General features: G+C 60.8%; 53 protein-coding genes (1 of these 53 running past the window's edge). 17 read left to right on the top strand and 36 right to left on the bottom strand.

All coding sequences use genetic code 11. The features are described 5' to 3' along the window. From gcvT to ACTOZL_RS01775, 9 genes are all read left to right on the top strand, one after another. Positions 1–770 carry the 3' portion of a glycine cleavage system aminomethyltransferase GcvT gene (gene gcvT, locus ACTOZL_RS01815; protein WP_482476369.1) on the top strand. Its footprint begins 319 nt before the window's first position, so only the last 770 of its 1,089 coding nucleotides appear in the window; the start codon falls outside the window, past its left edge; the stop codon is at positions 768–770. Between the two features lie 63 nt (positions 771–833). Then, complete coding sequence (gene gcvH / locus ACTOZL_RS01810; protein ID WP_482476368.1) at positions 834–1,217, top strand: glycine cleavage system protein GcvH; 384 nt, start codon at positions 834–836, stop codon at positions 1,215–1,217. 1 nt (position 1,218) lies between these two features. Next, the gene (gcvPA, locus tag ACTOZL_RS01805; protein ID WP_482476367.1) at positions 1,219–2,535 is read left to right on the top strand and encodes an aminomethyl-transferring glycine dehydrogenase subunit GcvPA; all 1,317 of its coding nucleotides are present in this window, start codon (positions 1,219–1,221) and stop codon (positions 2,533–2,535) included. Next, the gene (gene gcvPB / locus ACTOZL_RS01800) at positions 2,532–3,968 is read left to right on the top strand and encodes an aminomethyl-transferring glycine dehydrogenase subunit GcvPB (RefSeq protein WP_482476366.1); all 1,437 of its coding nucleotides are present in this window, start codon (positions 2,532–2,534) and stop codon (positions 3,966–3,968) included. Before gcvPA ends, gcvPB begins: the two co-directional genes overlap by 4 nt. A 24-nt stretch (positions 3,969–3,992) precedes the next feature. Next, entirely contained in the window at positions 3,993–4,976 is a 984-nt protein-coding gene (lplA, locus tag ACTOZL_RS01795) for a lipoate--protein ligase (RefSeq protein WP_482476365.1), read from the top strand. 3 nt (positions 4,977–4,979) lie between these two features. Then, positions 4,980–6,347, top strand: a complete 1,368-nt coding sequence (gene lpdA / locus ACTOZL_RS01790; RefSeq protein WP_482476364.1) for a dihydrolipoyl dehydrogenase — start codon at positions 4,980–4,982, stop codon at positions 6,345–6,347. Continuing rightward, positions 6,344–7,060, top strand: a complete 717-nt coding sequence (locus tag ACTOZL_RS01785; protein WP_482476363.1) for a Crp/Fnr family transcriptional regulator — start codon at positions 6,344–6,346, stop codon at positions 7,058–7,060. The genes lpdA and ACTOZL_RS01785 overlap by 4 nt, the downstream gene beginning before the upstream one ends. Positions 7,061–7,180: 120 nt before the next feature. Beyond that, on the top strand, positions 7,181–7,396 hold the full coding sequence (locus ACTOZL_RS01780) for a 4Fe-4S binding protein (RefSeq protein WP_482476362.1): 216 nt from the start codon (positions 7,181–7,183) through the stop codon (positions 7,394–7,396). Continuing rightward, the gene (locus ACTOZL_RS01775) at positions 7,393–8,007 is read left to right on the top strand and encodes a 4Fe-4S binding protein (protein ID WP_482476361.1); all 615 of its coding nucleotides are present in this window, start codon (positions 7,393–7,395) and stop codon (positions 8,005–8,007) included. Before ACTOZL_RS01780 ends, ACTOZL_RS01775 begins: the two co-directional genes overlap by 4 nt. 126 nt (positions 8,008–8,133) lie before the next feature. Here ACTOZL_RS01775 and ACTOZL_RS01770 read toward each other — a convergent pair whose 3' ends face one another. The 3 genes from ACTOZL_RS01770 to ACTOZL_RS01760 all read right to left on the bottom strand — a co-directional run bounded on the left by ACTOZL_RS01770 (position 8,134) and on the right by ACTOZL_RS01760 (position 12,221). Next, positions 8,134–9,501 (bottom strand): ArsB/NhaD family transporter, encoded by a 1,368-nt coding sequence (locus ACTOZL_RS01770; RefSeq protein ID WP_482476360.1) that lies wholly within the window; start codon positions 9,499–9,501, stop codon positions 8,134–8,136. Between the two features lie 270 nt (positions 9,502–9,771). Next, complete coding sequence (gene spo0A / locus ACTOZL_RS01765; protein ID WP_482476359.1) at positions 9,772–10,533, bottom strand: sporulation transcription factor Spo0A; 762 nt, start codon at positions 10,531–10,533, stop codon at positions 9,772–9,774. A 326-nt stretch (positions 10,534–10,859) separates the two neighbouring features. Beyond that, entirely contained in the window at positions 10,860–12,221 is a 1,362-nt protein-coding gene (locus tag ACTOZL_RS01760) for an ArsB/NhaD family transporter (RefSeq protein WP_482476358.1), read from the bottom strand. 613 nt (positions 12,222–12,834) lie between these two features. Here ACTOZL_RS01760 and ACTOZL_RS01755 point away from each other — a divergent pair. Continuing rightward, a complete protein-coding gene (locus tag ACTOZL_RS01755; protein WP_482476357.1) occupies positions 12,835–13,299 on the top strand; it encodes a hypothetical protein in 465 nt (154 codons plus the stop codon). Here ACTOZL_RS01755 and ACTOZL_RS01750 read toward each other — a convergent pair. The 10 genes from ACTOZL_RS01750 to ACTOZL_RS01705 form a co-directional block, all read right to left on the bottom strand. Next, a complete protein-coding gene (locus ACTOZL_RS01750; protein ID WP_482476356.1) occupies positions 13,244–14,152 on the bottom strand; it encodes an SPL family radical SAM protein in 909 nt (302 codons plus the stop codon). The two genes, ACTOZL_RS01755 and ACTOZL_RS01750, sit on opposite strands and share 56 nt — an antisense overlap. 183 nt (positions 14,153–14,335) lie before the next feature. Further along, positions 14,336–15,535 carry a hypothetical protein gene (locus ACTOZL_RS01745; RefSeq protein WP_482476355.1) on the bottom strand — a complete coding sequence of 400 codons (1,200 nt, stop codon included), beginning with the start codon at positions 15,533–15,535 and terminating at the stop codon, positions 14,336–14,338. Continuing rightward, a complete protein-coding gene (locus tag ACTOZL_RS01740) occupies positions 15,532–16,086 on the bottom strand; it encodes an RNA polymerase sigma factor (RefSeq protein ID WP_482476354.1) in 555 nt (184 codons plus the stop codon). The genes ACTOZL_RS01745 and ACTOZL_RS01740 overlap by 4 nt, the downstream gene beginning before the upstream one ends. Positions 16,087–16,213: 127 nt before the next feature. Next, complete coding sequence (locus tag ACTOZL_RS01735; RefSeq protein ID WP_482476353.1) at positions 16,214–17,374, bottom strand: DUF4317 domain-containing protein; 1,161 nt, start codon at positions 17,372–17,374, stop codon at positions 16,214–16,216. A 100-nt stretch (positions 17,375–17,474) separates the two neighbouring features. Next, positions 17,475–20,048: an ABC transporter permease gene (locus ACTOZL_RS01730; protein ID WP_482476352.1), complete on the bottom strand. Its 2,574-nt coding sequence runs from the start codon at positions 20,046–20,048 to the stop codon at positions 17,475–17,477. Next, positions 20,045–20,734 (bottom strand): ABC transporter ATP-binding protein, encoded by a 690-nt coding sequence (locus ACTOZL_RS01725; protein ID WP_482476351.1) that lies wholly within the window; start codon positions 20,732–20,734, stop codon positions 20,045–20,047. Before ACTOZL_RS01725 ends, ACTOZL_RS01730 begins: the two co-directional genes overlap by 4 nt. Positions 20,735–20,818: 84 nt before the next feature. Further along, complete coding sequence (locus tag ACTOZL_RS01720; RefSeq protein WP_482476350.1) at positions 20,819–21,820, bottom strand: sensor histidine kinase; 1,002 nt, start codon at positions 21,818–21,820, stop codon at positions 20,819–20,821. Further along, on the bottom strand, positions 21,807–22,493 hold the full coding sequence (locus ACTOZL_RS01715; protein ID WP_482476349.1) for a response regulator transcription factor: 687 nt from the start codon (positions 22,491–22,493) through the stop codon (positions 21,807–21,809). Before ACTOZL_RS01715 ends, ACTOZL_RS01720 begins: the two co-directional genes overlap by 14 nt. A 114-nt stretch (positions 22,494–22,607) precedes the next feature. Then, complete coding sequence (gene spoIVB, locus ACTOZL_RS01710) at positions 22,608–23,672, bottom strand: SpoIVB peptidase (protein ID WP_482476348.1); 1,065 nt, start codon at positions 23,670–23,672, stop codon at positions 22,608–22,610. Positions 23,673–23,852: 180 nt separating this feature from the next. Beyond that, a complete protein-coding gene (locus ACTOZL_RS01705) occupies positions 23,853–26,822 on the bottom strand; it encodes a doubled motif LPXTG anchor domain-containing protein (protein WP_482476347.1) in 2,970 nt (989 codons plus the stop codon). A gap of 206 nt (positions 26,823–27,028) precedes the next feature. Between ACTOZL_RS01705 and ACTOZL_RS01700 the strand changes: the two genes are divergently transcribed. Beyond that, entirely contained in the window at positions 27,029–27,400 is a 372-nt protein-coding gene (locus ACTOZL_RS01700) for a TIGR03905 family TSCPD domain-containing protein (protein ID WP_482476346.1), read from the top strand. Between the two features lie 128 nt (positions 27,401–27,528). On the opposite strand, the gene ACTOZL_RS01695 is transcribed toward ACTOZL_RS01700, so the two are convergent. The 13 genes from ACTOZL_RS01695 to ACTOZL_RS01635 all read right to left on the bottom strand — a co-directional run bounded on the left by ACTOZL_RS01695 (position 27,529) and on the right by ACTOZL_RS01635 (position 40,795). After that, complete coding sequence (locus ACTOZL_RS01695; protein ID WP_482476345.1) at positions 27,529–28,065, bottom strand: acetate uptake transporter family protein; 537 nt, start codon at positions 28,063–28,065, stop codon at positions 27,529–27,531. A gap of 259 nt (positions 28,066–28,324) precedes the next feature. After that, positions 28,325–29,380: a rod shape-determining protein gene (locus ACTOZL_RS01690; protein ID WP_482476344.1), complete on the bottom strand. Its 1,056-nt coding sequence runs from the start codon at positions 29,378–29,380 to the stop codon at positions 28,325–28,327. Positions 29,381–29,498: 118 nt separating this feature from the next. Beyond that, positions 29,499–30,173 (bottom strand): ComF family protein, encoded by a 675-nt coding sequence (locus ACTOZL_RS01685; protein ID WP_482476343.1) that lies wholly within the window; start codon positions 30,171–30,173, stop codon positions 29,499–29,501. 4 nt (positions 30,174–30,177) lie between these two features. Continuing rightward, positions 30,178–32,406 (bottom strand): SF1B family DNA helicase RecD2, encoded by a 2,229-nt coding sequence (gene recD2, locus ACTOZL_RS01680; protein ID WP_482476342.1) that lies wholly within the window; start codon positions 32,404–32,406, stop codon positions 30,178–30,180. Continuing rightward, the gene (locus ACTOZL_RS01675; protein WP_482476341.1) at positions 32,387–32,734 is read right to left on the bottom strand and encodes a hypothetical protein; all 348 of its coding nucleotides are present in this window, start codon (positions 32,732–32,734) and stop codon (positions 32,387–32,389) included. The genes recD2 and ACTOZL_RS01675 overlap by 20 nt, the downstream gene beginning before the upstream one ends. Before the next feature lie 48 nt (positions 32,735–32,782). Continuing rightward, positions 32,783–35,620 (bottom strand): excinuclease ABC subunit UvrA, encoded by a 2,838-nt coding sequence (uvrA, locus tag ACTOZL_RS01670; protein WP_482476340.1) that lies wholly within the window; start codon positions 35,618–35,620, stop codon positions 32,783–32,785. Positions 35,621–35,648: 28 nt separating this feature from the next. Further along, positions 35,649–36,005, bottom strand: a complete 357-nt coding sequence (locus tag ACTOZL_RS01665) for a hypothetical protein (protein ID WP_482476339.1) — start codon at positions 36,003–36,005, stop codon at positions 35,649–35,651. Between the two features lie 11 nt (positions 36,006–36,016). Beyond that, complete coding sequence (locus ACTOZL_RS01660) at positions 36,017–36,277, bottom strand: CPCC family cysteine-rich protein (RefSeq protein ID WP_482476338.1); 261 nt, start codon at positions 36,275–36,277, stop codon at positions 36,017–36,019. Beyond that, positions 36,274–36,663 carry an MmcQ/YjbR family DNA-binding protein gene (locus ACTOZL_RS01655; RefSeq protein ID WP_482476337.1) on the bottom strand — a complete coding sequence of 130 codons (390 nt, stop codon included), beginning with the start codon at positions 36,661–36,663 and terminating at the stop codon, positions 36,274–36,276. Before ACTOZL_RS01655 ends, ACTOZL_RS01660 begins: the two co-directional genes overlap by 4 nt. 10 nt (positions 36,664–36,673) lie before the next feature. Continuing rightward, entirely contained in the window at positions 36,674–37,462 is a 789-nt protein-coding gene (locus tag ACTOZL_RS01650) for a DUF5131 family protein (RefSeq protein ID WP_482476336.1), read from the bottom strand. Between the two features lie 4 nt (positions 37,463–37,466). Next, the gene (ybaK, locus tag ACTOZL_RS01645) at positions 37,467–37,958 is read right to left on the bottom strand and encodes a Cys-tRNA(Pro) deacylase (protein ID WP_482476335.1); all 492 of its coding nucleotides are present in this window, start codon (positions 37,956–37,958) and stop codon (positions 37,467–37,469) included. A 159-nt stretch (positions 37,959–38,117) separates the two neighbouring features. Continuing rightward, the gene (gene uvrB / locus ACTOZL_RS01640) at positions 38,118–40,079 is read right to left on the bottom strand and encodes an excinuclease ABC subunit UvrB (RefSeq protein WP_482476334.1); all 1,962 of its coding nucleotides are present in this window, start codon (positions 40,077–40,079) and stop codon (positions 38,118–38,120) included. 26 nt (positions 40,080–40,105) lie between these two features. Continuing rightward, positions 40,106–40,795, bottom strand: coding sequence for a JAB domain-containing protein (locus ACTOZL_RS01635; protein WP_482476333.1), 690 nt, complete (start codon positions 40,793–40,795; stop codon positions 40,106–40,108). A gap of 174 nt (positions 40,796–40,969) precedes the next feature. On the opposite strand from ACTOZL_RS01635, the gene trmB reads away from it, so the two are divergent. Further along, a complete protein-coding gene (gene trmB, locus ACTOZL_RS01630; protein WP_482476332.1) occupies positions 40,970–41,647 on the top strand; it encodes a tRNA (guanosine(46)-N7)-methyltransferase TrmB in 678 nt (225 codons plus the stop codon). A gap of 43 nt (positions 41,648–41,690) precedes the next feature. Here the strand turns inward: trmB and ACTOZL_RS01625 are convergent, their stop codons facing one another. From ACTOZL_RS01625 to ACTOZL_RS01615, 3 genes are read right to left on the bottom strand one after another with little or no spacing between them, the layout of a single operon-like run. Then, entirely contained in the window at positions 41,691–42,773 is a 1,083-nt protein-coding gene (locus ACTOZL_RS01625; protein ID WP_482476331.1) for a TPM domain-containing protein, read from the bottom strand. Between the two features lie 58 nt (positions 42,774–42,831). Then, positions 42,832–44,034 carry a toxic anion resistance protein gene (locus ACTOZL_RS01620; protein ID WP_482476330.1) on the bottom strand — a complete coding sequence of 401 codons (1,203 nt, stop codon included), beginning with the start codon at positions 44,032–44,034 and terminating at the stop codon, positions 42,832–42,834. Between the two features lie 21 nt (positions 44,035–44,055). Next, on the bottom strand, positions 44,056–44,895 hold the full coding sequence (locus ACTOZL_RS01615; protein WP_482476329.1) for a 5-bromo-4-chloroindolyl phosphate hydrolysis family protein: 840 nt from the start codon (positions 44,893–44,895) through the stop codon (positions 44,056–44,058). 442 nt (positions 44,896–45,337) lie between these two features. Here ACTOZL_RS01615 and rpe point away from each other — a divergent pair, with 442 nt between their 5' ends. Then, positions 45,338–45,985: a ribulose-phosphate 3-epimerase gene (rpe, locus tag ACTOZL_RS01610; RefSeq protein ID WP_482476328.1), complete on the top strand. Its 648-nt coding sequence runs from the start codon at positions 45,338–45,340 to the stop codon at positions 45,983–45,985. 43 nt (positions 45,986–46,028) lie between these two features. After that, complete coding sequence (gene recR / locus ACTOZL_RS01605; RefSeq protein ID WP_482476327.1) at positions 46,029–46,631, top strand: recombination mediator RecR; 603 nt, start codon at positions 46,029–46,031, stop codon at positions 46,629–46,631. A gap of 72 nt (positions 46,632–46,703) precedes the next feature. Here recR and ACTOZL_RS01600 read toward each other — a convergent pair whose 3' ends face one another. The 5 genes from ACTOZL_RS01600 to ACTOZL_RS01580 all read right to left on the bottom strand — a co-directional run bounded on the left by ACTOZL_RS01600 (position 46,704) and on the right by ACTOZL_RS01580 (position 50,088). Further along, positions 46,704–47,180, bottom strand: a complete 477-nt coding sequence (locus ACTOZL_RS01600; protein ID WP_482476326.1) for a GNAT family N-acetyltransferase — start codon at positions 47,178–47,180, stop codon at positions 46,704–46,706. 124 nt (positions 47,181–47,304) lie between these two features. Next, a complete protein-coding gene (locus ACTOZL_RS01595) occupies positions 47,305–47,958 on the bottom strand; it encodes an HAD hydrolase-like protein (RefSeq protein WP_482476325.1) in 654 nt (217 codons plus the stop codon). A 31-nt stretch (positions 47,959–47,989) separates the two neighbouring features. Then, positions 47,990–49,039 (bottom strand): zinc-binding dehydrogenase, encoded by a 1,050-nt coding sequence (locus ACTOZL_RS01590; protein ID WP_482476324.1) that lies wholly within the window; start codon positions 49,037–49,039, stop codon positions 47,990–47,992. 38 nt (positions 49,040–49,077) lie between these two features. Beyond that, a complete protein-coding gene (locus ACTOZL_RS01585; protein WP_482476323.1) occupies positions 49,078–49,404 on the bottom strand; it encodes a DUF5713 family protein in 327 nt (108 codons plus the stop codon). A gap of 36 nt (positions 49,405–49,440) precedes the next feature. Beyond that, positions 49,441–50,088, bottom strand: coding sequence for a YoaK family protein (locus tag ACTOZL_RS01580; RefSeq protein WP_482476322.1), 648 nt, complete (start codon positions 50,086–50,088; stop codon positions 49,441–49,443). 277 nt (positions 50,089–50,365) lie between these two features. Between ACTOZL_RS01580 and ACTOZL_RS01575 the strand changes: the two genes are divergently transcribed. Together ACTOZL_RS01575 and ACTOZL_RS01570 are read left to right on the top strand one after the other, a co-directional pair. Further along, complete coding sequence (locus ACTOZL_RS01575; protein ID WP_482476321.1) at positions 50,366–52,459, top strand: FtsW/RodA/SpoVE family cell cycle protein; 2,094 nt, start codon at positions 50,366–50,368, stop codon at positions 52,457–52,459. After that, positions 52,456–53,787, top strand: coding sequence for a penicillin-binding transpeptidase domain-containing protein (locus ACTOZL_RS01570; protein ID WP_482476320.1), 1,332 nt, complete (start codon positions 52,456–52,458; stop codon positions 53,785–53,787). Before ACTOZL_RS01575 ends, ACTOZL_RS01570 begins: the two co-directional genes overlap by 4 nt. Before the next feature lie 55 nt (positions 53,788–53,842). Here ACTOZL_RS01570 and ACTOZL_RS01565 read toward each other — a convergent pair whose 3' ends face one another. Beyond that, positions 53,843–54,271 (bottom strand): EamA family transporter, encoded by a 429-nt coding sequence (locus ACTOZL_RS01565; protein ID WP_482476318.1) that lies wholly within the window; start codon positions 54,269–54,271, stop codon positions 53,843–53,845. 154 nt (positions 54,272–54,425) lie between these two features. Next, a complete protein-coding gene (gene dcd, locus ACTOZL_RS01560) occupies positions 54,426–54,965 on the bottom strand; it encodes a dCTP deaminase (RefSeq protein WP_482476317.1) in 540 nt (179 codons plus the stop codon). 313 nt (positions 54,966–55,278) lie between these two features. On the opposite strand from dcd, the gene ACTOZL_RS01555 reads away from it, so the two are divergent. Then, a partial coding sequence (locus ACTOZL_RS01555) for a 4Fe-4S binding protein (protein ID WP_482476316.1) occupies positions 55,279–56,108 on the top strand: 830 nt, incomplete at its 3' end.

The following is a 56,108-nucleotide window of genomic DNA, read 5'->3' as shown; positions in this document are numbered from 1 at the left end:
AGGCCTACTTGGCCGTGGTCAACGCCTCCAACCGGGAGAAGGATTACGCCCACATGGCCGCCAACGTCTTGGATGGGACCAAGTGTGAGGATATCTCCGACTCCGTGGCCCAGTTGGCCCTCCAAGGCCCCAAGGCCCCGGCAATCCTGAAAAAGCTGCTGCCGGAGGACCAGGTGCCCAAGGGCTATTATACCGCCCTGCCCAACGTGGAGATTCAGGGCATGAAGTGCCTGATTTCCCGCACCGGCTACACCGGTGAGCTGGGCTATGAGATTTACACCTCCAACGAGAATGCCCCCAAGCTGTGGAAGCTCCTGCGGGAGACCGGCGAGGAATTTGGCCTCATCCCCTGCGGCCTGGGGGCCCGGGATACCCTCCGCCTGGAAGCCGCCATGCCCCTGTACGGCCACGAGATGGACGAGACCATCACCCCCTTGGAAGCCGGCCTGGACTTTGGCGTCAAGCTGAACAAGGCGGAGTTCATCGGCAGGGAGGCCTTGGTGTCCGCCGGTGCCCCCCAGCGGGTCCGCATCGGCCTGGAAGTCACCGGCCGGGGCATCGTCCGGGAGCGGCAGGCGGTGTTTGCAGGGGGAGAGAAGATCGGCGTGACCACCTCCGGTACCCACTGCCCCTACCTGGGCAAGGCCGTTGCCATGGCCCTGGTGGACGCCCAGCACACTGCCCCTGGCACGGAAGTGGAGGTAGACGTCCGGGGCCGCAAGGTGGCGGCCAAGATCATCCCCCTGCCCTTCTACACCAGAGGGAAATAAGCCCCACCCCTGGGGTACACTAGTATAAACAAAAAAACATTGGAAGCAATGGAGGAAACCATCATGTCTAACATTCCCGCCGAACTGAAGTACAGCAAGTCCCACGAGTGGATCAAGGAGGAGAACGGGGTCTTTACCATTGGCCTCACCGACTATGCCCAGAGCGCCCTGGGTGACATTGTGTTCATCAACCTGCCGGAGGAGGCGGACAACGTCAAAGCTGGGGAGTCCTTCTCCGACGTGGAGTCCGTAAAAGCCGTCTCTGACGTGTTCTCCCCTGTCACCGGGGCCGTCACAGCCGTCAATGAGGACCTGCTGGACAACCCCGCCCTGGTGAACGAGTCCCCCTATGAAGCTTGGCTGATCCAGGTCAGCGATGTCAGCGACACCGAGGAGCTCTTGGACGCGGAGGGCTACGCGGCTGTGGTGGCCGCAGAGGAGGCGTAAGATGGGCAGCTATATTCCCGCCACAGGGGAAGAACGGCAAGCCATGCTCCAGGCCATCGGCCTGGCCTCCACCGACCAGCTCTTTGATGTGGTCCCCGCCTCTGTCCGGGTCAAGGCCCTGGACCTGCCGGAGGGGCTCAGCGAGTTGGAGGTCAGCCAGGAAATGGCCGGGATGGCCAGCAAGAACCGGGTGTTCCAGCATGTTTTCCGGGGCGCCGGGGCTTACCGCCACTATATCCCCTCCATCGTAAAGACGGTGACAAACAAGGAGGAGTTTCTCACCGCCTACACCCCCTACCAGGCGGAGATCAGCCAGGGGGTGTTGCAGTCCATTTTTGAGTACCAGACCCAGATCTGTGAGCTCACCGGCATGGACGTCTCCAACGCTTCGGTCTACGACGGGGCGGTGGCCGCCGCTGAGGCTGTCTTTATGTGCCAGGAGCGCAAGCGCAGCGGTGTGATTGTCTCCGGTGCCGCAGACCCCCAGACCCTGGCGGTGATCCAGACCTATTGTGAGAGCCGGGAGGTACCGGTGACGGTCCTGCCTGTGGACGGCTGTGCCACCGACCCCGCTGCCCTGAAGGCCGTGCTGGCCCAAGATACCGCCGCCGTCTATGTCCAGAGCCCCAACTACTACGGGGTCTTGGAGGATATGGAGGCCTTGGTGGCCGCTGCCCATGAGGCGGGGGCCAAGGTCATTATGGGGGCGAACCCCATCTCCCTGGGCCTCTTAAAAACCCCCGGGGAGTACGGCGTGGATATCGCCGTAGGCGAGGGCCAACCCTTGGGGATGCCCCTGTCCTTTGGCGGCCCCTATCTGGGCTTTATGGCCTGCAAACAGGCCATGATGCGTAAGCTCCCCGGACGGATCGTCGGGGAGACCACCGACGCGGAGGGTCGCCGCTGCTTCGTGCTGACCCTGCAAGCCCGGGAACAGCACATCCGCCGGGAGAAGGCCTCCTCCAACATCTGCTCCAACGAGGCCTTGTGCGCCATGACCGCCTCGGTGTACCTGGCAGCCATGGGCCCCCGGGGCCTGCGCCAGGTGGCGGAGAGCTGCGCCGCCCATGCCCATTACCTGGCTGGGGAATTGGCCAAGCTGGGCTTTGCCCTGCGCAGTGGAGAGAAGCCCTTCTTCCATGAATTTCTCACCAGCAGCCCTGTGGAGCCGGAGAAGCTCCGCGCCGCCTTGGAGGCCCAGGGCATCCTGGGGGGCCTGCCGGTGGAGGGCGGGGTCCTGTGGTGCTGCACAGAGCTCAACACCAAGGCTGACATGGATAAGCTCATCGCTGTCATTGGGGAGGTGCTGGGAAGATGAAACTGTTGTTTGAACGGAGCCGTTCCGGCCGGGGCAGTACCCTGCTGCCTGCCTGTGATGTCCCGGCGGTGGACTTTGACCAAAGCCTGCTGCGCACTGCCCCCCCGCGGCTGCCGGAGATTTCCGAGATCGACTTGGGCCGCCACTATACCGAGCTGGCCAAGCAGACCCACGGGGTCAACGATGGCTTTTATCCCCTGGGCTCCTGCACCATGAAATACAACCCCCGGGTGAACGAGGAAGCCGCGGCCCTGCCCGGCTTCACCCAGGTCCATCCCCTACAGCCCCAGGAGACGGTCCAGGGGGCCTTGGAGGTGCTCCACAGGGCGGAAACGCTGCTGTGTGAGATCACCGGCATGGATGCCATGAGCTTCCAGCCTGCCGCCGGGGCCCATGGGGAATACACCGGCCTGCTGCTCATCCGCAAATACCACCAGTCCAAGGGCGACACCGCCCGGACGAAGATTATTGTCCCGGACTCCGCCCACGGCACCAACCCCGCCTCCGCCACCATGGCGGGCTTCAAGGTGGTCTCTGTGCCCTCCAATGAGGCGGGCGGGGTGGACTTGGACGCCCTGCGCAAGGCCGTAGGCCCCGACACCGCCGGCCTGATGCTCACCAACCCCAACACCGTAGGCCTCTTTGACACCAATATCCTGGAAATCACCCAGATTGTCCACGATGCCGGGGGCCTGTGCTACTACGACGGGGCTAACCTCAACGCCGTCATGGGCCACGTCCGCCCCGGGGATATGGGCTTTGACTGCGTCCACCTGAACCTCCACAAGACCTTCTCCACCCCCCACGGCGGCGGTGGACCTGGCAGTGGCCCCGTGGGCTGCAAGGCCATGCTGGAACCCTTCCTGCCTGCCCCCAGGGTAAAGGCGGTAGACGGGATGTATTCCTTTGATACCCCCCAGCGGACCATGGGGCAGGTCCGGGGCTTTTATGGCAACTTCCTGGTGGTGGTGAAGGCCCTGGCCTACCTCATCACCCTGGGGAAGGAGGGCATCCCCGAGGCCTCCGCCGGGGCGGTGCTCAACGCCAACTACCTGATGAAAAAGCTGATGGGCCACTATGATATGGCCTACCATACCCTGTGCATGCACGAGTTCGTCATGACCCTCCAAGGCCTGGCCCATGACAGCGGCGTCACCGCCATGGACGTGGCCAAGCGCCTGCTGGATTTTGGCATCCATCCCCCCACCATGTACTTCCCCTTGATTGTCCACGAGGCCCTCATGGTGGAACCCACAGAGACGGAGAGCCCGGAGACCTTGGATCAGGCGGCCCAGGCCTTCCTGGATATCCTGGACGAGGCCAAGGCCGACCCGGAAAGCCTCCACCATGCCCCCCACCACTGCCCCATCGGCCGTCCCGACGAGGTCACGGCTGCCCGGGACCCCATCCTGCGCTACAGCTTTACAGAGTGAGCCGGGGAGATAGGAGGCCCACGCATGCTTCGTAACTTGTATGTGCTCGACAACCGGAACACGGACCCCCGCCACAACCTGGCCTTGGAGGAATACCTCCTGCACCAGGTGAAGCCCGGGCAATGTATCCTCTACCTGTGGCAAAACCAGCGCACCGTGGTCATCGGGCGCAACCAACATGCAGCCAACGAATGCCGCGTCCAGGCACTGGAAGCAGACGGCGGACAGCTTGTCCGCCGTCTGTCTGGTGGTGGGGCGGTGTATCACGACCTGGGGAATTTGAACTTCACCTTCTTAACCGCCCGCCGGGACTACGATGTGGAGAAGCAGACGGAGACCATCCTTCAGGCGGTGCGCGCCCTGGGCATCCCTGCGGAGAAGAACGGGCGCAATGACCTTACAGTCCAGGGGGGGAAGTTTTCCGGCCACGCCTATTACCGTTCTGGGGAGCAGTGTTACCACCACGGGACCCTGATGGTGTCGGTGGACCTGTCCCCCTTGGAGCGCTATTTGAACGTCTCCCCCCTGAAGCTGCAAGCCAAGGGGGTCGCTTCGGTACGGGCCCGGGTGGTAAATTTGCAGGCGTTTCATCCTGGGCTGACCATGGAGGAATTGCGCCAGGCGTTGATTGCGGCCTTTGCCCAGGTTTACGGCCTGCCTGTGCAAGCCCTCACTGAGGATGATTTGGACGGGGAAGCTCTGGCCCAGGGCATCGCCCGCTTTTCCGACCCGGCTTGGACCTACGGGGATACCCGGCCCTTGGAAACCAGCCGGGAGGCCTGTTTCCCCTGGGGCATCCTGCGGCTGGACTATAGCCAGGAGGAGGGCGTTTTGCGCCAGGTGGCCCTGTGGTCCGATGGCTTGGAGACGGAATTTTTGACCCAGGTGCCGGAGGCCTTGCGGGGCTGTCCCCGGCAGTTGGAGGCGGTGCGCCAGAGGCTTCTGGCCCTGCCTGGGGCCGGGGAGGATATGATCGAGAGCATCCTGACATTGCTTATGGAGGAATGACCCATGAAGTTTGATATTGCCATCATCGGCGGCGGCCCTGGGGGCTATACCGCTGCGGAGAAAGCGGTCAAGGCAGGATTCCAGGTGGTCCTGTTTGAGAAAGAGGAGCTGGGAGGGACCTGCCTGAACCGGGGCTGCATGCCCACCAAGGCCCTGCTCCACAGTGCGGAGACCTATGCCTCCCTGGGCCACGCCCAGGCCCTGGGCATCCAGGCCCAGGCTATCACCTATGACTTTGCCGCCATGCACCGGCGCAAGGACGAGGTGGTGGGCGCCCTGCGCCACGGGGTGGAAAAGCTCATGAAAGCCAATCAGATTACCGTGGTCTCCGGCCAGGCCCAGATCGAAAAAGCTGGGGTCATTGGCTGCAATGGGGAGACCTATGAGGTGGAGGATATCATCATCGCCACCGGCTCCCAGGTGGCCTATCCTCCCATACCCGGCATTGACCTGCCTGGCGTCTGGAACAGCCGGGACATCCTAGAGGGGGGCGGGCAAAACTTCGACTCCCTGGTCATCGTCGGCGGCGGCGTGGTGGGGGTGGAGTGCGCCACCCTCTACCGCTGCCTGGGCTGTGAGGTGACGGTACTGGAAGCCGCCGACCACATCCTACCTTTCATGGACAGGGAGATCGCCCAGCGCTTGACCATGATTTTGAAAAAGCAGGGGGTCACAGTGGAGGCCAAGGCCAGCGTCCAGAAGATCGAAGGGACGCCTGGGGCTATGCAGCTTACCTACACCGACAAGAAGGGCGTGGAGCACACGGTAAGCGCCCAAGGGGTTCTGGCTGCCGCCGGACGAAAGGCCAACCTGGACGGCCTGTTCGGGCCGGGCTTTTCCCTGGACTTGGAGCGGGGGGCCATTGTGGGTGATGCAGATGGCCGCACCAGTGTCCCCCATGTCTATGTCATCGGGGACGCCAAGGCCCGGAACATCCAACTGGCCCATGTGGCCAGCGCCCAGGGGGAGAACACTGTGGCGGTGATTGCCGGGAAGCAGCCGCCCCTGGACATGTCCGTGGTGCCCAGCTGTGTCTATACCAACCCGGAGATCGCCTCCGTAGGCCTCACCGAGGAGAGGGCCAAAGCAGATGGGGTTTCCGTCAAAACTGGAAAATATCTCACTGGTGCCAACGGCAAGTGCCTCATCGAGGGCACAGAGAGCGGCTATGTAAAGCTGGTCACAGACAGCGCCAGCGGGAAGCTGCTGGGGGCCCAGCTGGTTTGCCCCCGGGCCACAGATATGGTGGGGGAGTTGACCCTTGCCATCCAGAAGGGCCTTACGGCGGATGAGCTGTCTGCCGTTATCCACCCCCACCCCACCTTCAGCGAAATGCTGTTCGGCGCGGCTGAGGGGTTGCGGCAGCTATGAAGCCGCTGGGAATGGCAGGGGGCCCTGCCCGGGGACAGGCGCCATGGATGGACAGGGAACAGGCGCTTTCCACCGCCTATCCCTTCTGGGGCCAGCTATCCCCGGAGGAAAAGGAGGCCATCCTCCGGGGCTGCGTGGAGATGACGTATGAAAAAGGGGTGGGGGTCCATCGTTCGGATGTGGACTGCAAGGGGGCCCTCCTGCTCCTGTCGGGGACACTGCGGGTCTACATCCTCTCCGAGGAGGGGCGGGAGGTGACGCTGTTTCGCATCCACACCGGGGAGAGCTGTGTGCTCTCCGCCTCCTGCCTGTTGGACACCATCGCCTTTGACTTGCTCATCGACGCGGCGGAGGATGCCCGGACGCTGGTGGTTCCCACCAGCGTCCTGCACCCCATCATGGAGCGCAACCCCTATGTGGGTCTGTACATGTACAAGCAGGCCACGGAGCGCTTTTCCGACGTGATGTGGACCATGCAGCAGATTTTATTCATGGGGGTGGACCGTCGGGTGGCCATCTTCCTCTGGGACGAGATGGCTCGCCAGGGCAAGCAGATCTTGAAGATCACCCACGACGAGCTGGCCCGGAACATCGGCAGCGCCAGGGAGGTGGTCACCAAGGTGATGAAATACTTCGCCGGGGAAGGGATTGTCCGAGTAAAGCGGGGCCAGGTGGAGATTTTGGACCGGGAGAAGCTCCGGGCCCTTTTGTGACCGGCTTACATACACCGCCTGCCTTGGATGGTATACTCAAGGCACTTGAAAACAAGCTGATTTGTTTTCAACTGTTTTGGCTCTCTATGCAAGGCAGTTTCAGAAAAGGCGGTGTTTGATTTGGAGCGGAAATTATCCCCAAGGTGTGCCGCGGTGGACAGCCGGGTCTGTGTATCCTGCGGCACCTGTCTCATGGTCTGCCCCCGGCAGGCCCTCTCCGTTGTCCACGGCTGCTACGCCCAGGTGGACAGCCAGCGCTGTATTGGCTGTAGCAAGTGCGCGAAGGTCTGCCCGGTGGGCTGTATCTCCGTGTTTAGAAGGGAGGCTGCGGGATGAAAAAGCATTGGTATGACTACCTGTGGATTTGGTCGATCCTCTATTTCTCCCTGGGCTTCTTCAACATCCTCTTTGCCTGGCTGGGGATGCTGGACTTCTTCCTGCCCCTGCTCTTCGCCATCTTCGGTGGCAACAAGTTTTTCTGCAACCACATGTGTGGCCGGGGGCAGCTCTACATGAAGTTGGGGACGCGGCTGAAATGGTCCCGGAACCGCCCCACCCCCAGGTGGATGTACAGCACCTGGTTCCGCTACGGCTTCCTGGTGTTTTTCATGGCCATGTTCGGCAATATGGTGTTCCAGACCTACCTGGTGGGGGCCGGTGCGGCCTCGCTGCGGCAGGCGGTCCAGCTGTTTTGGTCCTTCCGCCTCCCCTGGCATTGGGCCTATTCTGCCGGTGGTGTGCCCGACTGGGTGGCCCAGTACAGCTTCGGCTTCTACAGCCTGATGCTCACCTCTCTGCTCATTGGCCTGGTGCTGATGGCCCTGTTCAAGCCCAGGAGCTGGTGTGCGTTCTGCCCTATGGGTACCATGACCCAGGGGATGTGTAAGGCCCGGCTGCATATCAAAGAAAAGCTTTCTTCTCAGGTAGAGGCGGGGAAAACAGAGTGAATGACAAAACAGCGCCGCTTTGGGAGGGCTCCCAAGGCGGCGCTGTTTGTCAGGGATGTATTTACCCCTCCACCGGTTTCCATTTGGAAAAGCAGGTGGAGGGGTGGACAGGGAGGATATGGAGGGTCAGAAATAGCGCAGGATGATACAGATGCTCGAGATGGCCAGCACCATGATGGTGGGGGGGACGGAGGTCCGGCAATAGCGGGCCCAGCTGATGGGGTGGCCTTCCTTGGCGGAGACCGAGGTGCCCACCACGTTGGCAGAGGCCCCAATGGGGGTGGCGCTGCCGCCGATGTCCGTGCCCATAGAGAGGGACCAGGCCAGCACGGACAGGTCCACCCCAGTGGTGACGGCAAGGCTCCGAATCACCGGAATCATGGTGGCGGCGAAGGGGATGTTGTCCACGAAAGCGCTGGCCACGGCGGAGACCCAGATAATGATTAAGACCATGAGGATGGCGTTGCCGCCGCTGATAACACCGATCCATTCGGCGATGAGTTCCAGGATGCCCGTCTCTTCCAGGCCGCCCACCACAATGAACAGGCCGATAAAGAAGAGCAGGGTCTTATAGTCGATGCCTTGCAGGAGCTTCCAGGCGTCCTTCCCGGCGGCAATGAGGGTGAGGGCGGCGATGAACACGCCGATCAGGGCCACAGTGAAGCCGGTCTGGGCGTGGGTAATCAGCAGCACCACCGCCAGGAGGAAAATCCCGCAGCTCAGGGCGAAGTCCCGCCGGTTTGTGATGGCAGTGTGCGGGGCTGGGCAGGTGAGGGCTAGGATTGCCTGCTGGCCGTCGTTTTTCCCCAGCTCCTTATGGAAGCGGAAATAGAAATAAAGGATGGTAACCACCAGGGCGATGGCGGCGATGAGGCCGGTGTTGGTGATGAAGTCCCCGAAGGAGTAGCCCAGGGAGGTGCCGATGATGATATTGGGCGGGTCGCCGCACATGGTGGCGGAGCCCCCCAGGTTGGCGCAGAAGATTTCAGAGAGGATCATAGGCACCGGGTCGAAGCCCAGGAGGTGGGCTAGCTCTACCGTGACGGCGGCCAGGAAGAGGATCACGGTGATGCTGTCAATGAACATGGCCAGCACCGCGGACATGACCATAAACGTCAGGAAAATGGGCACCGTGCGGTATTTTACCGCCTTGGCCAAGGTCATGCACATCCAACGGAAAAAGCCCGCCTTGGCCATGCCCTCCACCATAATCATCATACCGGCGATGAACAGGATGGTGGACCAGTTGATGCCGCTGGCGCTCTCGCTGCCGGGGCCCAGCTCATACCAGAAGGACAGGCTGAGGAATTGGTGCAGGTTTAGGGTTTCCAGGGCGGCGGGCACACTGTGCATGGCAAGACCAAAGACCAAAAGTAGGGTGGCACAACCGCACAGCAGCGTGACGGTGTGCCGCTGGAATTTATCCAGGATGATGAGTAGGAACATGACCAGGAAAATACTGACGGCTAGGGTTTGAGCGAGCAAGGGGCACACCTCCTGAAAAAGACGGCCTGGCCACCGGAGGCGGTCAGGCAGCGAAACAAGGCTTCTGTGGTTCAACTGTCCTTGTATACAAGATACCGTGAAAGGCCTTGTTTGTCAAGTAAATACACCGCCTTTTGTAACTATGGTTTTTCGCATAGATCATTAAGAATTTTGTCATAATGGGGTTTCGTAAGTGCCGAAGAAAAGTAAAAGCAGGGGTCCCTGGAACTTAGACAACCCCTGCCACATGATATGCCCGCCTGTGGGGGCGGTATGTATTTAGCCCTGCCGCCGCTGCAGCTGCAGCCGGTCCGCGATCATGGCGATGAACTCCGAATTTGTGGGTTTTCCTTTTGAGTTACTCACCGTGAACCCAAAGTATTTTTGCAGGGTATCCAGGTCGCCCCGGTCCCAGGCCACCTCAATGGCGTGGCGGATGGCCCGCTCCACCCGGGAGGCGGTGGTGTTGAACTTCTGGGCCACCTCAGGATAAAGCACCTTGGTGACGGCGTTGATGACATCCATGTCCTCCACGGTCATGATGATAGCCTCCCGGAGGTATTGATAGCCCTTGATGTGGGCGGGGACGCCGATCTCGTGGATGATGGCGGTGACGTTGGACTCCAAGGTCTGCCGGTCCGCCGGGACGCCGCTGTCCTCCTCCTCGGAGAGCTGGTGGGCGGCCAGCATCTGCACCCGCTGGGCCACGGAGATGGTCTGGCAGGGCTTCATCATGTAGTAGTCGCCCCCCTTGATGGCCACCTGGTCTGCCATACAGCCCCGGACGAAGTTGGAGAGGGTGAGGGTACTGACAGGCAGGGGCTTCACGGCTTCCAGCACGTCGAAGCCGTCGATGCGGCCCAGGACCAGGTCCAGCACCATGACGTCTGGGGTGAGCTTTTGGGCCAGCTCGATGGCCTCCTGCCCGTCCCCAGTCTGGCCTACCAGTTCCAGGCCGTCGGTGTTGCGGATGACTTCTGCCAGTGTAGAGCGGAACGCCTCATTGGCGTCGGCGATGAGAACCTTCTTCTTACTTTCCATACGTATAGTCTCCCCCCTGGAAGGGTGGCCCCTTCCGTGTGTTATCGTTGGTCACGTGGTCAGTCAGGAAGCGACGTACCTCCCGACGGTTTGGGCACAGGGCAGGGCGTTTTCTGGCCTGTGCGCGTCTGTTCGGGGGTATGTAACTTCCAGAATTTTCCGGTATCCATAATTTACCACATTGGGACAGAAAAGACAAGACAAAAATGGAATAAAATGCCAGAATGCCGAAAAAAGTTTCGACAAAATCAGACAATATTTGGGCAAAACACCGGGGGCCTGCCCAGATGTGCCGGCAGGCCCCCGGTGACAGGGGTGCGTGGGTTTTAGAAGTACCGCAGGATCATACAAATGCTGGCGATGAGGAGCACCACCACAGTGGCGGGGGCGGAGACCTTGCAATAGCGGCCCCAGCCGATGGAGAAGCCCTCCTTGGAGGCCACGGAGGTACCCACCACGTTGGCGGAGGCGCCGATGGGGGTGGCGCTGCCGCCTACGTCGGTACCCATGGAGAGGGACCAGGCCAACACGGACAGGTCCGCACCGGTGGTGGCGGACAGGCTCTTGATCACCGGAACCATGGTGGCGGCGAAGGGGACGTTGTCCACAAAGGCGCTGGCGATGGCGGAGACCCACATGATGATGAGGACGATAGCCACCGCGCTGCCGCCGCTGATGGTGCCGATGAACGCGGCCAGAAGCTCCAGGATGCCCGTCTGTTCCAGGCCGCCTACCACGATGAACAGGCCCACGAAGAAGAGGAGGGTCTTGTAGTCCACCCCTTTCAGGATGTCCAGGGCGTGGCGCCAGGAGGTGAGGAGGGTGAGCAGGGCTACCACGGTGCCGATGAGGGCCACGGTGAGGCCGGTGTAGGCGTGGGTAATCAGCAGAACCACGGCCACCAGGAACACCACCCAGCTCAGGGCGAAGGAACGCTTATCCTGGATGGCAGCCTTGGGGTCCAGGACGGTGCTGGAAGTCAGCTCTTCTGGGTGGACGCTGGTGGCCCGGAGCTGTTTGTGGTACACTAGGTAGAAATAGACGAGGGTAGCGATGAGGGAGACCCCGGCGATGACGCCGATGTTCAGGATGAAATCCCCGAAGGAGTAGCCCAGGGAGGTGCCGATGATGATGTTGGGCGGGTCGCCGCACATGGTGGCGGAGCCCCCCAGGTTGGCGCAAAAGACCTCCGCCAGAATCATGGGGATGGGGTCAAAGCGCAGGAGCTGGGCCAGCTCTACGGTGACGGCGGCTAGGAAGAGGATCACGGTGATGCTGGCGATGAACATGGAAAGCACCGCGGACAAGACCATGAACAGCAGGAACAGGGGGATAACCTGATAGCGGACCGCCTTGGCAAAGGCCATACACATCCAGCGGAAGAAGCCTGCCTTGGCCATACCCTCCACCATGATCATCATCCCGGCGATGAACACGATGGTGGCCCAGTTGACCCCGCTGGAATTGGCCCCGGACATGACGGGCTCATACCAGAATTCCAGGGTAAAGATCTGTTGGATGTTTAAGGTCTTTAAGGCAGCGCCAGCACTGTGCATGCAGACGCCAAAGACCAAGGCTAGAGTTAGGCCAGCACTGACAAGGGTGACGATGTGGCGCTCTATCTTGTCAACGATGATGAGGATGAACATCACCAGGAAAATAGCAACAGCCAGAATTTGTGCAAACATAGGGCACACCTCCAAGAAAAAGATTGCTTGGCCACCAGGAGGGGCGGTCGGGCAGCGTAACGGAGCAGTTGGGCCTGCGATGGCTGACTGCCAGAGTAAAATACAGCGAAAGTGGTCATATGTCAATCCTTTCTATATTTTAATAGGTAATAAATACTTTTGCTCCTGAGGTGTGGGGCTTCTGTTAGTTTGTAATCCTGGGATAGGGGGAGGTGGTGAAGATACACGGGAAGGGGGGCGTCCAAGGCTTCGCTGGGCCCAGGCGGGCTTTTTTCTATAAATTTTACCAAACAGAGTAGTATCCCCCCTTTTCAAATCCCACTTCGTTTGATAAAATAGACACACTTCACGCAATATACGGAACGCTTTTCTTCGGGAGCCCTGGAAAGCGCTTGCCTCCATCAGAGGAGGCGAAGCGGGTTTGAAACAGCATCGTGGGAGACGTTGAGACTGGATTTTAGGAAAATATACGTCTTTTACCACTCCGGCGCCGCTGGGACTGGATGGATTTCGGCAAAATATCAGAAGAAACGCCAGATAGCTACAGGGTTAGACAAGTTACGCTCTTGATTATTTTGCACGAATCAAATACAATTGACCATGAGGTGAAGGGATGAAAAGACACACCGAGGAAGCGAATATCAGCTCTTCTCAAATGACCACAGATAAGCAGGGGGAGCTATGTGCCCGGTGGGAGGCGCTTGCCGAAAAGAGGGTGGCGGAGGGGCACGATGTGCGCCGGTTGCAGTTGTATGACGGACAGCGGCTCTGTGCCACGGTCTATGCGGACTTTACTGCCAAAGAGGTGGCGGTGGAATCGGTTGATGGCCTTGCGGAGGCGGCGTTCGGGCTGGTAGGCCAACCCTCTTGGGGGGCGTTTTCCGCCTTTGTGGAAAAGCGCTGCCTGCCCTGTGCCCAGCCGGACCTGCAGGGATACTTAGCGTCCATTGGCATGGATGATAGCAGCCCCTTGATCGTGCTGCAAAAGGACCCGGAGCGGGTGAACCGGGACCGGCAGTGGATCAAGCTAGAGGTGCTGAAGGTGCCTGCCCTGATGGGTCCGGGTCAAAAAGGCTGAGCTGCCCCTGGGGGCGGTCCTCAAGGGTGCCCAAATAGTGGAAGATCGCCTGGTTGTTGTGGAGGATGCCGGCTTTTTCGCAGCGCCGGTGGAACAGCGTTAGGAGCTCTTGGCTTTTGGGGCTTTTGAGGGAATAGCGCTGGCCGTAGCAGCGGCGGTATTGCTCCTTCAGCCCAGGGAAGAGCCGGTCCAGCTGCTGGTAAAAATACGCCCGGCTGCCTTGGCGCAGGGTCAGGCCCATGCCGAAGCAGACCACCCCCTTGACCCCGGCGGCTTGGCAGAGGTCCAGCAGGCCGTTGATGTTCTCCGCCGTATCGTTGAGGAAGGGCAAAATGGGGCAGAGCCAGACCACAGTGGGGATGCCGGCCTCCCGGAGCCGCTGCAAGGCGGCAAAGCGGGCCTGGGTGGTGCAGACCCCAGGTTCCAGCTTGCGGCATAGGGATTCATCGTAAGTGGTCAGGGTCATCTGGACTACGCACTTGCTCTGGGCGTTGATCCGCTCCAACAGGGGCAGGTCCCGGAGGACCCGGTCAGATTTGGTGATGAGGGTCACGCCGAAGCCGTGGCGGAGGATGCACTCCAAGGCTTGCCGGGTGTGGCCCAAGGTCTCTTCCAGGGGGAGATAGGGGTCTGTCATGGACCCCATGCCCAGCATACAGGGCTTGCGGCGGCGGCGCAGGGCGTCCTCCAACAGGGCAATGGCGTTGGCTTTTACTGCCACGTCCTCAAAGTCATGCCCCATTTGGTAACAGCTGCTGCGGGAGTCACAATAAATGCAGCCGTGTTGACAGCCGCGGTATAGGTTCATGCCATTTTTGGCGGACAGGATGCCTTTTGCTGTGACATAGTGCATGGACGCGCCCTCCTCTCTGCCCACCCCCTGGATTGGGCTATCCCCAGGGGGCTATGGGCGGCTTGGTCTGTTAGATGATAGCACAAAATGCGCAGAACGTCACGGATATGTGAGATTTCCTGGGAAAAAGAGAAATGCAAGCAAAGAGGGCTTCTTTGCTTGCATTTTTTCTATGGTAGGGCCTCAGCTGGTTTGCAAGGTGGCGATGAGGGCCCAGACCTGTGGCGCGTCTTTGGAAAAGACGGTGATGCAGGCCTCGTCCCAGGTGAAGGTAACTTGGCCCTCTGCCGCCAGGGCCTCCAACACGGCCGCCTCTGTCAGGGTGTCCAGGGTGCCGATGGAGCGGGCAAGCTGGTAGACATCCGCCTCGGTGTCCAGGCACCAGTGGATGACCGCGTCGGATGTGGCGGCGTCCACCTCCTGGGCGGCCTCGGCGGCGGGGCGGTAGAAGCCCTCATAGCGCACGGGCAGGCCGTTGCGCAGGCTCAGGTGGCTTTCCTCCTCTGTGTAACCGGCGGCGGCAAAGTCGGGCAGGAGGCCGGAGAAGGCGTTGGGATGTTCCGGCAGGGTAGAGAGGGTATAGTCGTCGCCCTCCGCCATGGGGAAGCGCTGGAAGTTGATGGGGTGGGCCCAGAGCCAGTCCAGCAGGGCGTCTACCTCTGCCTGGCTGTCGTTCCAGGAGGCCTTGATCTGATACCAGCCGCTGTCGTTCTGGAAGGTGACGGTCTGTTCCCGGCCCTCCTGGCCTTTCGTGGTGATGGAGACGCCATCCCGCTGGGTCACGGTGGTTTTGGGCTCCAAGAGGTTCCCCTGCTGGTCTGTTTCCAGGCCGATGCAGTCCTCTGGCTCTGGGACCTCCCAGTACCCGGCTAAGATAGAAAGTTCGCTGTAGTTTTCCCGTTCTCCCCGGCGGGACCAGCTCAGCTGCAGGCAGGCGAGGCTGCCGTCCTCCGCGTAACGGGCCTGGCAGGAGAAGATGGGGTGGCCCTCCATGAGGGGGATCACGGCCTCGTCCTCTAGCTGCTGCCGTTGCCGGGAGAAGTCCCGGGTGTGGGCATAGCGAAAGGTACAAGCGTCCTGGCTGATACTCCCGGCCGTGCCTGTATCACAGGGCGGGGGCGGCGGCAGGGCGTTGCTGTGTTGGTAGGGCAGTGGGCTCTGGCTGCCCCGGCTGGTGGTGGTCTCCGCAGCGTCCTGGCTGGTCCCCTCGCTGCCAGACAGGGCGGCAAGGCCTCCGGCGGCGATGAGGCAGAGACAGGCGGCCGCTGCCCCCCAGCGCAGCCAGAGGGTCCGCTGGGGTTTGACAGGCTGGGCCTCCTGGATGAGGTCGTCGCCGATGTGGGTGAGGCTCCGGAAGAGCCTTTGGGCTCGCTGTTCTTTCATAGAATGATCCCCTCCTTTTCCAAAGCCTGCCGCAGGTTGGTGCGCAGGCGAAACATACGCTGGGCCAGCTTGCCAGAGGACATGTGCTGCTCCTTGGCCAGGTCTTGGAGGGACATGCCGTACCAGTACCGGCGCAGGAACAGGACCCGGTCCTCCTGCTTCAGGGTGCGCAGCCAGGCGTCGATACAGGCGGAGAGCTCCCTGTCCTCCATCTCCCGCTCCATGGTCCTGGGGGAGGGGATGGACTCCTCCAGCTCGCTGAGCAGCTCTGTCATGCCGTTGTAGCGTTTTTTCCTGTGGTTCTTGTTCCAGAGATTGATGGCGTTGTTGCGGACGATCCGCCCCAGCCAAGCGGAGAAATGGGTGGGGCGCTGGGGTGGGATGGCCAGCCAGACTTGGTGGTAGGCATCGTTGACGCATTCCTCCGCATCCTCGGCGGAGAGGATGTTGGTGGCGATGCGGGAGCAGAAAGCGCCGTATTTTCTCTGGGTCTCAGCGATGGCCGCCTCATCCCTCTGGATGTATAGGGCAATGATCTGTGCATCCTCCATCGGAATCCCCCTTCCTTTCAAACCCTCTCTATAAAAAGACAGGAATTACGTGGTAATATTACGGGGAAAATAGAAAAATTTGAAAAAAAGGTGGGATGTACCCCAATGGGAAACCGTCCAGGGAAGCCTATTCGGCATCCCTGGACGGTGCTGCGTCTGAAATATCAATGCTGACCCCGTTCACCTCCACGCCGCCGTCAGCGGGGATGAGGATGTATTTCCGCCCCTGGATGATACGGGTTTCCACCAGGTAGCTGCTTTCCGGGTCCACTGTGACCTTGACCTCTGGGGTGGTGAGCTGGAATTTTTTGCTGTCAATGAGGTTGGCGGGGCTGAGGGCGGCCCCTGCCCCGAACTCCTGGTCGCAGTAGAGCTTGAACTCACCCACCTGGTTCTCCGCCACCCCGCAGTTTTGCAGGACCCGGCTCACCTCGTCCACAGAGATGCCCAAGGGCTCTGGGTCCTTGCTCTCCTTGTGCTGCTGGATGCGCTCCCGCAACTGTTCGTGGACGGCCTGCACCACCTCATAGCTGCAAGCCTCCCCCAGGGCTTCTCCCAGGGCGGACTGGAAAGCCTCCTTCTGGGCCAGGGCGGACATGGGCGCTTCGGTGTGGAACAACCCGTCGATCAGCTCCTGGTGGAGCTCGTCGGGGTTGCGGGAATAGTACAGGGCGTTGTAAAGGTTGGCAGCCCGGTTGTCAAAGGCGGGGAAGAGGAAGCCCAGCTCCGGGGGCGACACCACCTGCCCCGTGGTGCGGTTGTGGAACTCCCGCTCCGCGGCGCAATAGCTTAGCTGGGGCTTGGCGTCCTTCACCAGGCAGATGCAGCAGACGATGTAGGAGAACACCTGGTCCGAGGCATCGGCTTGGAGGCTGTCGTCGTGGCCCCGGTAGGGCACGTCATAGCGGTCGTGGGCCAGGAGGATGAGATAGTTGCTGTCCTCCATGTTCAGGGTCTCGATGACCTTGCGGTAAAACTGCTGCCGCACCTCCGGGTCTTGGAGTTCCGAGTCCCGCAGGGCGGAGAGGAGGCGGTGCTCGTCGCTGTCCATGACCTGTTGGGTGGTGAACACAATGTCCACCAGATTCTTGCCCAGGGCCCCGGAGAGGGCTTTTTTCAAAAAACCCAGGTATTTTTCCGCCTCCTCCTGGGTGGCGATGCCCAGGGACACATCCAGCTCCGAGATGATTTCCCGGCCGCCGTTGACGTAGCAGCCATAGACCCGGCTGATGCCGCTTTTTTCCGGACGGAAGCGGCGGCGCAGTTCACTGATTTCTTTTTGATTCATAGGTACCTCAAGCGTTGGAAAGATTGGCCGTGTTCCGGCCCAGTGGGCACTATTATACGCCGAAATGAAGGGAAGGGCAAGGGGGAATGGGGCCGGTGCCTTAGGTCAACTCATCCCGCATGGCATCGATGATATTCTCCTTCTTCAACTGGCGCACCGCGTACAGCATGGTGATGAACACCACCAGGAACACCGCGCCAATGCTGATGGCCACGCTGGCCCAGGGGAGCTGGAAGCTGAGGTCATCGGCGCCTCCGGCAGTGAAGAACCAGTAGATGACCCAGGAGAGCAGCAGAGAGAGGGGAATGCCCAAGAGCAGGGCCCGCAGGCCATAGAAGAAGCATTCAAAATTCATCATCTTTTGGAAATCCCCCTCTGCCATGCCCACCGAGCGGAGCATGGCCAGCTCCCGCCGCCGGAGCTTGATGTTGGTGGAGATGGTGTTGAACACGTTGGCCACGGCGATGAGGGAGATCATCACGATAAAGACGTAGGCGAACACGTTGGCAATGAACATCATGCTTTGATTGGTCTCGATGGCCTTGTCCAGGTTCAGCAGCAGGTAGTTGCTGCGGATGCCCTGGTCCATCACCAGGGCTTGGAGGGCCTTGGTGGACTGGGCGGGGGTGTCGGAGCAGTAGGTGAGCCCTTTGGCGCTGGCCTGGGCGTCCGGGGGGACCAGCTGGGCCTTTTGGGAGAGGGGAGCCACGGCGGTCATGATGTAGCCCTCTTGGATGATAGGACTGCTGCTCAAGGTACCGGGGCTGTCCGGCAGAAGGAAATTTTGCAGATCCAGGGTCATCGTGGGCCCCTCCGCCCCCTCTGGGGCCGACTGGATGATGGGGGAGAGCGGGAGTGTCAGGGAGGAGACCGTGAACAGGTCGGGAAATTCCTCCGGGGCCAGGATGCGGTTCAGCTGGGGATTCCTCTTGGCGATGGTCAGGAGCTTGCCGCTCTCCCCGGTATAGTCCCCGGCGGACAGGTTGTTTTCCAACAAAAGCTGCTGGAAGCTCTGGTCGTCCAGGAAAAGGAGAAAGAGAATCAGCTGGCCGTCCTGGGCGGCATCTTCGCTGGCCAGGTAGTCCGGGGAAAGGAGCTGGGGGTCCAGGTGGATGGCGCAGGGGACCATTTCCTCATAGCTGGCGCTGGTGATGCCCTGGACGCTTTTGGTGGCGTCCAGGAGGGACAGCAATTCCTGCTGGTCCATATCCTCCGCCACGGTGAGGCTGATGTCGAAGGAGGTGGCTACGTTGGCCATTTCCGAGGCCTGTTTCAAGTCCTGGGCAAAGGCGCTGGTGGAAATGAACAGCACCACGCTGAGGACTAAGGAGAGGATAATGCTGCGGTAACGCTTCTTGTTCCGCTTGAAATTTTTTAGGGCCAGGTCCCCTTCCAAGCCGTAGAGCCGCTGGAACAGGCGGGAGGTGCGCATGGCCGTGGCCTCCACCTTTAACTCTCCGGTCTGGCGGATGCAGTCCATGACTGGGGTGTTGGAGGCTTTCCGGGCGGGGACATAGGCGGAGAGTAGGATGGTGAGCAGGCTCACCAGAGCCGCCAACGCCAGCACCGGGGGAGCGGGGACTAGGGTGAGGTCCACGCCCTCATACATAAAGCTCTCAAAATGCTCCGCCACCAGCAGCAAGACCCCCTCCATGGCCGCCAGCCCCAGGAGGATTCCTAGGGGGATGCCCACTATGCCGATACACAGGCCCTCGAAGAGGACGGAGCTGCGCAGCTGCTTGGCGGTGGCCCCCACGGACATGAGGATACCCAGTTGATGGGTGCGCTCGTTGAGGGAGATGCTGAAGGCGTTGTGGATGAGAAAGACGGAGCCCAGCATGATGATGGCCAGGACCACGCCCCCCACGGCCAGGAGCAGGGAGGTGAAGAGCTTGTCGTTGGACAGGCCCATGAAGCGCAGGACCTCGTCGTTCTGGATGACGTGCTGGCCCTGGGCGGCCCGGTCCAGGTAGCCGTGGAGCCCATAGGGCTGCTGGAGGGTGAGGAACACGGAGCAGTTGTCGGAGAGGGGGGCGTGATCCGCCGTGGTGATGAGGGGATAGCCGGGGGCGCTGCGCAGGTAGCTGGGGGTGCGGCAAAGCCCCACCACGGTGTAGCTGTGGGTTGCCTGGGGCAGGAACTGCTCCTCCTCCTGATAGGCGGTGTAATTGCCAAGGCCCTGGCCGTCCAGGCTGCGGCTGCCAGTGGAGAGGCTGAGGGTATCCCCCACGGACAGATGGAGGGCGCCATCGGTCATGGCGGCAGCGGAGACCACCACTTCCCCACTGTTTTCCGGCAGACGTCCGGCAATGAGCTGGATGGGCAGATCGGCAAAGGCCGTTTGGTCATAACCGCAGAGGATGAGGTAGGGCTTTTTGGGGTTCTGGGGAGCTTCCAGCGGGGCCACCCCCAGATTTTCCAGGACGGCGGTCTGGGAGATCTCTGGGTCCCTGCTGCGCGCCTGGGCGAAGTCGGCAGGGACGTCAAGAAAGGCTGCATGCCAGCCGCCGTACTCCACCGCTGCGCCCTCGGCCATGTAGCGCAGTAGGGAGACGCCGAAGGTACACACCGCCGTAATCATGGCGGCGGAGAGTATCACACCCAGGATGGTGACAAAGGTGCGGCCTGGGCTCTTGCGCAGGCCCTGAAAGGCCACTTTATGAAAGACATTCATCTGGGGAGCACCTGCCTTTCGTCCCGGACCACCCGGCCGTCGGAGACGGTGAGGATGCGGTCCGCCTGGAGAGCGATGTTCTCGTCGTGGGTGACCAGGAGCAGGGTTTGCCGGTAGCGCCGCTGGCTCTCCTTCAACAGGCGAAGGATCTCATGGCTGTTGCGGCTGTCCAGGCTGCCGGTGGGCTCGTCGGCCAGCATCACCGCTGGGGCGTTCATCAGGGCCCGGCCGATGGCCACCCGCTGCTGTTGGCCTCCGGAGAGCTGGTTGGGCAGGTGGGTCCGGCGGTCCTGAAGCCCCAGGAGCTGCAACAGGTCCTCCAGGCGCTCCCGGTTTACCCGGCGGCGGTCCATGAGGATGGGCAGGGTGATGTTCTCCACCACGTTCAGGGTGGGGATGAGGTTGTGGAACTGGTAGATCATCCCCACCTGCCGCCGGCGGAAGATGGCCAGCTTTTCCTTGCTCTGGGCATAGACGTCCTGGCCGTCCAGATACACCTTCCCACTGGTGGGGATATCCACCCCGCCGATGATGTGGAGCAGGGTGGACTTGCCAGAGCCGGAGGAGCCGATGATGGCGGTGAACTCCCCCTTGTTGACGCTGAGGGTCACGTGGTCTACGGCGGTGACTTGGTTCCCCTCCTGACCGTAGACCTTGCACAGGTTTTCCACACGTAAAAATTCCATGATATGAGCCTCCTTCTTTTTTCAGTCTGCCCATATACTAAAGCATTTCCCTGACATCTCCGTGACGTTTCGGTGAGAGAACCGTCACCTTTCAAGGGGTTTGGGGAAACGTATGACAAAAAGCGCGCCGCCCTGGGGGTGGTTTTTGGCGGTGATGGTGGCCCCCTGGCGGGTGAGGATGGTTTTGCTCAGGGCCAGGCCGATGCCGTAGCCGGTGGCCCCGGCGTCCTTGCCCCGGTAGAAGCGTTCAAAGAGGAAGGGGAGATCCTCCGGGGCGATGCCTTCTCCGCTGTCGTGGAGGGTGATGGCGGTATACAGTAAGGTGTCCTCACAGGCGATGTGGAGGGCCCCATGCTCCCCGGCCTTTTCCACGCAGTTTTTCAACACATTCCCCAAGGCCTCCGCCAGCCACGCCTGGTCCCCCAGGATGTGTACCCCTTGGGGCAGGTCCAGGGTCAGGCGGATGTCGTGGAGCTCCAGGGGGATGAGGAAGGGGCGCAGGGCGGTTTGGACCAGTGCCGCCACCTCCACCGGCACCCGCTGAAAGCTGACGATCCCCGCGTCCAGGCGGGAGAGCTTTAAGAGGGCGTTCAGCAGCCAGTCCATTTGGGCAAAGGCCCCCTGGGCATCCCGGAGCAGGGCCCGGCGCTCTGCCTCACTGGGATCGTTTTTCAATAGGGAGAGGATCAGGTTGGCGGAGGTGAGGGGCGTGCGAAGCTGGTGGGCGATATCCGCCAGGGAGTCGGCCAGGTGGGCCTTTTCCCGGCGGAGGGCGTCGTTTTGCTCCCGGATGCGCAGGGTCATTTTGTTGACCTCGTGTTCCAAAATGGAAAGCTCTCCTTCCTCGCTGCTGCCGATGACCAGGTCCTCTGCCCCGTGGAGCACCCGGTCGATTTCCAGGGAGATTTCGGCAATGCGCCGGTAGCGGGCGGCGGTGTAGGCCCAGAAGAGCCCGGCAAAGGCGGCGGCGGTGCCCAGGGCCAGCAGCCCCGCCGCCGGTTGGAGGGCGAAGCCCAGACTCCCGGCCACCAGGGCCAGGGCGGCAGAGAGCAGGGCCAGCTGCCGCAGTTCTCTATTGCGCAGCATGGCGTTCTCCCAGGCGGTAGCCGGTGCCCCGGACGGTGCGGATGATTTTGGGGGAGGCCGGGTCGTCCTCGATTTTCTCCCGCAGGCGCTTGATGTAGACGGTGAGGGTATTGTCGTTGACAAACTCCCCTGCCGCGTCCCAGAGCTCATCCAGCAGCCGGTCCCGGGTGAGGATGGTTTTGGGGTTGTTGATGAACAGCAGGAGCAGGCGGTATTCCAGGGGGGAGAGGAAGAGCTCCCGGCCGTCTTTTTTCACCAGGCCGTTGGCCATATCCACGGCCAGACTTTGGACGGTAAAGACGGCGGGCACCTGTCCCGCTTTCCGCAGGGCCGCGGCGATTCGGGCCAAGAGCTCCCGGGGGCGGAAGGGTTTGGTGATGTAGTCGTCCGCCCCCATGTTCAGCCCTGTTACTACGCTGGCCTCGTCCCCGGAGGCGGTGAGGAAGAGGACGGGGATGTCTTGTGCCTGTTTGACCTGGGTGCAGACGGCAAAGCCGTTGCCGTCGGGGAGGGAGATGTCTACCAGGGCCAAGTCGAAAGGCTCCGCCGCCAACAGCACCCCAGCCTGTTCTTGGGTGGGGGCGTGGTGGACGGAAAACCCCTCGGTTTCCAACAAGCGGGTGAGGTTTTTGGCGATCTCCCGGTCGTCCTCCACCAACAAAACCTGTTTCATATCAGTCCCTTCTTTCCGTGTGTTTGTTATTTGGATTATACCCAGGGGCAGGCTGGAATGCAAGGGCTTTTCTATGTACTGCCGCCGCGGGGATTGTGGCGGCGGCAGTTGGGCTTAGGCTTCCGCCTTCTGGGCGGCGTCCAGCATGTGCTGGGCGAAGATGCCATAGCCCCGGTCGGCGTGGTCGATGAGCACGTGGGTCACGGCCCCCACCAGCTTGCCGTCCTGGAGGATGGGCGAACCGCTCATGCCCTGGACGATGCCGCCGGTCTTTTCCAACAGCCTGGGGTCGGTGACTTGGAGCATCAGGTCACGGGTGTCTGTGGCGCTGTCGTAGACTTTCAAAATCTCCACGGAATATTCCTCCACCGTGTCGCCAACAATATTGGCAAGGATGGTGGCCTCTCCCGTGTGGACGGCTGCGGGCTCAGCCACTGGCAGGGCCTCCCCGGAGAACCCGGCGGGGTTTTTCAGGTGGCCGAATACCCCCTGTTCCGTGTTGGCAAAGAGGGTCCCCAGGTCCTCCTGGGTGGAGAAGCTCCCCCGCAGTTCCCCGGGCTTGCCATCCATACCCTTCACCACGCTGGCCACACTGGCAGGCGTGATGGCCCCGGTTTGCAGCTTCATGAGCACGGCGGTGTCCACGTCGTTGATGCCGTGGCCCAGGGTGCCGAAGAGGCCGCTGTTGGGGTCCACGAAGGTGAGGGTCCCGATGCCGGCCATGGAGTCCCGAATCCAGGCGCCCAGCTTATAGGCCCCGTCGGTGCTGCACTGGACGGCGGTGGTAGTCACTTCCTGGGGCGCTTCGTCCCGGAGGACTTGCAGTTCCAGTTCCTTGCCCTGGGCGTCCTGCAAGATGGCCTGGACGTCCTCAATGGAGCTCACCTGTGCGCCGTCGATGTGCGTGATTACGTCCCCTTCTTGGAGGCCGCAGGCCTTAGCCGGGGAGGCCAAGCCCTCCTGGGTGGTGACGTCGGACAGCCCCACCACCAGCACCCCTTGGGAGAAGAGCTTGATTCCCACTGCCTGGCCCAGCGGGATCACATATTGGGTTTCCCCGGCGGCTTTGGCGCTGGGGGAGAGGGAGAGGGCCGTCATCAAGGCGACCGCCCACACAAGCAGGCAGCGAAAGCCCTGGGCCAGGGCGACCGGTCCCTGGCACTCTTTGGTGTGTTGCAAGAGATCACCCCCGTTTTGGTTTTTCTCTGTCAATTTGCGCGGCAAAACGCGCAGGTCTAGCATGGCCGTTTTTCGCAAAAAAAGAAGCGCCAATCTTACACAGCGCTTCCTTGGAAATTTTTTGAATAGAGAAAGGCCGGGGCCCGAAGGGGGCCCCGGCGCTTGGGTTGTTGGGGAGGTTTAGTCTTCGCGTTTTTTCAAAATGCCCAGGCCCAGGGTGCTCAGGCAGGCCGCAGCGGCAGCCAGCAGGCCCATGGGGGTGTCGCCGGTGTTGGGCACGTCTGCCAGGGGGACTTCCTCTTCCAGGATTTCAATGGTAGAGGGGTCGGGGGCTTTCGCCAGGGGGACCTTCTCCGGGGGGATGGTCACCTTGGGCGGCTGGGTGTTGGGGATGTCTACCAGCGGGGGCTGCTCCTCGGGGATATCCACCAGCGGGGGTTCCTCCTCGGGGATGTCTACCAGAGGCGGCTCCTCTTCGGGGATATCTACCAGAGGCGGTTCTTCCTCGGGAATGTCCACCAGGGGGGGCTCCTCCTCAGGGATGTCTACCACAGGGGGCGGGGTGGGGGTAATGGTGCCGCCGCCACCGCCGGGGGGTGTGGTGGGCGTACCGCCGCCGCCGGGAGGTGTGGTGGGCGTGGTGGGTGTGGTGGGCGTGCTGTTCAGGCTCACGTTGATGTCACGGTGCTTCTCAGTTTCGCCTGAGACGGTGATTTCAATGCCCGGCTGTGTGGTTGTGTAGCTGTAGTCCAGTGTGCCGCCGTACTGCACGCCGGAGGCGGAGCCTTTACCAGCTTCAACAGATTCACCAACGTTCACTTCGACATTGCCACTACCTGCACCTTCGCCTTTGTATTGGCTAGAGCTGTTCCCGCCATAGCTTTTATCAAACTCAATAGTCGTAATGGAACCAGGGCCCCGGAGGAAGTGGCTTAAGCCGTCCTCTTTCCCTCCTTTGCCATAGATATAAACCTTGCCATCCAATATTTCTATTGTGGCGTCCATGTTTGAGGTATCTACATCAATAAGGTCACCAAGGCAAGAGTCGGACTGGATATCACTAATCGAAACATATCTTATGTCACAATTTTTGAAAATTCCGTTGCCATCCAGGGGACTGAATATGTCAAGAAGTTTATCCTTCTCATAAACGCTGGAGTCATAGCAAATAATGGCGTACTTTGCTTGCTTTACGACAAAAGCTCCTGCCCCGTTGAGATCAAAAATCCATGCTTTTTCGTTTTCATCCCAGGGCAACTCTCCACTATCCCATTTCTTCCCGCTATCTTTAGGGTCAAGTTCTGTTTTAGTTGTGAAAGTAAAAATATAAGTCTTTACGGTGGTGACGCCATCTGTCGTGATAGTGGTTTGGATCGTTACTTTATTATCAGTCCGGACAACGCTGTCTATGGTTTCACCAGTTGAGCCAAAATGTGCGCCCTCTTTAGCATTATTTACATCATCGGCTGTGATCCCGGGTACATCAGTGTTGGAGTTATGCAGAGTTCCCTTAATTTCTTCCTCCACAGTTACGGTAGCGTCAGCACTGCCGTTAATGGCGCTGCCATCGGCTAGGGGGATATCTGAGTCGTCAATATCAACTTTTTTGTCATCAACGGTAACGGTAGCCTTTACGCCAGACAAGGTGCCCTTGTAGTTCATGTTCTCCACGGACCATGTGTTGTTCTTGAGATCAATCTTGATTCGGTCTACGAGGCTTTCATAGGTGAGGAACCCTTCGTCTCCTTCGGTTTTCCCCAGCGCTTTATTCAAGGCCTCAACAACGGCTTTCTTTGCGGCCTCGGTCTTGACAGACTGCGCAACAGTATTACGGTTATCTGTCGATTCACCTGTCGTGGTCTTAGTGATAGTGATTTCATAGTAAGTCGCGGTGACGGTGCTATCAACATAGTTGATGGTTACCTCACAACCGTTTTTGAATATCTTGTTATTGTCAAACGTAAAGCCGTTTTTGCCCGCAAAAACTAGATCATAGATGGTCTTGATGTCCATCATCTCGAGATCAACCGAACTCTTTACCGATTCACTCTTTGGAGTATAGTCTATTTTGTAAGTATCATTGCCGACCTTGACCTCAGTGACATTCCCGGTATTTTTGTCTTTGATAACATTGGCATTTATACCATCAAATGTCCCCTTGTCGGCATCAATTTTTTCCAGAATATCCCAAACATTAAGTGAGTCAGAAGTGTCCTGATCGCTGTTTCCAGGAGCATTCATTATAATGCTATCATCGACAGTCTCGGAACCAGCAATGGTTTTATCTCCTTCGTTTTTTGTAACCGTCACCGTCCACTTGGTGGTGGTGGTTTCGATGCTCTCGTCCGTCACTGTAACGGTGACGGTCTTTCCATCCTTGTCGATATAGGTATAGGTGTCAGGTTTGCCATCTACGGGGGTCAAGGTTTCACCCAGGATTGCGTTCAGTTCACTGTTGGTGAGAGGCTTATTTTCTTTGCCAGTGGTCGTCTCAAATTTAATAGAATGGGAGCCATCATCATTTTTGTTGACTGTAGCATTGTTATACTTATCCTTGATCGCGCCCGCGATTGCATCCCAGTCGTAGGAGCCGTTCTCATTTTTGTTCTTGTCAACAATATTGCTGACATCCTCTTTGACATCGTTCGTGTCCGTATCGGAGGGTGTGCTAGGCGGCGCCGTCACCTCACCTTTGATATCGGTCGTAGTGGAGCCGTCTGGGTTTTCGGTGGTGTTCTCGATATCTTCACCTTCAATATCTTCAATGCCGCCAATGGTGGTGTCACTGTCGGTTGTTGTGGTGGTGTCCTCGTCGATGATGGCATCGGTAGCGTTGTTGGCGTCCTCACTGGTGGGGGCGGCAGCCTTGGGGACGTTGCCGTCCGGGATGGTGGTAAGCGTCACGGAGCCGTCACTTGTTACGTCACCGCCATCGTTGACGGAGAGGTTTACGGCCCCTTGGGTCTTGGTCTCGCCATCCGGGGCCGTTTCTGTGCTTGTGGGGGTTACGCTTTTGATCTCCGTAGACGGCGCCGGGGCCGCCTGTTTTTCTACCTCAGCGGGAGGGGCAGGAGGGGCTGGGGTGTCGACGGTGTCTGCGGCGAACGCGTCCACCGTACCAAAGCCAGCGACCACCAGGCCGGTAGCCATAATGGGGGCAACTTTCTTCAAGCTCTTCATTTCATATTCCTTTCTCTGGGGCCAGGTATATTGCCTGGCGGTCAATATTTGCCCGTTGCTACAGTTACAAAAATGTGTACTTTTTTGTAACTGTAATTCGAGAGAAAATATCCCAAGAAAGCGTTGTCACATAGGTATTTTTATGCTATATTTAGTATAAGTTCATATAAAATGGTATGATTTTAATAAAGTACACTTTCTTGTACAAACGTCTCTGCCTTGCATCTTTCTCAGAAATTTGCTATGATACCTCCAATAAAACACCAACAAGGAGGCACAGTACAGTGACCATTCAATATAAGACCCGGGGCGTGTGTTCCCGGCAGATGAACGTGAAGCTGGAAGCGGGCGTGGTGAAGTCCGTGGAGGTGGTGGGCGGCTGCCACGGCAACCTCCAAGGCATTGCCCGCCTGGTGGAGGGGATGCGGGCGGAGGAGGCCATGGAAAAACTCTCTGGCATCCGCTGTGGCAACAAGGCCACCTCCTGCCCCGACCAATTGTCCAAAGCCCTAAAAATCGCCCTGGAAGAAGAGGCGAAACGGGCGTGATACAAAAAGGACCGCTGCTTGTTGTGCAGCGGTCCTTTTCTGCCCCCGCCGGACAGACGGAGTGCTTGAGCCGGTTTCTGTAGGTGGATAGGGATAATTAAGAGAGGATCATAAGGTTTCCTATTCGCTTACAGGAACAGGGCAGGGAAAAGCAGGAAGAGAGAGATCACACCAATCACCAGGTTGCACACACCGGCCAGCTTGCCCCAGAAGGGCTTGCCGCCGTACCAGGCAGGGATGAGGGTGAGGAGCAGGACGTCGATGACCACCAGGTCGATACCCAGGGGCCAGACCAGGCCGTCCTGAAATGCACGCACGGTAAATCCCAGGCACAGGATCAGGCCGCAGAGGAAGAAGTGGGCCATCACCTTCTTGTCGCCGCCTTTTAGGAAAAACGTCCCAACCAGGAGCCAGAACAGGCCGAAAAAGCCAAAGACGGTGCCGAGATACACGCTGTGGTCGCCGCCAACATGGAACAAGTACATGCACACCGAGGTAAAAACTTGGGTGACGCCGCCGAAAAAGATGGCGATGAAACCCAAAGAGCGGGTGATCTTTTCCGGCTCACCGCCCTTTACGCCGATACCAACTTGTTCCAGACCAAAACAGATCACAGTGGCGAACAGGCCAAACAGGCCAATTGCTTCGGGGTTTACTGGGAGCATAAAGTCCTCCTTTGAATAAAAAATAGGTAGAAACCGATCAATTGGCCTTAGCTTAACTGAAAAATCGACAGAAGTCAAGCTATTTTTACTATGATAAGAACAAAAAGGCATTGCAATATAAACCCATCGAAAACCTTGGTTTGATTAGCTTCAAAAGGGCCCCATAGGCGGAAATCCCGCCAGGGCCTGGAAAGGGGGACGCGGGCCCTGGCAACGCTGCCTTGGCCCGCGTGGATTGTTGTACTTTGCAGGTCCGGCACTAGGGCCGCAGCTGCCGCCGCCGGGCCAGGCCCAGGACCCCGTCCTGCCGCCGGGCCAGGTAGGGCAGGCACAGTTCCAGCCCCAGGGCCACGCAGGCTAGGGGGTCCTCCGCCACCATGGTGCGGATGCCGGTGCGCGTTTCCAATAACTGGTCCAGCCCCGGGAGCAGGCTCCCCCCGCCGGTGAGCAGGAGCCCGGAGGCGCTGACATCCGCCGCCAGCTCCGGCGGGGTGCGCTCCAACACCGCCTCCACCCCGGCGCATAGCTGCTCCGCCACAGGGGCAAAGGCGATGGCGGTCTCCTGGGCGCTGAGGGTGATTTGCCGGGGCAAACCCGTCTCCAAACAGCGGCCCTTCACTGCCAGGGTGGGGTTGTCCTCCTCGGGCCCCGCCACCCGGCCGATGGCCTTTTTTACCTCCTCCGCCGTGCGCAGGCCAATGAGCAGCCCATGCTCCTGGCGGATGTGGCGGATGAGGGCCTCATCGAACTGATCCCCCGCCGCGGTGAGGCAGGCGGAGGTGACCACTCCGTCCAGGGCAATGACGGCCACGTCGGTGGTCCCCCCACCGATGTCCACCACCATGCGGCCCTCCGGCTGGGAGATGTCCACCCCCGCCCCCAGGGCGGCGGCCAGGGGTTCCTCCATGAGGTACACCCGCCGGGCCCCGGCTTGGAGGCCCGCGTCCACCACGGCCCGTTCCTCCACCTCAGAGATTCCTGAGGGCACGCAGATCAGCAGCCGGGGCTTGGTCATCCGGCCGGGGATTGCCTGTTTCAAAAAACACTCCAGCATGGCCTGGGCGGTGGTGTAGTCGGAGATAACCCCCTCCCGCAGGGGGCGGATGGCGATGAGCTCCCCGGGGGTCCGGCCCAGGGTGTCCCGGGCGGCGGACCCCGCTTGCAGGACCTTCCCTGTCTGCCGGTCTGCCGCCACCACCGAGGGCTCATGGAGGAGGATGCCCCGCCCCCGCATGACCATCACCACCGAGGAGGTGCCCAGGTCCACGGCGATATCGCGGGCAAAGGGCCCCGCTGCCTGGCTTCGTTTGCGCATAGAACTCGCCCTTTCTTTTGCAGTGTGTAATGGATTCGATAGATCAAAGGAAGTATAGAACAAAAGAAGGGAGGCTTTCCCGCGAAACCTGGGGAAAGCCTCCTAGAGTATGGAAATATTAGGCAGATTCGTGGCCCTTTGCCTGGGTCCGGCACAGGGTGGCCGCCACCACTTGGAAGGCCCCTGCCTCCCGCAGGACCCGTGCCCCCTCGCCCAGGGTGGCCCCGGTGGTGAGAATGTCGTCAATGAGCAGCACCCGCTGTCCGGCCACCCGCTTTGGGTGGGGGACGGAATACACCCCCGCCACATTTTCCAAACGCTGCCGCCGCTCTCGCAAGGAGGACTGGGGAACATTGCTTTTCATTTTCACCAGCAGGGGAACGGCCTGCCGTCCCAGGGTTTTGGCGGCCTCCTGGGCCAACAGCTGGGCCTGGTCATAGCCACGCTTTTGCAGGGTTTCCTGGGAGACCGGCATCCAACTGATGCAGTCGTAGGTCCCAGGTAAGTAGGTTCGGATGGTCTGGGCCAGGATGGGCCCGAAGGTTTTGGCATACTCGGGGTGGTCGGAGAACTTGAACCGCAGCACAGAGTCCCGGAGCTTCCCGGTGTAAGCCCCGGCGCAGGCGCAGCGGGCGTACTGCTTGCCAGGGAAGAGGGCTTGGGCGCCAGAGAACCAAAATTCCGCCCCGGCGCAAGCGGGACAGAGCCCCAGGGTCCCCTTGTCCAGCAGGGCCCCGCACAGGGGGCATTTTTGGGGGAAGAACAGGTTTAAGAGCGCTTGCTTCAGCGCCATGGTATCACATCCCTTCCAGGCCCCGGGCCAGTCGCGCCCGCAGGCCGCTGTAGCGCCGCTGCTGGCGGTCGTTGGCAGCCATCCGGGCCACCACTTGGTCGTCTCCCACCAGGATCAACAGCTCCTTGGCCCGGGTCATGGCGGTGTAGAGGACCCCCCGGGTGAGGAGCATAGGGGCGGCATCCACGGCGGAGAGGATCACCGCCCGGTACTCGCTGCCCTGGGCCTTGTGTACGGTGATGGCGTAGGCGCTCTCCAACTGGTTCATCATGTCTGGGGTGTACTCCGCCCGGTGGCCGTCAAAATCCACGGTGACAATGCCGCTGGCAGGGTCGATGGCCTCGATGCGGCCGATGTCCCCGTTGAAGATACCCATGCCCACGCCCTTGCCGTCCCGTTCCTCCCAGAGGACATCGTAGTTGTTCTTCACCTGCATCACCCGGTCCCCCTCCCGGTAGAGGATGGAGCCAAACTGCTTTTCCCGTTTGTCCGGGGACGGGGGATTCACCGCTGCCTGTAGGGCCTGGTTCAGGGCGGCAGTCCCGGCGATGCCCTTCCGGGTGGGGGAGAGGACTTGAATCTGTTCCGGGGGGATGCCCATGTTTTTGGGAAGGCGCTCCCGGCACAGGGAGACGATGGTGTCCACTGCGTCCTCCGCCCGAACCCGGCGAAGAAAGAAGAAGTCCCCGGCGGGGTCGTTGACCAGTACAGGACAATCGCCCCGGTCTACCGCCCTGGCCCCCCGGATGATGGCAGAGGCGGCGGCCTGGCGGAAGATTTCTGTGAGCCGCAGGGTGGGGAGCCGCTGGGCCCGGAGCAGGTCTGAGAGCAGGTTCCCCGCCCCCACTGAGGGGAGCTGATGGGGGTCCCCCACCAGCACCAGCCGGCAGCCGTTGGGGAGGGCTGCCAAAAGGGCCTGCATCAGCACCAGGTCCACCATGGAGGCCTCGTCCAAAATCACCGCGTCGGTGTCCAGAGGTTCCCGCTCGTTGTGGGCGAAGCTGAGGCCGCCGCTGGCGCTGTCGTAGCGGGTTTCCAACAGGCGGTGGATGGTGCTGGCCTCCGCCCCGCAGGCCTCAGAGAGGCGCTTGGCCGCCCGCCCTGTGGGGGCGGTGAGGGCGGTGCGCAGCCCTAAGTGGTCGAAAAGGGCCAGGATGCCCCGGAGGGAGGTGGTCTTGCCGGTGCCGGGGCCCCCGGTGAGCAGCAGCACCTGTTGCTGGGCAGCGGTGGCCACCGCCTCGATTTGCAGGGGGGCGTAGGTGATGCCCTGCTCCCGCTGGATGCGTGCCAAGAGCTTTTCCAGGTCCCCGGCGGGACAAAGGGACTCTCCGTCCATCTGTAGGAGCTGCCGGGCCACATAGCACTCACAGTGATAGAGCCGGGCCAGGTAGCAGGCGTCCTGCCCGGCGATTTCCTCCCGAACAATCCGCCCCTGTTGGAGAAGTTCATCCAGACTGCCTGTCAAACGCTCCGGGTCCGTCCTCAACAGGTTGCCGGCGGCGGTGAGGAGCTTGCCATAGGGGAGAAAGACGTGGCCGTTGTCTAGGTTGTGGGTGAGGCTGTAGAGCAGCCCTGCTTCCAGCCGCAAGGGGTCCTCTGGCTCGATACCCAGGCCTAGAGCCAGCTTGTCCGCCAGGGGGAAGGGCACCAGTAGGGGTTCCTCGGTGAGCAGGTAGGGGTTGGCACGCAGGGCGCTGAGGGCGAGGTCCCCGTACTGCCGGTACAGGGGCATGGCCAGTTGTAGGGGCAGGCCGTGGGTGGAGAGGAAGTCCAGCAGGCGGCGCATGGAAAGCTGCATACACAGGGAGCGGTGGATGGTCTCCGCCCGCCTGGGGGAGATACCCTTCACCTGGGTGAGCCTTTGGGGCTCGTCCTCAATGACGGTGAGCACGTCGGCGCCGAAGGTATCCACCAGCCGCCGGGCGGTGGCGGTGCCCACCCCCTTGATGGCCCCGGAGGCCAGGTATTCAAACACCGCGTGCTCTCCCTCCGGCAACCGCCGCTCCACGATCTCCGCCCGGAGCTGGGGGCCGTAGGTGCTGTGGTGGGTCCACTGGCCGTGGACCCCCAGCCCTTCCCCGGGGGTCACCCCCGGCATGGCACCCACCACCGTGACCTCATCCCCGTCTGATGTGTCCAAGAGCAGAATGGTATAGCCGTTCTCCTCGTTGCGGTAGATCACGGTGGAGACGGTGCCTTCCATAAAAATCAGTTCACAGGGAGAAGTAGCCATGGTCGTTCTTCCTTTTCAGTATCAAGCTGACCTCCTCTGCTGGGCAGAATAGGAGGGTGCTGTCCCTGCGGCCCAGGGCCTGGACGGTGCCCTGCCCGTCAGGGGTGAGCCCCGCGTCTACCACCAGGATGGTGAAGCGGGAGAATTTTTCCCTGCGCAGCCAGTCCAGATGGCGCAGGGTCTGTTCCAACCCCTCCGCGTCGCCGGTGACGGGGAGCACCGCAAAGACGGGCAAGGTACCCGCGGTGGGGCGGAGCAGGTGGGTGAAGATCCACTGGTTCAAGAACAGCAGCAGAAAGGCCGCCAGGAGGATCCATAAAAGCTCCATTCTGATACACCTCCACTCCAGTCTATGACTGGGGGAGGGCGGGGGTGCTTAGCCCTGGCTGGCTTCCAGGAGTTTTTTCAAATACTGGCCGGTGTAGGATTCGGGGCACTGGGCCACCTCCTCCGGGGTGCCGGTACACACCACGTGGCCGCCGCCAATGCCGCCCTCTGGCCCCAGGTCAATGAGGTGGTCGGCGGATTTGATCACGTCTAGGTTGTGCTCAATGACAATGACGGTGTTGCCCCCCTCCACCAGCCGGTCCAGGACTTCCAGGAGCTTGTGGACGTCGTAGGTGTGCAGGCCGGTGGTGGGTTCGTCTAGGATATAGATGGTCTTGCCGGTGGAGCGCCGGGAGAGCTCCGTAGCCAGCTTCACCCGCTGGGCCTCGCCGCCGGAGAGGGTGGTGGAGGACTGGCCGATTTTGATATACCCCAGCCCCACAGAGGATAGGGTTTCCAGCTTCCGGCGGATTTTGGGGAGGTTGGAGAAGAACTCCAACCCCTCGTCGATGGTCATCTCCAACACGTCGTGGATGTTCTTGCCCTTATAGCGTACTTCCAAGGTCTCCCGGTTGTAGCGCTTGCCCTTGCAGACTTCGCAGGGGACATAGATATCCGGGAGGAAGTGCATCTCGATTTTCAACAGCCCGTCCCCGGAGCAGGATTCGCAGCGTCCGCCCTTCACGTTGAAGGAGAAACGCCCCGGCCCGTAGCCCCGGGCCTTGGCGTCGGGGGTGGAGGAGAAGAGCTCCCGGATGTCCCCGAACAGCCCAGTGTAGGTGGCGGGGTTGGAGCGGGGGGTGCGGCCGATGGGGGACTGGTCGATGGCGATGACCTTGTCTAAAAATTCTTCGCCCTCTAGGCTGTCGTGCTTGCCGGGGCGGGCTTTCATGCGGTTTAGGTCCGCCCCCAGGCGCTTGAACAGGATTTCATTCACCAGGGAGGACTTGCCGGAACCAGAGACCCCGGTGACGCAGGTGAAGGTCCCCAGGGGGAAGGTGACGTCGATGTGGTCCAAGTTGTTCTCCGCCGCCCCACGGACCACCAGGCTGTTCCCGTTCCCCGTCCGGCGCTGGACGGGGATGGGGATTTTTTTTGCCCCGGAGAGGTATTGCCCGGTGATGGACGCCGGCTGGGCCATGATGTCAGAGAGGGAGCCAGAGGCCACCACCTCCCCCCCGTGGACGCCGGCCTTGGGGCCGATGTCCACCAGGTAGTCGGCGGCGCGGATGGTGTCCTCGTCGTGCTCCACCACGATGAGGGTGTTGCCCAGGTCCCGAAGGTGTTTCAAGGTGTCCAGGAGCATGTCGTTGTCCCGCTGGTGCAGGCCGATGGAGGGCTCGTCCAGGACGTACAGCACCCCCATGAGGGAGGAGCCAATCTGGGTGGCCAGGCGGATGCGCTGGCTCTCCCCCCCAGAGAGGGTCCCCGCCTGGCGGCTGAGGGTCAGGTAAGAGAGGCCCACGCTGCGCAGGAAGCCCAGCCGGGCCTTCACTTCCTTCAAAATCTGCTGGGCGATCTGGGCCTGGGTCTCGGTAAGGGCCAGGTGGTCCACAAAGTCCAGGGCGTCGTTCACCGGCTTGTGGCAGAAGCTGTCGATGCTCAGGCCCCCCACGGTGACTGCCAAGGCCTCCTTTTTCAGCCGCCGCCCCTGGCAGGTAGGGCAGGGGCACTCGCTCATGAGCTCCTCCAATTCCTTCCGGGAGGCGTCAGACTGGGTCTCGGCAAAGCGACGCTCTACGTTGTTCAAAATGCCCTCAAAGGCCTGCTGAAAGGTCCCCTTTCCGTCGGCCCGCTGGTAGCTTAGTTTTAGCTTTTCCCCCTTGGTGCCGTTGAGGATGACGTCCTTGGCCTGGTCGGAGAGGTCTTGAAAGGGGGTGTTCAGGTCAAAGCCATACTTCTTTCCCAGGGCTTCAAAATACATCCGGGCGATGGAATCTCCCCGGACATTGTGCCAGCCGTATGCGGCGATGGCCCCCTCAAGGATGGATAGGCTGGGGTTGGGGACCACCAACTGAGGGTCCGCTTTCATCTGGCTGCCCAGGCCGGTGCAGGTGGGGCAGGCGCCGAAGGGGCTGTTGAAGGAGAACATCCGGGGAGCAAGCTCCTCAATGGAGATGCCGCAGTCCTCGCAGGCGTAGTTTTGGGAGAAGGAGAGCTCTCGCTCCTCCCGCACCAGGTCAATGAGGATCAGGCCACCGCTGAGGGAGGCGGCGGCCTCCACGGAGTCGGTGAGGCGGCGGAGGATGTCCGGGCGGATCACCAGCCGGTCCACGATGATTTCAATGTTGTGCTTTTTATTTTTCTCCAGGGGGATTTCCTCGGTGAGCTCGTAGGTGATGCCGTCGGCCCGGCAGCGGACGTAGCCGGATTTCCGGGCACTTTCCAGCACCTTGACGTGCTCCCCCTTCTTCCCTCGGACCACCGGGGCCAGAACCTGGATGCGGGTGTCCTCCGGCAGGGCCATGATCTGGTCGGTGATCTGGTCGATGGACTGCTGGCGGATTTCCTTCCCACACTTGGGGCAGTGGGGGGTGCCGATGCGGGCCCAGAGGAGGCGGAGATAGTCATAAATTTCTGTCACCGTGCCCACAGTGGAACGGGGGCTGCGGCTGGTGGTCTTTTGGTCAATGGAGATGGCGGGGGAGAGGCCGTCAATGTAGTCCACGTCGGGCTTTTCCACCTGGCCCAGGAACATCCGGGCGTAGGAGGATAGGGACTCCACATAGCGGCGCTGCCCCTCGGCGTAGATGGTGTCAAAGGCCAGGGAGGATTTCCCAGAGCCGGACAGGCCGGTGATGACCACCAGCTTGTCCCGGGGGATGGTGACGTCGATGTCTTTCAGGTTGTTTTCCCGTGCGCCTTTGACGAAAATGTGATCTTGCATGGGCGTGGTTCTCCTTCTTGGTGGGGTTTCAATATAGGGGCCAACCTGGGGGTATGGCGTCCAGGGGCTGGAAAATCAGGAAGGCGGCGCAGGCCAGCAGCACCAAGACCTCCCAGAGGATGCCCAGGGGGATCAACAGCTTGATGGCTTCCAGGGCAAAGCGCCGGGCGCCGGTGAAGCTGTCGATGTACGGGCGCTCCAATTTGCCTGCCTGCTTCCATTTTCTCCAAAAGGCCAGCAGGAGGATTAGGACGAAAAGGCTGACCGTCAGCAGGGCTCCGGCCACGATGTTTAAGGCGATACCCAGGAAGGGCAGGACGATGGCCAGGACGGCGGAGCCCAGGAACAGGGTGGCCAGAATGAGGAACAGCAGCGCAAAGAGCATGGGGTTTCCTCCTAGGGTTGGTTTTTCAAGGGCAGCTCGTCTGCCGTGGGCGGCCGGACATGGCGGACCAGATCAGGCCGCACGGCTCCAAAGCGGGCAAAATTCTCCCGTCCTTGGCGTAAGGTGAGGCCCCGGTTTTCGTCACTGGGGGCGTCCTCCCCGGGGTCGAACACGTCGTTCTCCCAAAAGCATACCGGGCAAATGTAGGCAATGGCTTCCTCCCTGGGGACCGGCAGCGTCAGAAAACCGCAGCAGGGGCAGGGGTAGTTCATTCCTCCGCCGCCAACTCTTTCTGGACGTACTTGGGCAGCTTTTCCACCACCAGACGGTAGGACATATCACACATATCCCGCAGCACCTCATCGGGCAGGTCGCCGTCCAGGAAGGCGGCGTTCCAGTGGCGCTTGTCGCTGTAGAAGCCGGGGTGGATTTCCGGGTAAGTCTCCCGGAAGCCCTCCGCCAGCCGGGGGTCACACTTCAGGTTTACCAGGGGATGGCCGCCGTAGTCCTTGTGCTTTTCCTCCGGCTCACAGATGGCGGCGAAGAGCTTGCCCCGCACCATATAGCGGTGCCACTGCCATTCTTCCTTAAAATCCTTTTCCACCCCGGGCTTGGACAGGAGGTGGTCGTTTAACCAGTCATAATGGGTCGTATTCATGAGAATGTCCTCATTTCTTTGGGTTGATGGGCTTGCCGCCTAAAACAGACCACTCCTGCCCTCCGTGGAGGGGGCGGAAGGTCCGGCATTGGAAGTTGATGTTGGCCCGCCGGGCCTGGCTGTGCTGAAGCTTTCGGGGGATTTGGTACAGCTTCCCATCCTTGATGAGCTTTGCCCCCGTCTGCTTGAAGAGGAAGGGCACCCCTGCCTCTATGCACTGTTGGCGGAGGTCCAAAACCCACTCATACCGGCAGGGCCGGGCGTTGGGCCCGGATTCCCCGCCGGCCACCACCTGGGTGATCTCCGGCCCCAGCCAGGGCCGCAGGTTGATGGGCCCCAGCAAGGGCTCGCAGGCAATGGACTTGTGGCGGATGGGGGCGGCCAGGAGGAGGGGCAGGCGGAAATCCGCCCGGGGCTGGTCCTCCGCCGTGGAGCAGATGCCCACGTTTTCATAGCCCGGGCCCCAGTCTGGGGGGAGGTGGTCCAGGAGGCGGTGGATGCGCTTGGTGATGAAGAAAAAGTGTAGGTCTGACCGGGCCTGTATCATGGCCCAGGCCCAGGGCCGCCACTCGTCGGCCTCTTCCAGGAGGAAGTCCGAGGAAAAGCAGGTCCATACCATCTCCCCAGGGGGGACTTTCCAAGAGCCATCCCGCTTTTTTTGCAGGGGGAGGTCATAGGTTTTGGTGCGGTAGACCTGGGCGGCATCCAGCCCCCGGCGGCTGTCCCCCCGGTAGACATAACAGTTGGCGCAGCCGGGGGAGAGCTTTTTGCAGCCATGCCAGGGGTTCCAGTTGGCCACGGCCTCAGCCCTCGACGATTACGTCGGCGGTAGAGGCCCCCACCAGGTCCATCAGGTCGGCGGGGGCGACCTCCACCTGATAGCCGATTTTTCCGGCGGAGACATATAGCGTCTCTTGCGCCAAGCAGCTCTCATGGAACACGGTGGGGAAGGTTTTTTTCATCCCCACCGGGGAGCAGCCGCCGTGGACATAGCCGGTGAGGGGCAGCAGTTCCTTGGAGGGCAGCATGGCCACGGATTTTTCCCCCACCGCCTTGGCGGCCTTTTTCAGGTCCAGGGTGGCGGCTACGGGGATGTCAAAGACATAGTAGTTTCCCGACGCCCCCCGGGCCACCAGGGTTTTGAACACCGCCGCCGGGTCCTGGCCCATGGACTGGGCCACCGTGACCCCGTCCACCGCGCCGTCCTCGTGGGGGTAGCTGTGGGGGGTATAGGGGATTTTCTTCTGTTCCAGCGTGCGCATGACGTTTGTTTTTTCTTCTTTCTTCTTTGCCATGGGATTCAGTCCTTCCAAACGGGGGTCTATGAGTTCTTTGCGGTCTGTGCGGCCTAGGAGATAGTCGGCAGATACATCATAAAAATCAGCTAGGAAAGCTAACATGGTAGAGGAAATATTGATCTTACCATGACGATCTCTACGAATTTCCCCAGCGCTTTACTTCCCCTGCAACGCGATGATCTGATCCCGCAAAATGGCGGCGTACTCGAATTCCAGCCGCTTGCTGGCCTCCTTCATCTCCTTCTCCAGCTTGGCGATGAGCTCGTCCTTCTCCTTGTCGGAGAGCTTCCGCTTGCCCCGCTTCCCCTCGTCCTTGTCCACCTGGCCGATTTCGATGAGCTCCCGGATGGACTTGACGATGGTTTTGGGGACGATGCCGTGGGCCTTGTTGTAGTCGTCCTGGATTTTCCGGCGGCGCTCCGTCTCCCCCATGGCGGCGGCCATGGAGGGGGTCACCTTGTCGGCGTAGAGGATCACCAATCCCTCGGCGTTCCGGGCCGCCCGGCCGATGGTCTGGATTAAGGAGGTCTCCGAGCGGAGGAACCCCTCTTTGTCCGCGTCCAGGATGGCCACCAGGGACACTTCCGGCAAGTCTAACCCCTCCCGCAGGAGGTTGATGCCCACCAGCACGTCGAACTCCCCCAGCCGCAGGTCCCGCAAGAGCTCCATGCGCTGGATGGTGTCCACGTCGTGGTGCATATACCGCACCCGGATGCCCACGTTTTGCAGGTAGGTGGTGAGGTCCTCGGCCATTTTTTTGGTGAGGGTGGTCACCAGCACCCGTTCCCCACGGGCGCTGCGGGTGTTGATCTCGCCCACCAGGTCGTCGATCTGTCCCTCCACTGGGCGCACCTCCACCACCGGGTCCAGCAGGCCTGTGGGGCGGATGACCTGCTCCACCACCTGGCCGCTGCGGCTGCGCTCATACTCGCCGGGGGTGGCGGAGACATAGATCACCTGGTTCAGCCGCTGGGAGAACTCGTCAAAGTTCAGGGGCCGGTTGTCAAAGGCGCAGGGGAGCCGGAACCCGTAGTCCACCAAGGTGGTTTTTCTGGCCCGGTCCCCGGCATACATGGCCCGGACCTGGGGGAGGGTTACGTGGCTCTCGTCGATGAAGAGGAGGAAGTCGTCGGGGAAATAGTCCAGCAGGGTGTTGGGAGGGGAGCCCACAGGGCGGCCCTCAATGACCCGGCTGTAGTTCTCGATGCCGGAGCAATAGCCCAGCTCCTGCATCATCTCAATGTCGTAGGAGACCCGCTGGCTGATGCGCTGGGCCTCAATGAGCTGCTCGTTCTCTTTGAAATGGGCCACCCGCTCCTCCATCTCCTGGTAAATTTCCTGGATGGCCAGGTCCAGCTTGTCCTTGGGGGTGACGTAGTGGGTGGCAGGCCAGATGGGGATGTTTTTCAGCCGCCGCACCGGGGCCCCGGTGACCACGTTAATTTCACTGATCCGGTCGATCTCATCCCCAAAGAACTCCACCCGGATGGCGGTGTCCTTCCAGTAGGCAGGCCAGAGCTCCACCGTGTCCCCCCGGACCCGGAACATGTTCCGGGCAAAGGCCACGTCGTTGCGCTCATAGCGGATGGACACCAAGCGCTGCATCAGCTCTTCCGGCTTCATCACCGCCCCCACCCGGAGGGACACCATCATTTTGGCAAAGTCCTCCGGCTCGCCCAGGCCGTAGATACAGGACACCGAGGCCACCACGATCACGTCCCGGCGCTCCAAGAGGGAGGCGGTGGCCGCCAGGCGCAGGCGGTCGATCTCATCGTTGGTGGAGGAGTCCTTTTCAATAAATGTGTCCGTGTGGGGGATGTAGGCCTCCGGCTGGTAGTAGTCATAGTAGGACACAAAATATTCCACCGCGTTGTTGGGGAAAAACTCCTTGAACTCCTCGCATAGCTGAGCGGCTAAGGTCTTGTTGTGGGCCAGCACCAGGGTGGGGCGCTGGACCTTCTCAATGACCTTGGCCATGGTGAAGGTTTTGCCAGAGCCGGTGACCCCCAATAAGGTCTGTTCGTCCAGCCCCAGCTCCACACCCCGGGCCAGGGCGTCGATGGCCTCCGGCTGGTCGCCGGAGGGGGTGTAGTTGCTGACAACTTGAAATTCAGGCATAGCTGTCTCCTATTTTCCAATGTGAATCAATACGAAGCAAAGCACTTAAAATACCCGTTGTGCCGCAGGGAATAGATTTCCTCGTCGGTGAGGATTACGTGGTCATACAGGTCAATTTCCATGGGCTGCAAATGGGTGCGCAGGAACATGGTGGTGGAGATATCCTCCTGGGAGGGCTCTAATATCCCGCTGGGGTGGTTGTGGGCCAGCACCACCGCAGTGGCGTTCATGGACAGGGCGATGTAGGACAAGCTGCGCACATTGATCCCCGAGGCGTTGGGTATGCCCTCGCTGATCTGCTTCACCCCCAGCAGTTTTAGGTTGCTGTCAAAGCAGCCCACAAAAGCCATCTCGTTGCGGGCTCCGAAGAAGTAGGGGGAGAAGATGTCCCACAGACCCTGGGTGCTGGAACCGTCCACATCCTTCTTGGCCCGGGAGGCCAGGTATTTGGAGGACAGGGCGGTGAACAGCTTGAGCAGCACCACTGTGTTTTCCCCCACCCCTGGGACCCGCTGTAAATCCGCCGGGTCGGCGTCCAGCACCCCGGAGAGGGAGCCGAACTGGGCCAGGAGGGCGTGAGCCAGGGGGTTTACATCCCCCTGAGGACGGGAGAAGAACAGGAGCAGCTCCAAAGTGCGTACATCGGAAAAGCTCTCCAAGCCGCCTTTTAGGAACTCCTGGCGCATCCGATCCCGATGGCCGTTGTGGATACCCATGGTTGTCCCCCCTCCCCATTCTGTCCAAAGAATGATTTTCTATATCATACCGCTTTTTTTGCCCTTCGACAAGAGTTTCCTGACGGACAGAGGGTGAAAAAGGGGAGAAAGCGGGCTGACAAAGGCGGGAAACTGTGTTAAAATAGCCAGACGTGAAAAGGGAGGATGTCCACCATGCGCATGAGAAGAAAGAAAAATTTACAGCCACGGATGGAGCGCTGTTCCCCCTGGCTGATTCAGGACCCCGCTGATTTGCGGGGAAATTGGCGCGGCCTGAAAGCCGGTGCCGTGGAGCTGCGCCTAGAGTTGGGCTGCGGCAAGGGCCGCTTCACCTGTCAGACCGCCGCTGCCCACCCGGAGGTCCTCTTTGTGGCCGTGGAGCGGGTGCCCGACGCCATGGTGATGGCCATGGAACGGGCCAGGGAGTTGGAGCTGAACAACGTGTTTTTCGTGGATGCTGACGCCGCGGATCTGACGAAGTTTTTCGCCCCTGACGAGGTGGATTTGATTTACATCAACTTCTGCGACCCCTGGCCCTCCAACCGCCACGCCAAGCGCCGCCTGACCCACCGGGACTTCTTGCTGCACTACCGGTCTGTGCTCAAGGAGGGGGGAGAGATCCAGTTTAAGACCGACAATGCCCCCCTCTTTGCCTTCTCCCTGATGCAGTTCCCCAAGGCTGGATACCGCTTGGAGCAGGTGACCCGGGACCTTCACGCCCAGGGCATCCAGGGGATCATGACGGATTATGAGGAGAAGTTCCACAACCTGGGTACCAAGATCAACCGCTGCGTGGGGGTGAAAGAGGCCCTGCCCCCGGCGGCACAGGACAGTGGGCACACAGAGGAATAATGCAAAGGCTTCCATTCCAACGCCGCGGAATGGAAGCCTTTGTTTATTTGCTGGCGGAGCGGGGCCCAAAGGGGCCGGGCTCGTTGGGGTCTGTGCTGTAGCGGGGAGCGAAGGGGCCCGGTTCATTGGGGTCTGTGCTGTAACCGGGGCCGTGGCGATAGCTGCCGCCGCCCGCCCCGGCGGTGGGGCCGTCAGGGCCTAGGGATTCCTCTGCCTCTTCGGTGGCGCTGGCTGTGGATTCCGCCTCGTCGTTGCCCTCCTCCTCTTCATCGGAGTCGGCCTCCTGGTTCTCCGCCTGCTGGGTCATGAACTGGAACCAGCGGGAGCCAGGGGCGTGCCAGAAGAGGAAGGGATGGTAGGCCTTGGAGGCGTCCCCCTGCTTGATGCGGGTATAGTAGCGGCTAAAGCGCACACTATCCAGGCCATACAGCACCAGGAACAGGAGTACAATCCACCAGAAGTTCACTGCCAGGGTGAAGAATATCCCGCTGAGGATGCCGCCCAGGCTGGCAGCACCGTTCTTGCTGGAGAGGTGGAAGATGGGGTTCCCCGGGGCGTCCAGGGGTGGGACATGCTCCTCATACCAGGAGATCAGGTTGCCGAACAGAGCCAGGATCGCCTGGTTGCCGCTGTCCTCCTGGGCAAAGAAGTCCTCCCCCAGGTGCTTGGCAAAAAGGGAACCCAGGCTGTCGTCCTCCTCCACATAGGAGCGGATGCCAGCGCCGTAGGTTACATACCAGTCCTTGCTGTTGGCGTCCAGGAGCAGGAGTAGGTCCCGGCTGCCCAGGTTCAGGTGGTCGGCGGTGTTTTGGGCATAGGTCTCAATGTCCATCCCGCTGAGGTGCCAGACGGTCTTGACAGCGATTAGGCTGCCGTAGCTGTTGTCCAACTGTAGGTCATAGCGGGCCAGGGCATCCAGGGTATCCAAGGAGAAGAGGGTCGCCCCGTCGTCAATCCAGCCCAGATAGTAGTTTAGGTTGCTCTCCCCGGCCCGGCGGTTTTCGCTGTGGCTGGGCTCGTCAGAGGGGGCGGCGGGGGCGGAGCGGGTATAGCCCCACACGCAGCACAGGGCCACGATGAGCAGGGTGAGCACCACGGCTACGGGGGTTTTTTTCAAAAAATTCATTTGGCACCTCCCAAAAGAGTCCCCGGCCCAACTTGTACCGGGAGGGTCTTGCGGGGGCTCAACTGCGCAGCTCCAACAGCTTTTGCTTCAGCTCACCCTCGATTTTTGCCAGTTCCACTTCCGCCTCCTGGCGCTTCTGCTTGCCTTCGTTCTGGATGCGCATCACCTCATCCAGGGAGTCCACCAACTGCTGGTTGGTGTGGCGGAGGGTATCTAGGTCCACGATGGCCCGTTCGGCCTCCCGTGCGGTCTCCACTGTGCCGGTTTTGAGGAGGTCAGCGTTCTGCTTGAGCAGGGTGTTGGTCATCTCCGTCACGGCGTTCTGGGCAGCGGTGGCCTGGCGGGCGTGTTCCAGCCCCAGGGCCAGGACCATCTGGCTCTTCCACAGGGGGATGGTATTCACCAGGCTGGACTGGATTTTTTCGATCATCAAGGTGTCGTTGTTTTGCAGCAGCCGGGTCTGGGGGCCCATTTGCAGGGAGATGATCCGGGTGAGCTCCAAGTCGTGGATTTTTTTCTCAAAGCGGTTGCACAGACTCACCAGGTCGTTGTAGGCCTGGGCGTCCTCCTGGCTGCCGGTGGCGGCGGCCTTGTCCCGCAGGGGGGCCACCTGCTCCGCCTGGATTTGTGCCAGGCGCTTTTTCCCCGCCAGGATGTACATCGTCAGCTCCTTCTGGTACTTGGCGTTGAGCTGGAACATCTGGTCCAGGTTGGCCACATCCTTCATCAGGGCGATGCGGTGCAGTTCCAGGTTTTCGGTGATCTTGTCCACGTTGGTCTCCACCTTGGCGTAGCCGGCCTTCATGGCCTCCAACTGGTTTTTCTTGCGGTGGAAGAAGCCGGCAAAGCCCTTCTTCTCCTCGGCGGGCTCGAAGCCTTGGAGCTCCCGCACCAGCTCCGCCAAGGCAGAACCGATCTCCCCCAGGTCCTTGGTGCGGACTTGTTGGAGGGTGTGCTCAGAGAAGGCGGAGACGTTTTTCTGGGCAGCGGCGCCGTATTGCAGGATGACGTTGCTGTCGGTGATGTCAATGGTCTTTGCAAACTCCTCCACCGCCTTGCGCTCTGTTTCGGAGAGCTTGGACTCATCCAGGTCGCTCTCCGGCAGGGGAGCCTCCTGGGCCTGGGCATCCTCTGGGGGCAGAGGTGCCTTGGGGGCTTCGGGGATGGGGGGTTCCTGGGCCTTGGCGGCCTCTTGAGCCGCCGGGGCGGACAGGGGGAAGTCTGGATTCAAGGTCAGTTCAGGGATGAGATCGTCAGCCATAAACGCAGGTCCTTTCTATATCTATCTCTCTGTGGTGTCACGTTCCTCTGATTCTGGTTCTGGGTCGGGCTTCTCTGGGTCAGGGTCATGTTCTTCGGTTGGGGAGGTATCCTCCTCCGGCTCCGGGGTGGACGGCTCTGGCTGGGGGGCTTCCTCTTCCACCATGGGCCCTTCGTTGTTCAAGCCCTCCTGGGCCAGGAGGCTTTCCATTACGGTGATGTCCGAGGCAATGTCCATGGCTTCGTCCCGGAACAGGGCATCCAGCTGCTTGTGGAAGGAGGAGACGATGGTGTCCATCATGGTCTCGATGCGCTCCATGGTACCGCCGATGTTTTCCCCGGCCACCCCTGCCGCCCCCATGCGGTCGTAGGCGTTGAGGATTTTCAGGGTGGTGGGCAGATAGTAGTTCATGAACTTCCAAATCTGGGGGAGCTTCTCCGGGGAGGAGATCACGTGATCCAGGATTTTCGCCGTGGTGGATTCCAGGTCGTTGATCTGCTCGGAGAGTTTGGGGTCGGAGATGGCGTGGTTCAGGCGGCGGATTTCCCCTAAGGCCCGGTCCTTCTCCTGGATGAGGGCGTCGATCTTGGGGTCGCCGGTGGAGACGGGCTCCGCCTCCTTCTCCGCGTCCTCTTCCACCGTGTCTTCCTCGGCCGCAGCCTCCAAATCGGCGTCGGGGTCAGGGAGCTCATAGCGCTGGGTAGGCCAAATGCCCTTGGCCACCAGAAAGACGATGGCGGAGAGGAGAATCACCGTCACATAGTCGGACACCTTATAGAGGGGGTGGACCAGGGTGAAGATCACCCACACCAGGGCAATGGCATAGATGGGGAGGACGGAACGCTTTTTGAATGTGGTCACGGAAGGACCTCCTTACAAAGCACGAAACGGGCTTTTTTTGTGGCTGGGATGGGGGCTTCTGTTAGCTTGTCGAAAAACAGGGCATAATATCCATATTATTTTACCATAGAGAGATTCCATGTCAAGGACTCATTGCCATTGACAGGGAGGAAAAAGACAGATAAAATGGAGAAAAAGCAGTTTGACGCAGAATTTTGGAATGGGCCGCCTGTCCAGGGCGGGCAGGCAGCCCATTCCATATATATGATGCGGCGGGCTGTCCGGGCCGTGGCCGTCGGGGCCGTCCGGGGAGAGAGGGGAGACCGACGGTGTTCCCGGTGCTCCTGGGCGGGGAAAGCTCCCTGCCGCCGCTTGCCGTATCCTATGCGGCGGGAGGAGGGTTTGTGTTTGTCCCCTGGGGCGGCCCGGCGGCTCTGGCCTGTGGAGAAAGGATGGATGCGTTATGATCAAAATCGCCCCTTCGATCCTCTCGGCGGATTTCACCCAACTGGGCCAGGAGGTCCAGCGGGTCCAATCGGCGGATTGGCTGCACGTGGATGTGATGGACGGCATGTTTGTCTCCAACATCAGCATCGGGGTACCGGTGGTGAAGTCCCTGCGCCGGGTGACGGATAAGTTTTTGGATGTCCACCTGATGATTGAGAAGCCAGTGCGCTACATCGACGCCTTTGCCGATGCCGGGGCGGACCTGCTCTCGGTCCACTTGGAAGCGGATATGCCCCCGGGCATCCGGGCGGCCTTGGAGGCTATGGACCGCCGGGGGGTGAAGAAAGGCATCGTCCTGCGGCCCATCACCGCCGCGGAAGCGGTGCTGCCCTACGTGAAGGACGTGGACCTGATCCTGGTGATGACCGTGGAGCCGGGCTTTGGCGGCCAAAAGTTTATGGCGGACCAGCTGCCCAAGATCGCGGCCATCCGGCAGTATATCGACACATACAACCCAGCCTGCCACTTGGAGGTGGACGGCGGGGTGGACCCAGTGACAGCCCCCCAGGTGATCCAAGCGGGGGCGGACGTGCTGGTGGCCGGCAGCGCCGTCTACGGTGCGGCGGACCCGGCAGCAGCCATCCGTACCCTCCGGGGCGCATAACACTGTATCAAGTGCATCAAAGCTGAAAGGAACGAGTTGACCCATGGAGTATTTCCCCCCTGCCCTGGAAAAACTGGTGGAACAGTTCGCCCGCCTGCCGGGCATTGGCAAAAAGACCGCCCAGCGCCTAGCCTTTTTTGTGCTCTCCCTGCCGGAGAGCGAGGTGGAGGCCTTCGCCCATGCCATTTTGGAGGCCAAGGAGAGCATTGCCCTGTGCCCTGTGTGCCAGAACCTGACGGAGGGGGACGGCCCCTGTAGCGTCTGCGCCAGCGAGAAGAGGGATGCCGGCACCGTATGTGTGGTGGCGGACCCCAAGGACGTGATTGCCTTCGAGCGGTCCCGGGAGTACCGGGGGCGCTACCATGTGCTCCATGGGGTGCTCTCCCCCATGAACGGGGTGGGGCCGGATGACCTGTATATCAAGTCCCTCTTGGAGCGGGTGAGCCAGGGGGAGGTCCAGGAGGTGATCATGGCCACCAACCCGGACACCGAGGGGGAGGCCACGGCTATGTACCTCTCCCGGATGCTGAAACCTTTTGGGGTCAAAGTCACCCGCCTGGCCTACGGGGTTCCCGTAGGGGGCCATTTAGAATATGCAGATGATGCCACCCTCATGCGGGCTTTGGAGGGGAGAAGGGAAATGTAAACGATAAAAGCTGCCGTTTCTCAGCAGGGGAGACGGCAGCTTTTTTGTCATTTGTGTTGGGTGGGCAAGCGCTCAGGCGATTTTTTTATGCACCACCGGCGGCAGGGTGGTGTTCTCAAACATCTGCGTGGGTTCCCCCCAGGCGCAGGCGTCGGGACCGATGGTGTAGAATCCGTATTTTTCATAGTAGTTGCAGTGTTCGGAGGCCAGATAGATTTTTTCGTACCCCAGCTCGCCCCCCCGCCGCCGGGCGTGGTCGATGAGGATGGGGCTCAGGTGCTGCCCTCGGAACTTGGGGTCCACGTACAGCGTGGCGATCCACAGGCCCTCTGCCTCGCTGTAGAGGATTTGCTTGATGGCTAAGGTGTACCCTCCCACCACTTTGCCGTGATCCACGGCGATGTAGGCGTCGGGGATGGGCCCGGGCTGGGCCAGTACGAGCCCCATGTGCTTCTTGATCCAGGGCATACAGGCTGGCCAGTGGCGCTCCAAGCTCTCCAGCATGGCCGGAATGAACTCCGGTCTCTCTCGGATGGAATAGATCTTCATCACAGGTCCCCTCCTTTCGGGACGTGACGGGCTTCCATTTCCTGACCGGCTGTGTTTCGATTTCCTTCTATCTGTAGTATATACCTTTTGACGGGGAAATGCAAGGGAAATGCGGAAGAATTTATTATTTTTGACGAGAAATTCCAGCGCAGACCTGGGTGTACAGGGCCTGGGGGGTGTCCACCACTGCCAGGGCCCCGGCGGCCTCCATGCTGTGGACATCCCCATAGCCCCAGCTTACGCCGATGGTGGGGATGCCGTGGGCGGCGGCCCCCAGCACGTCGTAGTCCGTGTCACCGATCATCAGGACATGTCCCGCCCCGGCGGCTTTGTCCAGGAGGTAGGCGATTACGTCGGCCTTGTTCTCCCGGCTGCTGTCCATGGTGGCGCCGCAGATTTCCAGGAAGTAGCCGTCCAAGTGGAAGTGGGAGAGGATTTCCTTGGCTGTGACCTCCGGCTTGGAGGTGGCCACATAGAGGGGGAAGCCCTCCTGTTGGAGCTGCTCCAAGAGCCCTGGGATACCGGGATAGGGGAAGTTTTCAAACTTGCCCACTGTCTGGTAGCGCCCCCGGAACCGGGCGATGGCGTGCTCTAGCTCCCCTTCCGGCACGCCGAAGCGGGCGAAGCTCACCCGGAGGGGTGGGCCTACAAAGGCGCGGAGGGCCTCCCTGGGGGCCTGGATGCCGTAGGCCTCCAAGGCCAGCTGGGCGCAGTTCATGATGCCGGGGCCGGAGTCGGTGAGGGTGCCGTCCAAATCGAAAAAGAGGGCAGGGTGCATGGGGGACACGTCCTTTCAGAAGGTTCTGGGGTCAAAGATGGATGATGGGTTTCACCAGCTCCGGCGGCTTGGCTTTCATGAGGTGGAAGGCAGTCTCCACCTGGTCTAATCCGGTGAAACGGTGGGTGATCAGGGGCAGGGGGTCCACCCGTTGGTATTCCAGCAGCCGCAGCAGCCGTTCCATCCGGGCCCGTCCACCGGGGCATTCGCCCCCCCGGATGGTTTTGTTGCCCATGCCAAAGCCAAAGCGGATGTTGTTTAGGGGCAGGTCGCCGGAGCTGGTGAAGTAGTTCACGTTGCCTACGGTGCCGCCCCAGCGGACCATGGCCACCGCCTGGCTGAGGGCGTCGTCCCCGCCCCCGGCGCAGATACAGCAGTCTGCCCCCTGCTTGTCTGTGAGCTGAAAGACCTGCCGGGGGACATCCCCGTTGTGGTAGTCCACCAGGTCCGTGGCCCCGTAGAATTGCGCCAGCTCCGCGCATTTGGGGCGGCTGCCAACGGCGATGATCCGCCCTGCCCCCCGGAGCCGGGCACCGGCGATGGCCATGAGGCCCACAGGGCCAATGCCCATCACCACCACGCAGTCCCCTGGCTGGACCTCTGCCAGTTCCGCGCCGTAGAGGCCGGTGTTGAGCATATCTGCCGCCATTACCGCCGCCTCCAAGGATACCCCCTGGGGGATGCGGGCGGCGTTGGCGTCGATGTCCCGGATCAGGGTGTATTCCGCCAAAAGCCCGTCCTCGGAGTTGGAGAGCTTTTGGCCGGTGATGAGGCCGTCACAGTGCTGGTGGGCCCCCAGCTGGGCGGGGACGGTGCGCCAGTTTGGGGTTACCGGGGGGACTACCACGATATCCCCCACCTGGAAATCCCGCACCAGCTCCCCTACCTCCACAATCCGCCCTAGGCCTTCGTGGCCCAGGATGCGCTGGGGCTGCAGGCAGTTGATGGCCACATTGTGGACGTCGGAGGTGCAGGGGGAGACCAGGAGGGGTTGGAGTACAGCATCAAAGCCGCTGGCGTGGGGGCGCTCCTTTTCCACCCAGCCGGCTTGGCCGTTTTGGAGATAGGCAAATGCTCTCATAGAGGGGCTCCTTTCCGTTCAGGGGATTTCCGAAAACATTACCAGTCCCGTTCCCGGATGGCGGTCTCGGTGTCGATGTCGATCTGGAACCATTCCAGAATGTATTCCACGGTTTCGGCGATGCTCTCCCGGGCCACGGTCTCCAATTCGCTGTCGTGCTCCTCAAACTCTGCTTCCAGCTCGTTGATGGCCAGGGTCATCTCATCCAGCTTGTCCTGGATCACGTCCAGGTCAGTTTCCCCGGCCTCTAACATACGGATCACAGGGACCATGGTTTCCTCCACCTTTTCCACCAGGAAGTTGGGGTAGTAGCTGTCGCTGACCATGGTGCGCAGCAGGACATAGCTTTCGTCAAATTGTTTCATGAGGGGACACTCCTTTGTGGTTTCATTTTTTATTTTTCAAGATAGGATTACCGCGGCCAGAAGCAGCAGGCAGGGGAGGAGGGCGGTGTACTGGCCCAGCAGAGGGGACAGGCACCCGCTGAGCACTGCCCCCGCCACGAAAGAGAGGATGAGGGCATAGTAGGTGGCGGCCTTTTGCCCTGCGGCCCGGTCTTTCCGGGCCAGGCGCCGCAGGAGGTGTTCCGTCCCTGCCCGTAGGTTTCCGGTACACATGGTGGTGGCGCAGCCGCAGCCGGCAATCACCCGGAAGCTCTCCACCTGCATGGCGCTGGTAAAGGAGATCAGCCCGTTGGCCAGCAGGTCCCAGCGCCCAAGGGGGAGCAGGGCCACCGACGCGACCACGGCGCACTCCAAAAGGAGGATACATTTGCGCCAGTCAAAGGGCGGCTTCCGTTGTTCCAGGGCGGTGCGCAGCAGCTCCGTGGCCAGCACCCCGGCGGCAAAGGCCAGGATGGGGGGGAGGTAGTGCAGGGCTTGTGCCCACTGCCCCTGGGCCAGCCGGGCCCCCATCATCACCAGGTTTCCGGTCTCTGCTGTGGCGAACACCTGGCCCCGGTTCAGATAGGTGTAGCAGTCCAGGCTGCCGCCGGCCAGGGCCAGCAGCAGCCCCAGGGGGAGGGCTTCAAAGCGGGGGGATTCTCTCATGGGTATCCTTTCGTTGCGGTGTCATTCGTGTCAGCTTGCATTATAGCGCGGATGGTTCCTGCCTGCAAGGTATCCCCATGGTTTTTTTGACGAAATTGGGGGCGGGTTGCCTTTTGTGTATTTTATTGCTATAATGTGCTGGTAACGAAGATAGCCTTGCAGCCTGCGTGCCCGTAGGTACGGACGAGGTTTGATTGCTGTCTGGGGCGGCTTTGCCGCCAGGCCGCAATCTCCGTGAACTATGCTTGCATGGTTCGCCCACAAAAGGGAGGGCGCGATGGAAGAACTGATTACCCGTATCAAAATGATTTTTTCCCAACTGGGGGAGCAGGTCCAAGGGGCCATGGCGAATGTGGACACCTCCCAGGCGTTTTTGAATGTGGTCAACGTAGTCCTGCCGGTGGCCTGTGGTATTTTGCGCATTGCGGCGGTGGTGGTGGCCATCCTCATCATCGCCCGCTGCCTGCTGTCCCTGTTCCGGGAAAAGCCCGGCAAGGAGATTTGGGGCTGGCTGGCCATGAACGACGGCACCCGCCTGGACCTGTGCCACTGGGAGAACACCGTGGGACGGGGGCGCTGGGCGGATGTGGACCTGAATTTCCCCACCGTCTCCCGCAGCCACATTGCCCTGCTCCGGGATGCCCAGGGGAATTGGAAGATACAACCCCTCCAGACCAAGAACGGCACCCGCCTCAACGGCAAGCCCTTGCGTCACATTGTCCCCATCCACACCGGGGATATTGTGGAGCTGGGGGGCCTCTTCTTGGAATTTTACGCCATCAGCGAGGAGGAGGAGCGGGAGCAGGCCATGCGCTGGGGGGTGGCGGAGCGGCCCTTGAGCCCCGCCCGGACTCTGGGCTTCCTGACCCTGTTCCAAATCATGATGTGTGTGCAGTGTATGCCCGGCAGGGATGTCACCCAGCTGGCTATGCTGGGGGTGGCCTATGCCCTGCTGTGTGCCGCCATGTGGGGCATGTATGTGCTCTACCGCAGCTTGAAGCGCACGGCCTTTGAGGCGGAGACCATGGCTTTCTTCCTGTGTACCATCTCCTTTTCCATCACAGCGGCCTACGCCCCGGGGAGTTTGACGACCCAGTGCGTGTCCATGATTATCGGCATTGTCCTGTTTATGTTCCTGAGCCTGCTGCTGCGGGACCTGCGCTCCACAGTCTCCCTGCGCTGGCCGGTGGCCATCCTCACCTGCTTGCTGCTGATCTTCAACGTGCTGCTGGGCCCGCGGATTTTCGGGGCAAAGAACTGGATTGACCTGGGCTTCATCAGCTTCCAGCCCTCGGAGTTCGTGAAAATCGCCTTTATCTTCATCGGGGCCGCCACCTTGGACCGGCTGTTCGCCCGGCGGAACCTGCTCTTTACCGTGCTTTTCTGCGGCTTCTGTATGGGCTGCCTGGCCCTGATGAGTGACTTCGGCACCGCCCTGATCTTCTTCGTGGCCCTGCTGGTGATTGCCTTCCTGCGCTCCGGGGACATCGGCTTTTTGGCCCTGATGGGGACTGCCGCCGCCGGGGGCGTGGGCATCATTTTGGAGTTCAAGCCCTACATCGCCCACCGCTTCGCCGCCTGGCGCCATGTGTGGGAATACTATAATGAGGCCGGGGGCTATCAGCAGACCCGCACCATGTCCGCCATCGCCAGCGGCGGCCTCTTCGGCAAGGGCACCGAGGCCAGCTTTTTGAAAAGCGTGGGCGCGGCCAATACCGACCTGGTATTCGGTGTCATCAGCGAGGAATTTGGCCTGCTCTTAGCCCTGTGTACCGTGTTCGTGCTGCTGGTGCTCACGGTGTATGCCGTGCGCTGTGCCTCCACCGCCCGGTCCAGCTACTACGTCATTGCCGCCAATGCGGCCGCGGCCATGCTGGTGTTTCAGGCATCCCTGAACATCCTGGGGGCGGTGGACGTGCTGCCCCTCACAGGGGTGACCTTGCCCTTTGTGTCTATGGGTGGTTCCAGTATGATTTCCTGCTGGGCGCTGCTGGCTTACATCAAGACGGCGGACACCCGCCCCAACGCCAGCTTTACCCTCAAGCTGCCCAAGCGCATCCGGGGTTGGATTCCCACGGATAACGATCAGGAGTACGCCATCGACGACGACTACTATGGGGACGATTACGACGGCTATGGGAACTATGAAGAGGAGTATTACGAGGACGGGGAGTACGACCAGTACGACGGTTACGATGCGTTCGACGCCCCGCCCCCCCGGCGGGAGGGGGACTGGCAGATCGAGGACTCCTTGAACAGCCGCCGGGACCCAGGGGCTTGGGAGGATTTGCTTCCCGGTCCCCTCTGGGGGGACAAGCCCCCGCCAGACCGGCCTTCCCGAGGCCGTAGGGAAAGGAGGCGGCGGCGTTGAAACGACTGAAACGGCGTACAGCCATCACCATCATCTTGGCGGCGGCGTTGGCCGCGGGGGTGCTCTACTTCTGTGTCCAGCTGATCCGCAACGGCAGCGACTGGGTGGGCTTTTTCGGCACTGCCTTTTACGAGTCTGGCGCCATTTATGACAGCAAAGGGACCCAACTTTACAATGGGGAGACCGGGGAGTATGCGGCAGACAGCAATGTCCGCCGGGCTACCCTCCACCTGGTGGGCAACCGCAGCTTTGGCACCTCCCTGCGCACGGTGCTCTCTGGGCGGCTCACAGGCTACAACTTCATCACCGGCACGGCCCTGGGGGGCCATGACGTGACCCTGACCCTGGATGCCTCCCTAAACGCCGCGGCCCTAAACGCCCTGAACGGGCGCAAGGGGGTGGTGGCAATCTACAATTACACCAACGGGGATGTGAAATGCCTGGTGAGCTCCCCCACCTTTGACCCCCTGTACCCACCGGAGGACATCGAGACCAACAAGAACTACGACGGGGTGTATTTGAACCGCTTCTTCTCCGGCACCTACCCTCCCGGTTCGGTCTTTAAGATTGTGACCACGGCGGCGGCCATTGAGAAGCTGCGGAACCTGGAAAGCTTCACCTATAGCTGCACCGGCAGCTTGCAGATTGGGGACGACGTGGTCACGTGCCCCTATGTCCACGGCTCCAACATGGACATCAACCAGAGCTTGGCCTGCTCCTGCAACGGGGCCTACGCCACCCTGGCCCTAGAGCTGGGGGCGGACACCATTGAGGATTACATGAAGCAGGCGGGGCTGTTGGAGTCCCACAATGTCAGCGGCATCAATACCGCTGCGGGGAGCTTTGAAAAGCAGCCGGCGGGGTCCCTCTACCTGGGCTGGTCCGGGGTGGGCCAGGACCGGGACTTAGTGAACCCCTGTAGCATGCTCAGCTTCATGGGGGGCATCGCCAACCGTGGGGTGGCGGTGGTGCCCAACCTGCTGGCCAAGGAGACCATCTCCGGTTCCCCCATCCCGGCGGCCCTGCCAGGGGGGAAGGAGAGCTATGACATCTATAGCGCTGAGACCTGCCAGCGGCTGAAAGAGATGATGCGCAACAACGTAACCACCCAGTATGGCCAGTCCAAGTTTGGGGACCTGGCTGTGTGTGCCAAGTCTGGCACTGCCGAGGTGGGCAACGGCAACCAGCCACACGCCTGGTTCGCCGGTTTTATCGACGACCCCGCCCATCCCCTGGCCTTTGTGGTTATGGTAGAGAATGGCGGGTCTGGGGCTGATGTGGCGGGGAACATTGCCGCCAAGCTGCTGCCCCTGGCCGTAGCAGAATAAGGAAACAATCGTACACCGCCGGGCCCTTCCACGGAGAGGGGCCCGGCGCTTTTGCTTATTTCTTGTTGATAAAGTAGAGCCCCACCATACAGATGGCGATCCCAGCCAGTTTGTTGGGGGTGATCTGCTCCTTGTAGAGCAGGAGGCCCACAAAGATCAGGACCACTGCCAGGAAGGCGCTGGCCACCAGGTTGGCGGTGCTCACCGGCCACCCGGCCTTGTAGGCATAGATGAAGCCCACCTCCAACCCCACCAGGGCCAGGCCGAACACAAAGGGGGCCCAGTTTAGGTGGCTGTACTCCCGGAGGAGATGGCCACTCCGGTTGGTGGCGAAGAAGAGGATCACAGAGGACAGCGCCGCCACGGTGTAAGTGACCGTCAGGGAGGCCAAGGGGTTGATGTCCGCTGGGGTGGATTTGGCGCAGATTTGATACAGGGTGTTGGCGGCCACCGCAAGGACGATGGGCCAAATGTAAGACAGCATGGAAATCCCTCCTAAAATAAAGATAAGAGCCAGGCGAAATGCCTGGCTCTTCGGTAGGTACCCACCATGGATTTTATGGTGTATTTACTATATCGAATGGAGAGAAAAAAGTCAAGAGGGGAGAGGACTTTACCCCAATGACCCAAACGGGTGCTTATTGTCTGCCGTTTCCCCCTGTTTCAAAGTCCTTATAGAGCATACTGGGCTGAACCCCCTGGTTGTTCTGATACTTGCCGCTGGCATACTTGTCATAGTCCCCCTGGATGGTGTGGTAGTAGATCTGGCAGATCTCCACGTCGGGGTAGATGACAATGGGGTGGATACAGAACATCTCCAAGGTCCAGTACCCGGCAAAGCCCACATCCCCAAAACCGGCGGTGATGTGGATGAACAGGCCCAGCCGCCCCACAGAGGAGCGCCCCTCTAACATGGGCACGAAGCCGTCGGTCTTAGTGTATTCCAAGGTGCGGCCCAGATAGAGCTTGTTGGGCTCTAGCAATAGGCCGCCCTCTGGGATGGTCAGATGGCGCACAGGGTTGTTGGCCTTCATGTCCAAAACCTCACTGTCGTAGACCAGCAGCTCGTCCGCCAGGCGCAGGTTGTAGCTGTTGGGGTTGAGCTGGGAGGCCCGGTAGGGCTCAATGATGATGGATTTCCCCAGGTTCTTTTTGATCTCTTGTCCGGATAGCAGCATGGTTGGCCTCCCTTTTGCCCCAGGGCATAGGCACCCCGGGAAAATAATATTGTATTTTATGTTACTGTAGCATAGGGGGGAGGGCTTGTCAAGTTGAGGCAAAACCAGGAGGTTAGCGGAGGGCAACGAATTGGAATGGCCCCACAAAAGGGCAGAATGGGGTTTTTCGTGCGAGATAGACGAAAAGCAGGAAACAGCGTGGGAAGTCAATAGAGATTATCCATAAAAAAGTCGAAAAATCGGATTGACAAAGAATTGCAGAGTGTTATAATGTCGGTGGAACAAAACCGTATCTCGCTAAGAAGGGAAGGACATGATATCCATGCAATCCACGAACCTTGCAACGGAAGTCCGGAAGCTTCTTCCGGGCGGGGACTGCACCGGACGCGGTGGCTGCGGCTTCGCAACTTGCGACGCCTGCGCACAGGCCATTGCAGCGGGTGGTCCCGTAAACCTCTGTCCGGCCTGCGATGAGGAGGCCGTGGCCGCCATCGCCCAGCTCACCGGCGGGGAATTGCTCCCCCCGCGCCAGGAGATGGCGTTCATCAAGTGCTCCGGCAGTGCCGCCGGAAAATCCCGCCTGAAGGTCTTTGCCAGCTGCGACGAAGCTGTGAAGAGCGGCTTCGCCCCCGGTGAATGTACCTATGGCTGCGTGGGGGCCGGCTCCTGCGCCGCCGCCTGCACCTTCGACGCCCTCCATGTGCTCAACGGTGTGGCCACGGTGGACAAAGAGAAGTGCAACGGCTGCGGCGCCTGCGCCAACGCCTGCGTGCAAAAGCTCATCCACATGGTCCCGGAGGACGCCTCCAACTTCGTCCCCTGCTCCAACCAGGACGAGGAGGAAGTTGCCCTGCGCATGTGCGGCTATAGCTGTATCGGCTGCGGCGACTGCGCCGAGGCCTGCCCCGAGGAGGCCATTACTGTGGTCGATAACCGGGCGGTGATCGACTATGAGAAGTGTGTGGGCTGTGCCGCCTGCACCGTGGCCTGCCGCAAGAAGATTATTGTGGATACCTACCACGATCTCACCAAGCTCAAGCCCACCACCGCCTTTGTGCGCTGCCGGGGCGGCTGGCACAACCATGAGGTCTACGCTGCCGCCGGGGCCACCAACTGCCGGGAGGCCAGCAAGCTGGACCTGGA

The sequence above is a fragment of the Evtepia sp. genome (genome assembly GCF_056797215.1).
This window is presented reverse-complemented; position numbering and strand designations above follow the sequence as displayed.

Excerpts from the sequence above, each read along its gene's own strand:
- gcvH (WP_482476368.1), top strand. The coding sequence starts at position 834 with ATGTCTAACATTCCCGCCGAACTGAAGTACAGCAAGTCCCACGAGTGG.
- gcvPA (WP_482476367.1), top strand. The coding sequence starts at position 1,219 with ATGGGCAGCTATATTCCCGCCACAGGGGAAGAACGGCAAGCCATGCTC.
- gcvPB (WP_482476366.1), top strand. The coding sequence starts at position 2,532 with ATGAAACTGTTGTTTGAACGGAGCCGTTCCGGCCGGGGCAGTACCCTG.
- lplA (WP_482476365.1), top strand. The coding sequence starts at position 3,993 with ATGCTTCGTAACTTGTATGTGCTCGACAACCGGAACACGGACCCCCGC.
- lpdA (WP_482476364.1), top strand. The coding sequence starts at position 4,980 with ATGAAGTTTGATATTGCCATCATCGGCGGCGGCCCTGGGGGCTATACC.
- ACTOZL_RS01785 (WP_482476363.1), top strand. The coding sequence starts at position 6,344 with ATGAAGCCGCTGGGAATGGCAGGGGGCCCTGCCCGGGGACAGGCGCCA.
- ACTOZL_RS01775 (WP_482476361.1), top strand. The coding sequence starts at position 7,393 with ATGAAAAAGCATTGGTATGACTACCTGTGGATTTGGTCGATCCTCTAT.
- spo0A (WP_482476359.1), bottom strand. The coding sequence starts at position 10,533 with ATGGAAAGTAAGAAGAAGGTTCTCATCGCCGACGCCAATGAGGCGTTC.
- ACTOZL_RS01760 (WP_482476358.1), bottom strand. The coding sequence starts at position 12,221 with ATGTTTGCACAAATTCTGGCTGTTGCTATTTTCCTGGTGATGTTCATC.
- ACTOZL_RS01755 (WP_482476357.1), top strand. The coding sequence starts at position 12,835 with ATGAAAAGACACACCGAGGAAGCGAATATCAGCTCTTCTCAAATGACC.
- ACTOZL_RS01750 (WP_482476356.1), bottom strand. The coding sequence starts at position 14,152 with ATGCACTATGTCACAGCAAAAGGCATCCTGTCCGCCAAAAATGGCATG.
- ACTOZL_RS01745 (WP_482476355.1), bottom strand. The coding sequence starts at position 15,535 with ATGAAAGAACAGCGAGCCCAAAGGCTCTTCCGGAGCCTCACCCACATC.
- ACTOZL_RS01740 (WP_482476354.1), bottom strand. The coding sequence starts at position 16,086 with ATGGAGGATGCACAGATCATTGCCCTATACATCCAGAGGGATGAGGCG.
- ACTOZL_RS01735 (WP_482476353.1), bottom strand. The coding sequence starts at position 17,374 with ATGAATCAAAAAGAAATCAGTGAACTGCGCCGCCGCTTCCGTCCGGAA.
- ACTOZL_RS01730 (WP_482476352.1), bottom strand. The coding sequence starts at position 20,048 with ATGAATGTCTTTCATAAAGTGGCCTTTCAGGGCCTGCGCAAGAGCCCA.
- ACTOZL_RS01725 (WP_482476351.1), bottom strand. The coding sequence starts at position 20,734 with ATGGAATTTTTACGTGTGGAAAACCTGTGCAAGGTCTACGGTCAGGAG.
- ACTOZL_RS01720 (WP_482476350.1), bottom strand. The coding sequence starts at position 21,820 with ATGCTGCGCAATAGAGAACTGCGGCAGCTGGCCCTGCTCTCTGCCGCC.
- ACTOZL_RS01715 (WP_482476349.1), bottom strand. The coding sequence starts at position 22,493 with ATGAAACAGGTTTTGTTGGTGGAGGACGACCGGGAGATCGCCAAAAAC.
- ACTOZL_RS01705 (WP_482476347.1), bottom strand. The coding sequence starts at position 26,822 with ATGGCTACCGGCCTGGTGGTCGCTGGCTTTGGTACGGTGGACGCGTTC.
- ACTOZL_RS01700 (WP_482476346.1), top strand. The coding sequence starts at position 27,029 with ATGATTTTAATAAAGTACACTTTCTTGTACAAACGTCTCTGCCTTGCA.
- ACTOZL_RS01695 (WP_482476345.1), bottom strand. The coding sequence starts at position 28,065 with ATGCTCCCAGTAAACCCCGAAGCAATTGGCCTGTTTGGCCTGTTCGCC.
- ACTOZL_RS01690 (WP_482476344.1), bottom strand. The coding sequence starts at position 29,380 with ATGCGCAAACGAAGCCAGGCAGCGGGGCCCTTTGCCCGCGATATCGCC.
- ACTOZL_RS01685 (WP_482476343.1), bottom strand. The coding sequence starts at position 30,173 with ATGGCGCTGAAGCAAGCGCTCTTAAACCTGTTCTTCCCCCAAAAATGC.
- recD2 (WP_482476342.1), bottom strand. The coding sequence starts at position 32,406 with ATGGCTACTTCTCCCTGTGAACTGATTTTTATGGAAGGCACCGTCTCC.
- ACTOZL_RS01675 (WP_482476341.1), bottom strand. The coding sequence starts at position 32,734 with ATGGAGCTTTTATGGATCCTCCTGGCGGCCTTTCTGCTGCTGTTCTTG.
- uvrA (WP_482476340.1), bottom strand. The coding sequence starts at position 35,620 with ATGCAAGATCACATTTTCGTCAAAGGCGCACGGGAAAACAACCTGAAA.
- ACTOZL_RS01665 (WP_482476339.1), bottom strand. The coding sequence starts at position 36,005 with ATGCTCTTTGCGCTGCTGTTCCTCATTCTGGCCACCCTGTTCCTGGGC.
- ACTOZL_RS01660 (WP_482476338.1), bottom strand. The coding sequence starts at position 36,277 with ATGAACTACCCCTGCCCCTGCTGCGGTTTTCTGACGCTGCCGGTCCCC.
- ACTOZL_RS01655 (WP_482476337.1), bottom strand. The coding sequence starts at position 36,663 with ATGAATACGACCCATTATGACTGGTTAAACGACCACCTCCTGTCCAAG.
- ybaK (WP_482476335.1), bottom strand. The coding sequence starts at position 37,958 with ATGGCAAAGAAGAAAGAAGAAAAAACAAACGTCATGCGCACGCTGGAA.
- uvrB (WP_482476334.1), bottom strand. The coding sequence starts at position 40,079 with ATGCCTGAATTTCAAGTTGTCAGCAACTACACCCCCTCCGGCGACCAG.
- ACTOZL_RS01635 (WP_482476333.1), bottom strand. The coding sequence starts at position 40,795 with ATGGGTATCCACAACGGCCATCGGGATCGGATGCGCCAGGAGTTCCTA.
- trmB (WP_482476332.1), top strand. The coding sequence starts at position 40,970 with ATGCGCATGAGAAGAAAGAAAAATTTACAGCCACGGATGGAGCGCTGT.
- ACTOZL_RS01625 (WP_482476331.1), bottom strand. The coding sequence starts at position 42,773 with ATGAATTTTTTGAAAAAAACCCCCGTAGCCGTGGTGCTCACCCTGCTC.
- ACTOZL_RS01620 (WP_482476330.1), bottom strand. The coding sequence starts at position 44,034 with ATGGCTGACGATCTCATCCCTGAACTGACCTTGAATCCAGACTTCCCC.
- rpe (WP_482476328.1), top strand. The coding sequence starts at position 45,338 with ATGATCAAAATCGCCCCTTCGATCCTCTCGGCGGATTTCACCCAACTG.
- recR (WP_482476327.1), top strand. The coding sequence starts at position 46,029 with ATGGAGTATTTCCCCCCTGCCCTGGAAAAACTGGTGGAACAGTTCGCC.
- ACTOZL_RS01600 (WP_482476326.1), bottom strand. The coding sequence starts at position 47,180 with ATGAAGATCTATTCCATCCGAGAGAGACCGGAGTTCATTCCGGCCATG.
- ACTOZL_RS01595 (WP_482476325.1), bottom strand. The coding sequence starts at position 47,958 with ATGCACCCTGCCCTCTTTTTCGATTTGGACGGCACCCTCACCGACTCC.
- ACTOZL_RS01590 (WP_482476324.1), bottom strand. The coding sequence starts at position 49,039 with ATGAGAGCATTTGCCTATCTCCAAAACGGCCAAGCCGGCTGGGTGGAA.
- ACTOZL_RS01585 (WP_482476323.1), bottom strand. The coding sequence starts at position 49,404 with ATGAAACAATTTGACGAAAGCTATGTCCTGCTGCGCACCATGGTCAGC.
- ACTOZL_RS01580 (WP_482476322.1), bottom strand. The coding sequence starts at position 50,088 with ATGAGAGAATCCCCCCGCTTTGAAGCCCTCCCCCTGGGGCTGCTGCTG.
- ACTOZL_RS01575 (WP_482476321.1), top strand. The coding sequence starts at position 50,366 with ATGGAAGAACTGATTACCCGTATCAAAATGATTTTTTCCCAACTGGGG.
- ACTOZL_RS01565 (WP_482476318.1), bottom strand. The coding sequence starts at position 54,271 with ATGCTGTCTTACATTTGGCCCATCGTCCTTGCGGTGGCCGCCAACACC.
- dcd (WP_482476317.1), bottom strand. The coding sequence starts at position 54,965 with ATGCTGCTATCCGGACAAGAGATCAAAAAGAACCTGGGGAAATCCATC.